Source organism: Streptomyces canus, from assembly GCF_030816965.1.
Classification (GTDB): domain Bacteria; phylum Actinomycetota; class Actinomycetes; order Streptomycetales; family Streptomycetaceae; genus Streptomyces; species Streptomyces canus_E.
This window is the reverse complement of sequence record NZ_JAUSYQ010000002.1, coordinates 7,133,536-7,190,737: the sequence shown is the minus strand read 5'-3', so window position 1 is coordinate 7,190,737 and position 57,202 is coordinate 7,133,536. Positions and strand designations below refer to the sequence as shown.

The 57,202-nt window shown below is 70.2% G+C and carries 50 protein-coding genes, 5 tRNA genes and 2 pseudogenes (2 of these 57 running past the window's edge); 18 read left to right on the top strand and 39 right to left on the bottom strand.

Annotation, left to right across the window (positions count from 1 at the left end; translation table 11 throughout):
- The 6 genes from ftsH to nsdA all read right to left on the bottom strand — a co-directional run.
- Positions 1–560, bottom strand: the 5' end (the start) of a protein-coding gene (gene ftsH, locus QF027_RS34170; RefSeq protein ID WP_307078959.1) for an ATP-dependent zinc metalloprotease FtsH. The gene continues 1,378 nt to the left of window position 1, outside the view; only the first 560 of its 1,938 coding nucleotides appear in the window; the start codon lies at positions 558–560; its stop codon lies off the left edge, out of view.
- Between the two features lie 86 nt (positions 561–646).
- Positions 647–2,194 (bottom strand): signal recognition particle protein, encoded by a 1,548-nt coding sequence (ffh, locus tag QF027_RS34165; RefSeq protein WP_307078956.1) that lies wholly within the window; start codon positions 2,192–2,194, stop codon positions 647–649.
- Between the two features lie 84 nt (positions 2,195–2,278).
- On the bottom strand, positions 2,279–4,732 hold the full coding sequence (locus tag QF027_RS34160; protein WP_306975879.1) for a [protein-PII] uridylyltransferase: 2,454 nt from the start codon (positions 4,730–4,732) through the stop codon (positions 2,279–2,281).
- A gap of 26 nt (positions 4,733–4,758) precedes the next feature.
- A complete protein-coding gene (locus tag QF027_RS34155) occupies positions 4,759–5,097 on the bottom strand; it encodes a P-II family nitrogen regulator (RefSeq protein WP_003997576.1) in 339 nt (112 codons plus the stop codon).
- Positions 5,094–6,428 (bottom strand): ammonium transporter, encoded by a 1,335-nt coding sequence (locus tag QF027_RS34150; protein WP_306975881.1) that lies wholly within the window; start codon positions 6,426–6,428, stop codon positions 5,094–5,096. Before QF027_RS34150 ends, QF027_RS34155 begins: the two co-directional genes overlap by 4 nt.
- A 313-nt stretch (positions 6,429–6,741) precedes the next feature.
- Positions 6,742–8,247, bottom strand: coding sequence for a transcriptional repressor NsdA (gene nsdA / locus QF027_RS34145; RefSeq protein ID WP_307078954.1), 1,506 nt, complete (start codon positions 8,245–8,247; stop codon positions 6,742–6,744).
- Positions 8,248–8,682: 435 nt separating this feature from the next.
- On the opposite strand from nsdA, the gene QF027_RS34140 reads away from it, so the two are divergent.
- Positions 8,683–9,339, top strand: a complete 657-nt coding sequence (locus QF027_RS34140) for a bifunctional DNA primase/polymerase (RefSeq protein ID WP_306975884.1) — start codon at positions 8,683–8,685, stop codon at positions 9,337–9,339.
- Between the two features lie 115 nt (positions 9,340–9,454).
- On the opposite strand, the gene ftsY is transcribed toward QF027_RS34140, so the two are convergent.
- Positions 9,455–10,648, bottom strand: coding sequence for a signal recognition particle-docking protein FtsY (gene ftsY, locus QF027_RS34135; RefSeq protein ID WP_306975885.1), 1,194 nt, complete (start codon positions 10,646–10,648; stop codon positions 9,455–9,457).
- 157 nt (positions 10,649–10,805) lie between these two features.
- On the opposite strand from ftsY, the pseudogene QF027_RS34130 reads away from it, so the two are divergent.
- Positions 10,806–11,003: pseudogene (locus QF027_RS34130) on the top strand (cytosine permease); the annotation flags it as partial.
- A gap of 291 nt (positions 11,004–11,294) precedes the next feature.
- Positions 11,295–12,268, top strand: a pseudogene (locus QF027_RS34125) (LLM class flavin-dependent oxidoreductase).
- Between the two features lie 344 nt (positions 12,269–12,612).
- Here QF027_RS34125 and QF027_RS34120 read toward each other — a convergent pair.
- The 4 genes from QF027_RS34120 to QF027_RS34105 form a co-directional block, all read right to left on the bottom strand.
- Positions 12,613–14,031, bottom strand: a complete 1,419-nt coding sequence (locus QF027_RS34120; protein ID WP_307078952.1) for a sugar porter family MFS transporter — start codon at positions 14,029–14,031, stop codon at positions 12,613–12,615.
- A gap of 187 nt (positions 14,032–14,218) precedes the next feature.
- The gene (smc, locus tag QF027_RS34115) at positions 14,219–17,806 is read right to left on the bottom strand and encodes a chromosome segregation protein SMC (RefSeq protein WP_307078949.1); all 3,588 of its coding nucleotides are present in this window, start codon (positions 17,804–17,806) and stop codon (positions 14,219–14,221) included.
- 222 nt (positions 17,807–18,028) lie between these two features.
- Positions 18,029–18,232, bottom strand: a complete 204-nt coding sequence (locus tag QF027_RS34110; protein ID WP_057616507.1) for a hypothetical protein — start codon at positions 18,230–18,232, stop codon at positions 18,029–18,031.
- A 382-nt stretch (positions 18,233–18,614) separates the two neighbouring features.
- Positions 18,615–18,896, bottom strand: coding sequence for an acylphosphatase (locus tag QF027_RS34105; RefSeq protein ID WP_057616505.1), 282 nt, complete (start codon positions 18,894–18,896; stop codon positions 18,615–18,617).
- A gap of 174 nt (positions 18,897–19,070) precedes the next feature.
- Here QF027_RS34105 and QF027_RS34100 point away from each other — a divergent pair, with 174 nt between their 5' ends.
- Positions 19,071–20,144: a CAP domain-containing protein gene (locus QF027_RS34100; protein WP_307078947.1), complete on the top strand. Its 1,074-nt coding sequence runs from the start codon at positions 19,071–19,073 to the stop codon at positions 20,142–20,144.
- Positions 20,145–20,222: 78 nt separating this feature from the next.
- The gene (locus QF027_RS34095) at positions 20,223–20,624 is read left to right on the top strand and encodes a winged helix-turn-helix transcriptional regulator (protein WP_306975899.1); all 402 of its coding nucleotides are present in this window, start codon (positions 20,223–20,225) and stop codon (positions 20,622–20,624) included.
- Here QF027_RS34095 and mutM read toward each other — a convergent pair.
- The 8 genes from mutM to recG all read right to left on the bottom strand — a co-directional run bounded on the left by mutM (position 20,597) and on the right by recG (position 27,938).
- Entirely contained in the window at positions 20,597–21,457 is an 861-nt protein-coding gene (gene mutM / locus QF027_RS34090; RefSeq protein ID WP_306975900.1) for a bifunctional DNA-formamidopyrimidine glycosylase/DNA-(apurinic or apyrimidinic site) lyase, read from the bottom strand. The genes QF027_RS34095 and mutM overlap by 28 nt on opposite strands.
- A gap of 107 nt (positions 21,458–21,564) precedes the next feature.
- On the bottom strand, positions 21,565–22,383 hold the full coding sequence (rnc, locus tag QF027_RS34085; RefSeq protein ID WP_306986518.1) for a ribonuclease III: 819 nt from the start codon (positions 22,381–22,383) through the stop codon (positions 21,565–21,567).
- Positions 22,384–22,402: 19 nt separating this feature from the next.
- The gene (gene rpmF, locus QF027_RS34080; protein WP_006139588.1) at positions 22,403–22,576 is read right to left on the bottom strand and encodes a 50S ribosomal protein L32; all 174 of its coding nucleotides are present in this window, start codon (positions 22,574–22,576) and stop codon (positions 22,403–22,405) included.
- A 2-nt stretch (positions 22,577–22,578) separates the two neighbouring features.
- The gene (locus QF027_RS34075) at positions 22,579–23,223 is read right to left on the bottom strand and encodes a YceD family protein (protein ID WP_057616496.1); all 645 of its coding nucleotides are present in this window, start codon (positions 23,221–23,223) and stop codon (positions 22,579–22,581) included.
- 132 nt (positions 23,224–23,355) lie between these two features.
- Positions 23,356–24,471, bottom strand: a complete 1,116-nt coding sequence (locus QF027_RS34070; protein ID WP_306975902.1) for an ATP synthase F0 subunit B — start codon at positions 24,469–24,471, stop codon at positions 23,356–23,358.
- 57 nt (positions 24,472–24,528) lie between these two features.
- Positions 24,529–25,008 carry a pantetheine-phosphate adenylyltransferase gene (coaD, locus tag QF027_RS34065; RefSeq protein WP_306975904.1) on the bottom strand — a complete coding sequence of 160 codons (480 nt, stop codon included), beginning with the start codon at positions 25,006–25,008 and terminating at the stop codon, positions 24,529–24,531.
- 26 nt (positions 25,009–25,034) lie between these two features.
- Positions 25,035–25,622 (bottom strand): 16S rRNA (guanine(966)-N(2))-methyltransferase RsmD, encoded by a 588-nt coding sequence (gene rsmD / locus QF027_RS34060; RefSeq protein ID WP_306975906.1) that lies wholly within the window; start codon positions 25,620–25,622, stop codon positions 25,035–25,037.
- Between the two features lie 105 nt (positions 25,623–25,727).
- A complete protein-coding gene (recG, locus tag QF027_RS34055; protein WP_307078946.1) occupies positions 25,728–27,938 on the bottom strand; it encodes an ATP-dependent DNA helicase RecG in 2,211 nt (736 codons plus the stop codon).
- Between the two features lie 168 nt (positions 27,939–28,106).
- Here recG and QF027_RS34050 point away from each other — a divergent pair, with 168 nt between their 5' ends.
- Together QF027_RS34050 and QF027_RS34045 are read left to right on the top strand one after the other, a co-directional pair.
- Positions 28,107–29,942, top strand: coding sequence for an HSP90 family protein (locus tag QF027_RS34050; RefSeq protein WP_307078944.1), 1,836 nt, complete (start codon positions 28,107–28,109; stop codon positions 29,940–29,942).
- Positions 29,942–32,899 (top strand): tetratricopeptide repeat protein, encoded by a 2,958-nt coding sequence (locus QF027_RS34045; protein ID WP_307078942.1) that lies wholly within the window; start codon positions 29,942–29,944, stop codon positions 32,897–32,899. Before QF027_RS34050 ends, QF027_RS34045 begins: the two co-directional genes overlap by 1 nt.
- 13 nt (positions 32,900–32,912) lie before the next feature.
- Here QF027_RS34045 and QF027_RS34040 read toward each other — a convergent pair whose 3' ends face one another.
- Entirely contained in the window at positions 32,913–34,616 is a 1,704-nt protein-coding gene (locus QF027_RS34040) for a DAK2 domain-containing protein (RefSeq protein ID WP_307078940.1), read from the bottom strand.
- A gap of 256 nt (positions 34,617–34,872) precedes the next feature.
- Here QF027_RS34040 and rpmB point away from each other — a divergent pair, with 256 nt between their 5' ends.
- Entirely contained in the window at positions 34,873–35,058 is a 186-nt protein-coding gene (gene rpmB / locus QF027_RS34035; RefSeq protein ID WP_217234690.1) for a 50S ribosomal protein L28, read from the top strand.
- A gap of 102 nt (positions 35,059–35,160) precedes the next feature.
- On the opposite strand, the gene thiD is transcribed toward rpmB, so the two are convergent.
- Both thiD and QF027_RS34025 read right to left on the bottom strand, forming a co-directional pair.
- A complete protein-coding gene (thiD, locus tag QF027_RS34030; RefSeq protein ID WP_306975919.1) occupies positions 35,161–35,943 on the bottom strand; it encodes a bifunctional hydroxymethylpyrimidine kinase/phosphomethylpyrimidine kinase in 783 nt (260 codons plus the stop codon).
- On the bottom strand, positions 35,940–36,908 hold the full coding sequence (locus QF027_RS34025; RefSeq protein WP_069765389.1) for a thiamine-phosphate kinase: 969 nt from the start codon (positions 36,906–36,908) through the stop codon (positions 35,940–35,942). Before QF027_RS34025 ends, thiD begins: the two co-directional genes overlap by 4 nt.
- A 206-nt stretch (positions 36,909–37,114) precedes the next feature.
- On the opposite strand from QF027_RS34025, the gene QF027_RS34020 reads away from it, so the two are divergent.
- Both QF027_RS34020 and QF027_RS34015 read left to right on the top strand, forming a co-directional pair.
- Positions 37,115–37,348, top strand: coding sequence for an Lrp/AsnC family transcriptional regulator (locus tag QF027_RS34020; RefSeq protein WP_003997603.1), 234 nt, complete (start codon positions 37,115–37,117; stop codon positions 37,346–37,348).
- Between the two features lie 20 nt (positions 37,349–37,368).
- Entirely contained in the window at positions 37,369–37,851 is a 483-nt protein-coding gene (locus tag QF027_RS34015; RefSeq protein WP_307078938.1) for a DUF3515 domain-containing protein, read from the top strand.
- A gap of 11 nt (positions 37,852–37,862) precedes the next feature.
- On the opposite strand, the gene QF027_RS34010 is transcribed toward QF027_RS34015, so the two are convergent.
- From QF027_RS34010 to QF027_RS34000, 3 genes are all read right to left on the bottom strand, one after another.
- Complete coding sequence (locus QF027_RS34010) at positions 37,863–39,020, bottom strand: D-alanine--D-alanine ligase family protein (RefSeq protein ID WP_306975924.1); 1,158 nt, start codon at positions 39,018–39,020, stop codon at positions 37,863–37,865.
- Between the two features lie 82 nt (positions 39,021–39,102).
- Positions 39,103–40,113: an NAD(P)H-dependent glycerol-3-phosphate dehydrogenase gene (locus QF027_RS34005; RefSeq protein ID WP_307078936.1), complete on the bottom strand. Its 1,011-nt coding sequence runs from the start codon at positions 40,111–40,113 to the stop codon at positions 39,103–39,105.
- Positions 40,110–40,874: a lysophospholipid acyltransferase family protein gene (locus tag QF027_RS34000; protein ID WP_306975929.1), complete on the bottom strand. Its 765-nt coding sequence runs from the start codon at positions 40,872–40,874 to the stop codon at positions 40,110–40,112. The genes QF027_RS34005 and QF027_RS34000 overlap by 4 nt, the downstream gene beginning before the upstream one ends.
- Before the next feature lie 155 nt (positions 40,875–41,029).
- Between QF027_RS34000 and cofC the strand changes: the two genes are divergently transcribed.
- A complete protein-coding gene (gene cofC / locus QF027_RS33995; protein ID WP_307078934.1) occupies positions 41,030–41,668 on the top strand; it encodes a 2-phospho-L-lactate guanylyltransferase in 639 nt (212 codons plus the stop codon).
- A gap of 9 nt (positions 41,669–41,677) precedes the next feature.
- A complete protein-coding gene (locus QF027_RS33990) occupies positions 41,678–41,869 on the top strand; it encodes a hypothetical protein (RefSeq protein ID WP_062045793.1) in 192 nt (63 codons plus the stop codon).
- Positions 41,870–41,942: 73 nt separating this feature from the next.
- Here QF027_RS33990 and QF027_RS33985 read toward each other — a convergent pair whose 3' ends face one another.
- From QF027_RS33985 to leuC, 4 genes are all read right to left on the bottom strand, one after another.
- Positions 41,943–42,584 (bottom strand): HU family DNA-binding protein, encoded by a 642-nt coding sequence (locus tag QF027_RS33985; RefSeq protein WP_306975935.1) that lies wholly within the window; start codon positions 42,582–42,584, stop codon positions 41,943–41,945.
- A gap of 137 nt (positions 42,585–42,721) precedes the next feature.
- Positions 42,722–42,952 (bottom strand): hypothetical protein, encoded by a 231-nt coding sequence (locus tag QF027_RS33980; protein WP_007384922.1) that lies wholly within the window; start codon positions 42,950–42,952, stop codon positions 42,722–42,724.
- Positions 42,953–43,250: 298 nt separating this feature from the next.
- Complete coding sequence (leuD, locus tag QF027_RS33975; RefSeq protein ID WP_306975938.1) at positions 43,251–43,844, bottom strand: 3-isopropylmalate dehydratase small subunit; 594 nt, start codon at positions 43,842–43,844, stop codon at positions 43,251–43,253.
- A 5-nt stretch (positions 43,845–43,849) separates the two neighbouring features.
- Entirely contained in the window at positions 43,850–45,274 is a 1,425-nt protein-coding gene (gene leuC / locus QF027_RS33970) for a 3-isopropylmalate dehydratase large subunit (protein WP_306975939.1), read from the bottom strand.
- Positions 45,275–45,462: 188 nt separating this feature from the next.
- Here leuC and ndgR point away from each other — a divergent pair, with 188 nt between their 5' ends.
- Positions 45,463–46,179 carry an IclR family transcriptional regulator NdgR gene (gene ndgR, locus QF027_RS33965; RefSeq protein ID WP_007384919.1) on the top strand — a complete coding sequence of 239 codons (717 nt, stop codon included), beginning with the start codon at positions 45,463–45,465 and terminating at the stop codon, positions 46,177–46,179.
- A gap of 161 nt (positions 46,180–46,340) precedes the next feature.
- Here the strand turns inward: ndgR and QF027_RS33960 are convergent, their stop codons facing one another.
- The gene (locus QF027_RS33960) at positions 46,341–46,856 is read right to left on the bottom strand and encodes a DUF4188 domain-containing protein (protein WP_307078932.1); all 516 of its coding nucleotides are present in this window, start codon (positions 46,854–46,856) and stop codon (positions 46,341–46,343) included.
- Positions 46,857–46,936: 80 nt separating this feature from the next.
- Here QF027_RS33960 and QF027_RS33955 point away from each other — a divergent pair, with 80 nt between their 5' ends.
- Positions 46,937–47,581, top strand: a complete 645-nt coding sequence (locus QF027_RS33955) for a MerR family transcriptional regulator (protein WP_307082598.1) — start codon at positions 46,937–46,939, stop codon at positions 47,579–47,581.
- A gap of 53 nt (positions 47,582–47,634) precedes the next feature.
- Here the strand turns inward: QF027_RS33955 and QF027_RS33950 are convergent.
- From QF027_RS33950 to QF027_RS33925, 6 genes are all read right to left on the bottom strand, one after another.
- Positions 47,635–47,707, bottom strand: a tRNA-Glu gene (locus tag QF027_RS33950).
- A 28-nt stretch (positions 47,708–47,735) separates the two neighbouring features.
- Positions 47,736–47,807, bottom strand: a tRNA-Gln gene (locus tag QF027_RS33945).
- Between the two features lie 20 nt (positions 47,808–47,827).
- A tRNA-Glu gene (locus QF027_RS33940) sits at positions 47,828–47,900 on the bottom strand.
- A 62-nt stretch (positions 47,901–47,962) separates the two neighbouring features.
- A tRNA-Glu gene (locus QF027_RS33935) sits at positions 47,963–48,035 on the bottom strand.
- A 42-nt stretch (positions 48,036–48,077) separates the two neighbouring features.
- Positions 48,078–48,149, bottom strand: a tRNA-Gln gene (locus QF027_RS33930).
- A 91-nt stretch (positions 48,150–48,240) separates the two neighbouring features.
- Positions 48,241–48,975 (bottom strand): HAD family hydrolase, encoded by a 735-nt coding sequence (locus QF027_RS33925; RefSeq protein ID WP_307078929.1) that lies wholly within the window; start codon positions 48,973–48,975, stop codon positions 48,241–48,243.
- A gap of 97 nt (positions 48,976–49,072) precedes the next feature.
- Here QF027_RS33925 and QF027_RS33920 point away from each other — a divergent pair, with 97 nt between their 5' ends.
- Positions 49,073–49,357: a type II toxin-antitoxin system RelE family toxin gene (locus tag QF027_RS33920; RefSeq protein ID WP_306975948.1), complete on the top strand. Its 285-nt coding sequence runs from the start codon at positions 49,073–49,075 to the stop codon at positions 49,355–49,357.
- 58 nt (positions 49,358–49,415) lie between these two features.
- On the opposite strand, the gene gltX is transcribed toward QF027_RS33920, so the two are convergent.
- The 3 genes from gltX to QF027_RS33905 form a co-directional block, all read right to left on the bottom strand.
- Positions 49,416–50,900: a glutamate--tRNA ligase gene (gltX, locus tag QF027_RS33915; RefSeq protein ID WP_307078927.1), complete on the bottom strand. Its 1,485-nt coding sequence runs from the start codon at positions 50,898–50,900 to the stop codon at positions 49,416–49,418.
- On the bottom strand, positions 50,884–51,669 hold the full coding sequence (locus tag QF027_RS33910; protein ID WP_307078925.1) for a fumarylacetoacetate hydrolase family protein: 786 nt from the start codon (positions 51,667–51,669) through the stop codon (positions 50,884–50,886). The genes gltX and QF027_RS33910 overlap by 17 nt, the downstream gene beginning before the upstream one ends.
- A 151-nt stretch (positions 51,670–51,820) precedes the next feature.
- Positions 51,821–52,003, bottom strand: a complete 183-nt coding sequence (locus QF027_RS33905) for a hypothetical protein (protein ID WP_306975957.1) — start codon at positions 52,001–52,003, stop codon at positions 51,821–51,823.
- Between the two features lie 565 nt (positions 52,004–52,568).
- Between QF027_RS33905 and QF027_RS33900 the strand changes: the two genes are divergently transcribed.
- The 3 genes from QF027_RS33900 to QF027_RS33890 all read left to right on the top strand — a co-directional run.
- Positions 52,569–56,441, top strand: coding sequence for a sensor histidine kinase (locus QF027_RS33900; RefSeq protein ID WP_306975959.1), 3,873 nt, complete (start codon positions 52,569–52,571; stop codon positions 56,439–56,441).
- A gap of 9 nt (positions 56,442–56,450) precedes the next feature.
- Positions 56,451–56,864: a roadblock/LC7 domain-containing protein gene (locus QF027_RS33895; RefSeq protein ID WP_003993189.1), complete on the top strand. Its 414-nt coding sequence runs from the start codon at positions 56,451–56,453 to the stop codon at positions 56,862–56,864.
- A 110-nt stretch (positions 56,865–56,974) separates the two neighbouring features.
- Positions 56,975–57,202, top strand: the 5' portion of a protein-coding gene (locus tag QF027_RS33890; RefSeq protein ID WP_003973454.1) for a DUF742 domain-containing protein. 171 nt of this gene lie beyond the right edge of the window; only the first 228 of its 399 coding nucleotides appear in the window; it begins with the start codon at positions 56,975–56,977; its stop codon lies off the right edge, out of view.

The window sequence follows — 57,202 nt, the reverse complement described above, 5'->3', positions numbered from 1 at the left end:
TTGGGCGGCGCCTTGCGCCCGAGCATGCCGCCCGCACCACCCAGCCCGCCGCCGACCCGCCGGGCGAAGAAGATCCACACGGCGACCAGCAGCACGATCGGCACCAGCGAGAGCAGCAGGTTGGGCAGCAGACCGCGCTGCTGCACGACCGGTCGCGCGGTGACCGTGACGTCGTGTCTGCTCAGGTTCTGCCAGAGGGCGTCGTCGGCGAAGGCCGGGCGCTGGGTCCTGAACTTGGTGTAGTCGCCGCCGCCGTCGGGATCGTCCCGGGACTGCTTGAGCTGGCCCTGGATCGCGTCGCCCTTGGAGTAGATCTTGTCGACGTTGCCCGCGTCGACCTGTCTGCTGAACTCCGTGTAGGAGATCGTCGGCTCGTCGCCCCCACCGAGGTAGTTCAGCCCGACGTACACCAGCAGGAAGACGATCACCGCGGTGACGGCCAGTCCCCACCAGCGGCCCCGCGGCCGCCTCCCGCCGGGGGGCCGTGGTCCGTCGTCCGGGGTGCCCTCGGTGCGCCAGGGCTGGTCGGGGGCCTTGCGCGCCGGAGCGGCATTGCTCATATCTGGACGTTACGGCAGACCTCGGGCCTCGGCACGCGCTGAGGGCGCCCTCCGGCAGGGAGGACGCCCTCACAGTCGTACGGGACTCAGCCCATGAACTTCTTGAACTCGTCCGGCAGCTCGAAGTCCTGCGGGACCTGCTGGCCGGGCACACCGAAGGCGCTGCCCCCCTGGGCGGCCTTGCGCTCGGCCTCCTCCTGCTCCTGCTGCTTGCGCTTCATCGGGTTGCCGGAGCGCTGCTTGCCCTTGGCCTTCTTGGGCTGCTTCTTGGAGCGGCCGGGGCCGCCGCCCATGCCCGGGACACCCGGCATGCCCGGCATCCCGCCGCCCTGGGCCATGCGCGACATCATCTTGCGGGCCTCGAAGAACCGCTCGACGAGGTTCTTGACCGCGCTGACCTCGACGCCGGAGCCCTTGGCGATACGGGCGCGGCGCGAGCCGTTGATGATCGTGGCGTCGGCACGCTCGGCCGGGGTCATCGACTTGATGATGGCGGCCGTGCGGTCGACGTCCCGCTCGTCGAGGTTGTTGATCTGGTCCTTGATCTGGCCCATGCCCGGGAGCATGCCGAGCAGCTTGGAGATGCTGCCCATCTTCCGGACCTGCTCCATCTGGGCCAGGAAGTCGTCCAGGGTGAAGTCCTGGCCCTTCTTGGACGCCAGCTTGGAGGCCATTTTCTCGGCCTCTTCCTGACTGAACGTCTTCTCCGCCTGCTCGATCAGGGTGAGCAGGTCACCCATGTCGAGGATGCGGGAGGCCATCCGGTCAGGGTGGAAGGCGTCGAAGTCCTCGAGCTTCTCGCCGTTCGACGCGAACATGATCGGCTTGCCGGTGATCTGGCGGATCGACAGGGCCGCACCACCGCGGGCGTCACCGTCGAGCTTGGAGAGCACCACGCCGTCGAAACCGACGCCGTCGCGGAAGGACTCGGCGGTGTTGACCGCGTCCTGACCGATCATCGCGTCGACGACGAAGAGGATCTCGTCGGGCGAGACGGCGTCACGGATGTCCGCGGCCTGCTGCATCAGTTCCTGGTCGATACCCAGGCGGCCGGCGGTGTCCACGATCACGATGTCGTGGACCTTGGACTTCGCGAACTCGATGGAGTCCTTGGCGACCTTGACCGGGTCACCGACGCCGTTGCCCGGCTCGGGCGCGTAGACCGCGACACCGGCGCGCTCGGCGACGACGCTGAGCTGGTTGACGGCGTTGGGACGCTGGAGGTCGGCGGCGACGAGCAGCGGCGAGTGGCCCTGCTCCTTCAGCCAGTGGCCGAGCTTGCCCGCGAGGGTGGTCTTACCGGCACCCTGGAGACCCGCCAGCATGATCACGGTGGGCGGGTTCTTGGCGAACCGCAGCCGCCGGGTCTCGCCGCCGAGGATCGTGACGAGCTCCTCGTTCACGATCTTCAGGACCTGCTGCGCGGGGTTCAGCGCCCGCGAGACATCGGCACCGAGCGCGCGCTCCTTGACGTTCTTGATGAACGTCCGGACGACGGGGAGGGCCACGTCCGCTTCCAGGAGGGCGATCCGGATCTCGCGCGCGGTGGCGTCGATGTCCGCCTCGGAGAGCCGTCCCTTGCCGCGCAGGTTCTTGAAAGTCGCTGAGAGGCGATCGGAAAGAGTATCGAACACGGCGCTCGCGGTCCTCGGGGTCGGTGGCAGCTGGGAATCGCCCTCCAGGGTATCCCGGCGACACACGTTGCCGGGATCCCCCGGTCAGCCCCGCAAGGTCTCCTCCAGCTTCCGGGCCACGGACGCGGCTTCGCCGGCTCCGAGCGGGGCGCCCTTGCCGTCGGTGACGTAGAAGGCGTCCACCGCGTTGGCGCCCAGCGTCGACACGTGCGCGCTGCGCATCCGCACCCCGGCGTCCTCCAGCGCGCGCCCGATGCGGAACAGCAGCCCCGGAGCGTCCTGGGCACGCACCTCGATCACCGTGGCATGCCGGGAGGCCGCCGAAGCGACCGTCACGCGCGCGGCGGGCGCGACGACGCCCCGGCGCCTCGGATACGCGGCGTCGCGCTCGGCCAGGCGCCCGGCGACGTCCAGCGAGCCGTCCAGGGCCCGTACGAGATCGGCGCGCAGCCGGGCGGCCTGGGGCAGCGAGCCGTACTGGGCGGCGACCCGCCAGTTCAGCAGGAGCACGGAGCCCTCCACGCCGTCGGGCAGGTCCAGGGCCCGCAGCTCCGCCGTGCGGACGGTCAGCCGGTGCACGGCCAGCACTCCGGCAACGGCGGGCAGTACACGCGGCTGGTCCGGTACGGCGATGAGGAGCTCCACGCCGAGCGGCTCGGGGTCCCCGGCGGGCTGGCCTTCCGTGAGCGCCGGCGGCTCGGTCTGCGCGCGCAGGGACAGCACCGGGCTGCCGGTCGCCACCGCCTCGATGGCGAGCCGCTCCTGCTCGGCAGTGGGCGCGGCGGCCTCCGGCTCGTCGAGGTCGTCCCCGGCGAGCACGGCGGCCACCCTCTTGACCAGGTCGGCGACGAGCGAGCCCCGCCAGGACGACCAGGCGGCCGGCCCGGTGGCCAGGGCGTCCGCCTCGGTCAGCGCGTGCAGCAACTCCAGCGTGCCCTGCGATCCGACCGCCTCGGCGACCGAACGCACGGTGGCCGGGTCCTCCAGGTCACGCCGGGTGGCGGTGTCCACGAGCAGCAGGTGGTGCCGTACGAGCGTCGCGAGTACGGCGACGTCCTCGCGGTCGAATCCGATGCGGGCGGCGACGTCCTTGGCGATGATCTCGCCGGCCACCGAGTGGTCGCCGGGCCAGCCCTTGCCGATGTCGTGCAGCAGTGCGGCGACGAGCAGCAGGTCGGGACGGTGGACGCGCCTGGTGAACTCCGAGGCGCGGACGGCCGTCTCGATCAGATGCCGGTCGACGGTCCAGATGTGCACGGCGTTGCGCTGGGGACGGCACCGCACCCGCTCCCAGTCGGGCAGCATCCGGGTGATCAGCCCCTCGGCCTCGAGTGCCTCCCAGACGTCGATGGTGGGCTGGCCCGAGCCGAGCAGGGTCACGAGCTGCTCGCGCGCCTCGGCGGGCCAGGGCGTGGGCAGGGGGCGCACTCCGGCCGCCATGCGCCGTACGGCGTGCAGGGAGAGCGGGAGTCCGGCCTGTGCGGCGGCGGCCGCGGCACGCAGCGGGAGCACGGGGTCGCGATCGGGGCGCGCGGCGCGGGCGAGCACCACTTCGCCGTCCTGCTCGACGACCCCCTCCGCCAGCGGCGACCTCTCGGCCACCGGCTTGCCGCCCCCGAGCATGGCGCGCAGCCGCGGCCGCACGGCACGCGACCTCAGGACGCGTCCCACCTCCCGCCAGGTGACGTCACTGGCGTACGAGATGACCCGCGCGGCTTCGTAGACCTGCCGCAGCAGGGTGTCGGCGTCGAGCAGTCCGAGCTCGGCGGCGACCTGGTCCTGTTCCTGGAGCGCGAGCCGGTCGGTCGCGCGGCCCGTCGTCAGATGCAGGGCGTCCCGGACGTCGAGCAGTCGGCGCCGGGCGTCGTCGAGGCCCTCGCGCGGGGCGTCGGCCAGCCAGGAGGCGGCGACGGCACGCAGGGCGGTGGCGTCCCTCAGGCCGCCCCGGGCCTCTTTGAGATCGGGTTCGAGCAGGTACTGCAGTTCGCCCTGGCGCTCGGCGCGCTCGGCGCACAGTTCCTGGAGCTCGGGAAGGCGCTTGGGGGCCTGGTTGCGCCAGTCGGCGAGGACCGCCGTCCGCAGGCCCGCAGTCAGCCCCAGATCGCCGGCGATGTGGCGGGCGTCCAGGAGGCCGAGTTGGACTTTCAAATCCTCCGCGGCCGTCTTGCGGGCCTCCGCCGGCGTGCGCACGGAGTGGTCGAGGGCGAGCCCGAGGTCCCACACGGGGTACCAGATGCGGTCGGCCAGCGCGGCGACCGCGCCGGAGTCGCTGCCGTCGTGCAGCAGGACCAGGTCCAGGTCGCTGCGCGGGGACAGCTCGCCGCGGCCGTAGCCGCCGACGGCGATCAGGGAGACCCCGCGCAGTGCCTCGGCGCCCGCGGTGAACAGCCCCGAGAGCCAGTCGTCCGTCAGGTCGGCGAGGGCCGAACGGCGCGGCGGCCCGGACCGCGCCTCCTCCTGGAGGAGGCGCAGCCGGGCCGCCGCGTAGCCGCTGGGTCCCGAGTCCTCTACGTCCTTGTGCACGCCCGTGCTCGTCACCCAGCAGCTCCAGTTCTGTTCTTCGGTCAGAGCGCGTCCGGGCCGCGCTCGCCCGTCCGGACCCGTACGGCGGTCTCGACCGGCAGGGACCAGACCTTGCCGTCACCGATCTTGCCGGTACGGGCCGCCTTGACGATGACGTCGATCAGCTGCTCGGCGTCGTCGTCCTCGGCGAGGACCTCGATGCGGATCTTCGGGACCAGGTCGACGGTGTACTCGGCACCGCGGTAGACCTCGGTGTGGCCCCGCTGACGACCGTAGCCGCTCGCCTCGGTGACCGTCAGGCCGTGGACCCCGAAGGCCTGGAGGGCTTCCTTGATCTCGTCGAGCCGGTGCGGCTTGACGACGGCGGTGATGAGCTTCATGCGTCCACCTTCTTGGACTCAGAGGCGGGCGGGGTCGGCACGGCGCTGCGGTCGTAACCACCGCCGGCGCCGCTGAAGTCGTATGCGGTCTCGGCGTGCTCGGCCTGGTCGATGCCCGAGATCTCCTCGTCCTCCTCGACCCGCATGCCGATCGTCTTGTCGAGCAGGAAGGCGAGGATCGCGGAGGCGATCAGGGAGTAGGCGAGGACCGCGAAGACACCGGCGCACTGCTTCCAGAGCTGGTCCGCGTTACCGCCGTAGAAGAGGCCCTTGACGGGGGACTGGCCCTTGCCGCTGGCGAAGAAGCCGATCAGCAGGGAGCCGATGACACCGCCGACCATGTGGACACCGACGACGTCCAGGGAGTCGTCGTAGTTGAACCGGTACTTCAGGCCGACGGCCGCGGCGCAGGCGACACCGGCGATGGCGCCGATGCAGATCGCGCCGATCGGGGTGATCGCACCACCGGAGGGGGTGATGGCGACCAGACCGGCGACCGCGCCGGAGGCGGCGCCCAGCGTGGTGAACGCGCCATGGCGGATCTTCTCGTAGATGAGCCAGGCGAGCATGGCGGCCGCGGTGGCGATCTGCGTGTTGACGAACATCAGCGAGCCGACGCCGTCGTCGTTGCCGAGCCACGAGCCGGCGTTGAAGCCGAACCAGCCGAACCACAGCAGGCCCGCGCCGAGCATGACCAGCGGGAGGCTGTGCGGGCGCATCGGGTCGCGCTTGAAGCCGACGCGCTTGCCGATGACCAGGATCACACCGAGCGCCGCGGCGCCCGCGTTGATGTGGACCGCGGTACCACCGGCGAAGTCGATCACACCGAGCTCGAAGGCCCAGCCGCCGGTGCCCCAGACCCAGTGGGCCACCGGGAAGTACACGACCGTCGCCCACAGGGCCACGAAGAGCGCCCAGGCGGAGAACTTCACACGGTCGGCGATCGCGCCGCTGATCAGGGCGGGCGTGATGATGGCGAACATCATCTGGAAGACAGCGAAGGCGAGGACCGGGATCGTGTACCCGGACCAGATGTCTCCCTTGTCGATGCCGGTCCATCCGAAGAAGTCGGATTCCCAGCCGATGAGCGAGCCGTGGTCCGTACCGAACGCCATGGAGAAGCCGTAAAGCACCCACAGGATGGTGACGATACCCATGCTGATGAAGCTCATCATCAGCATGTTGAGGGTGCTCTTGACGCGGACCATGCCTCCGTAGAAGAAGGCGAGACCCGGCGTCATGATCAGCACCAGGGCGGAACAGATCAACATGAAGCCTGTGTTGGCCACAGACAGTTTGTCTGCGGCGAGCGTGATGGCGGTTGGTGCCATCGGCGTCTCCTCGTCGTAGGTACGGCCCCGTGCGGGCGAAGCCAGAGCGGAATGAGGGGTGGGCCGGTTATGCGCCATGAGATTGACGCAGCGCGGTTTCGGTGGAAGCCCCTCGTTGTTTCGCCGCCGTGACGAAGACGCCTCGTGTGTTACGCGTCGATGAACTGGCAGATATGGGCCGCGTCGATCGTTATCGTGGCGCAACCTTCGCTCAAGGAGTGAAACCGGCCGCGGTCGGCCTTCCGATGACCTGGCACGGGGGAGCCGAGTCGGGCAGTTCGGGAGGGCCGGCCGCGGCCGGGGTTCTGGGGATTCAGACGGCTTCCGCGGTCTCCGGAAGTTCCGCGGCGAGCTTCTCGGTGAGTTCCACGACCTCGGCGAGATCACCGAAATCGCGTACAGCCGTGTCGACCGTCTTTCGAATACGAGTGTTGACCCGCTCGGAGCGGACCTTCTTGGCGATGTGCATGGCCTGTTCCGCCAGTACGGTGCTCTGCTCGGGCTCGCGCCGGAGCAGATGCACCGTGGCCATGCCGATGAGATTGAGTGCGTACGACCGCTGGTGCTCGTCGTCCTTGGAGAAGAGCTCCACCGCCCGCTGCATGAGGGGCTCGGCCAGGGAGGCGTAGGTCGGGCTGCGACCGGCGACGTAGGCCAGGTCCCGGTAGGAGTGGGAGTTCTCGCCGTACAGCTCGGCCTCCGAGAAGAACCGGATCCAGTCGGGGTCCGGCTCGTCCCACTCGTCGGCGTCGGCGAAAACGTCCTCGGCCATCCGGACCGCCCTCTTGCACTTGCCGGGCTGTCCCATGTTGGCGTAGGCGCGGGCCTCCATCGCATACAGCATCGACTGGGTGCGCGGGCTCGCACAGTCCCGGCTGCCGTACTGCGCGAGGTGGATCAGCTCCAGGGCGTCCTCGGGCCGCCCGAGGTGGATCATCTGACGGCTCATGCTGGACAGGACATAGGAACCGAGCGGCTTGTCGCCGGCCTCCTTGGCCGCGTGCAGGGCGAGGACGAAGTACTTCTGCGCGGTGGGCTGCAACCCCACGTCGTACGACATCCAGCCCGCGAGTTCCGCCAGTTCGGCGGCGACCTTGAACAGCTTGCGGGTGGTGGTCTCGGGCTGGGGCTCCTGGAGGAGGTCCGTCACTTCGTGCAGCTGGCCGACGACCGCCTTGCGGCGCAGGCCGCCGCCGCACTGGGCGTCCCACTGGCGGAACATCTCGGTCGTCGACTCGAGGAGGTCGAGCTCGGGCTTCGAGAGGCGGCCGACGCGACGGGACGAGGCGGGGTCGGGTTCCCGGTGCGGGGTGGCGGCCGACCCCGGGACGAGCCAGCGCTGCATGGGCTCGATGAGGGACGGGCCCGCGGACAGGACCAGCGAAGTCCCGAGGAAGCCGCGCCGCGCCAGCATGAGGTCGCTGCGCGAGAACTCGCTGAGCAGGGCCACGGTCTGCGGGCCCGTCCAGGGCAGGTCGACCCCGGTCGCGGACGGTGACTGGCGGGCGGCGCGCAGTCCGAGGTCCTCGACGGAGACGACGCATCCGAACCGCTCGGAGAACAGCTCGGACAGGATCCTGGGGATGGGTTCGCGGGGGTTCTCGCCGTCCAGCCAGCGGCGCACCCGCGAGGTGTCGGTGGAAATGTGGTTGGCCCCCAACTGCCGGGCTCTGCGGTTGACCTGGCGGGCGAGCTCGCCCTTCGACCAGCCGCTGCGCACGAACCAGGAGGTGAGCAGCTCGTTGGGACGTTTGTCGGCCTGAGAGGAGCTCTGCGCGGCGCTCCCGGCGCCCGTCCCGCTTCCGCTGTTGCCGCCCACTGGAACGCCCCCATCCCTGAGACCACTTGTCACCGAGTGCGCCAAGCCTTATCAGAATGCCGGTAAATGCGGCCGTTCGTCCGGCAGTTGTCAGCCTTGGAACCGCGGAAGCGACTTGCCTCCGGCATACCCACAAGTGCATGTGCCCCCAGGACTCGTGCACTCAAAGTAATCCTACGATCACGCGTCCAGCCATGGCGATCCCGGAAACGCCACCATTCGCCACCCCTTCGAATGAACTCACGGGCACCTCCGCACGATTCACTTGACATAGACCGAGCAGGGGTAGGCGGGGTGGTGCACTCAGGGGCGCACATGACCCAGCGCACCACCCGGGGCACCTCCGAGCGCCGACGTCGCTCGGAAGAAGCAACGGAGAGTGACTGGCCGCGTCCGTCTCGTAACCACCGGCGCGCTGGACCCGTTGGAGGGGGCATGGGCTTCACGATCGGCGGCATTCGGGAGATCCGTTCCGGTACCCGCAGGCGCGGCCGCTCCTCGGAGTGCACGACCGTCGCCGAGTTCACCGGACTCTGGGGCTGGGACGTCGTCCCGGGCGCGCGCACTTCGGCCGGCGACTGCTCCTGCGGCCGCGCGGACTGCCGTCACCCCGGCGCCCACCCCCTCGACTTCGCACCCCCGGTCCCGGCCGGCGCCACGCTCGACGACGTGACCAAGGCGTGGTCCGAGTTCCCCGGCGCCTCGGTGATGCTGCCCGTCGGCCGCGCCTTCGACGTCATCGAGGTCGCCGAGCCGGCCGGGCGCCGCGCCCTGGTCCGCCTGGAACGCATGGGCCTCCCCCTCGGCCCCGTGACCGCGACCCCCGAGGGCCGTGCCCAGTTCTTCGTCGCCCCCGGCGCCGCGTCCGACCTGAGTGAACTCCTCTACCGCATGGGCTGGGACGACGCCGCCTCCCTCGACCTGCGCGGCCTGGGCTCCGGCAGCTACATCACGGCTCCGCCGTCGGACCGGGGCGGCCTGGGGCCGGTGCAGTGGCTCCGGCCGCCTTCTTTGGACACCGCGACGAAGCCGCCGGCGGCCCGCCTGCTGCTGGGGACACTGGCGTACGTGGCGCACCGGTCACAGGCGTAGACGTGCACGGCGAAGCGCCCGCTCCCCACTGCACCGTGGGGGCGGGCGCTTCTTCGCGATCTACGGCTTCTCACTCGCCGCGGGTACGGCTTCTCACTCGCCGCGGGTACGGCGCTCAGTCGCCGATCAGCGCATCCACGAACGCTTCCGGCTCGAACGGCGCCAGGTCGTCGGCGCCCTCTCCGAGGCCGATCAGCTTGACCGGCACGCCCAGTTCACGCTGGACCGCGACCACGATGCCACCCTTGGCCGTGCCGTCCAGCTTGGTCAGGACGATGCCGGTGATGTCGACGACCTCGGCGAACACGCGCGCCTGCACCAGGCCGTTCTGCCCGGTGGTGGCGTCCAGGACCAGCAGCACCTCGTCGAGCGGGGCATGCTTCTCGACGACCCGCTTGACCTTGCCGAGCTCGTCCATGAGACCGGTCTTGGTGTGCAGCCGCCCCGCGGTGTCGATGAGGACCACGTCGACCCCCATCTCCTTGCCCTCCTTCACCGCGTCGAAGGCGACGGAGGCGGGGTCGCCGCCCTCGGGCCCGCGCACGGTGTGGGCGCCCACCCGCTCACCCCAGGTCTGGAGCTGGTCGGCGGCAGCGGCACGGAAGGTGTCCGCGGCGCCCAGGACCACGCTCCGTCCGTCGGCCACGAGCACACGCGCGAGCTTGCCGGTGGTGGTGGTCTTGCCGGTGCCGTTGACGCCGACGACCATCACGATGCCCGGCTTGCGCTCCTCGGGCTCGGTCCTCACCGTGCGGTCGACCTCGGTGCCGACCAGCTTGAGCAGCTCCTCGCGCAGCAGCCCGCGCAGCTCGTCCGGGGTGCGCGTGCCGAGCACCTTCACCCGCTCACGCAGCCCGTCGACCAGCTCCTGGGTGGGGGTCACGCCGACGTCGGCGGTGAGGAGGATGTCCTCGATCTCCTCCCAGGTGTCGTCGTCGAGGTGCTCGCGCGACAGGAGCGTGAGCAGCCCCTTGCCGAGCGCGTTCTGCGAGCGGGAGAGCCGGGAGCGCAGACGGACCAGGCGGCCGGCGGTGGGCTCCGGGACTTCGATCTCGGTCGGCGGGAGCTCTTCTACGACGGGCGGCGCCGAGCCGTCCGGGAGATCCACCTCCTCTATGGTCCGGCGCGGTTCGTCGCGCGGCGTCTCGGCCTCGTCGCCGACGTGCGGCTCGGCCGGAGGGGCGGTGATGTCGGGCGCGGCGGGAGGTGGCGGGGGCAGCGGCTTCTTGCGCCGACTGCCGACGACGAGCCCGCCGAGCACACCGAGCACGACCACGGCGATGACTACAGCAAGGATGACGGTTTCCATAACGCACCCAGTATCGGCCATGGGTCACGACCGAACCCAGCTCGTGTTTTCACACGGGCAAAATAGCCACAAAATGGCTTTTAGTATGACTAATGCACGATGGCTGCTCATGAGCGGTCTCGAAACCCACGGCCTCGAACAGATCCCCGATGACCAGGGAGCGGGCCTGTCCGTCTCGTACGGCCTCGACTTCTGGCAGACCCTGGTCGTCGGCGTCACCGCGCCGATCGTGTCGTACGGCCTGGTCGGGCTGATCGGAATCGCCGGCAAGCGCGGCGGCGCGCCCGGCATGGCGCTGTCCCGGGCGGTGTTCGGACAGCGGGGCAGTCTGCTGCCCGGGGCGCTGATCTGGGTCACCCCTGTACACGGTCCTGCCGAAGCCGGCGGTCGCCGAACCGGCCGGACGGACGACTGAACGGGTCGACGCCGTCATCTGATCCCCGACTCGGCGGCCGCTCGTGCGCAAGGCGGCGCCCGCCCTGAAGCGCACCCGGCCACATCGGCCCCGACCTTCTGCGACGCGCCCTCGGCGCGTCGGGATCCGCCACGGCACGCGCCCTACCGCCCGCGCGTGCCGCCTCCATAGCAATCTGACGCCTCGTCAGCTACCGTCCCCGCACCACCCGCCCGGTGAAGGGGGACCCCCATGCCCGTCACGGTCGTCCGTTTCAACCTCGTCGAGCCCGGCGCGACGCCCGCCTCTCTCAGTGCCCGTTACCGGGCCGCCCTGGACATGGCCGCGTACGCCGACGAGCACGGGATCACCACCGTGCAGACCGAGGAGCACCACGGCGTCGACAACAACTGGCTGCCGTCGCCCTTCGCCTTCGCGGGCGCGGTGTTCGGCGCAACGCGGAGGATCGCGGTCACCGTCTCCGCCGTGATCGGCCCCCTGCACGACCCTCTCCGCCTGGCCGAGGAGATCGCCGTACTGGACCTGCTGAGCGGCGGACGGCTGGTGACGGTCGCCGGGATCGGGTACCGGCCCGAGGAGTACGCCCTGTTCGACGTGGAGTGGAGCCGGCGGGGCCGCCTGCAGGACGAGCTGCTGGAGACCCTGCTGAAGCCGCCTGGACGGGCGAGGAGTTCGAGTACCGCGGTCGTACGGTACGGATCACCCCGCGCCCCTTCACCGACCCGCACCCCCTCCTCCTGGTCGGCGGCTCCTCCCGGGCCGCCGCCCGCCGGGCCGCCCGCCTGGGCCTGCCGTTCTTCCCCAGCGCCCACCTCCCGGAGCTGGAGGCGTACTACAAGGAGCGGCTCGTCGAGTACGGCACCGAGGGCTGGACCATGATGCCGACGGCCGAGACACCGTTGCTGCACATCGCCGAGAACCCGGACGAGGCGTGGGCGCGGCACGGAGAGCACTTCCTCCACGAGGCCCGTACCTACGCCTCCTGGCAGTCCGGCGACATCCGCTCGGCGGTGCGGTCGGCGGCTGCGAGCGTGGAGGAGCTGCGCGCGGAGGGCGTGTACCGGATCCTGACACCGGACGAGTGCGTGGAGCAGGGGCTCGACAATCTCGTCCTGCATCCGCTGGCGGGCGGCATGCCGGTGGAGGAGGGGTGGCGGAGCCTGCGGTTGTTCGCGGAGGAGGTGCTTCCGGCGCTGGCGGGCTGATCCGGGCGGATTGCTCCTCCCGGAGCCGGACGGCTTCGAGTCGTGGCGTACGACAGGGTGGGGCTCGGAGTTCGTGCGCTCGCCCGGTACTCGCTTCCTGCCTGTACTGGCCGAGGGCGACCTCTGTCTCGCGGCCGAGGACGTGCCGGCGTTCCGCCGCGAGGGGGCACCTCCGCACTCGCGTCTCGACGAGGTCACCCACGGCCGGCGGCGTTCTCATCCGGTGACCCACACGGACAACACCGCCGCCCCCGGTCCAGGCGGTTGCCGGACCGGGGGCGGCGGACGGGACGGGGAGAAGGGCAGCGGGGTGTTGGCCCCTCCCCCCGGGTTCGCGTGGGCCGTCAGCCCATCTCCTCCAGCGCCTTGCCCTTCGTCTCCTTGACGTACTTGAGGACGAACGGGATGGAGAGCGCGGCGAAGACCGTGTAGATCACGTAGGTCGCGGAGAGGTTCCAGTCGGCCAGCGACGGGAAGCTCGCGGTGATGGCCCAGTTGGCGATCCACTGCGCGGACGCGGCCACACCGAGCGCGGCGGCGCGGATCCGGTTCGGGAACATCTCGCCGAGGAAGACCCAGACGACCACACCCCAGGACAGGGCGAAGAAGAGGACGAAGACGTGCGCGGCGATCAGCGCGGTCCAGCCCTGCGCGGCCGGCAGCTTGCCGCCGACCAGGTCGAAGGAGAACGCCCAGGCCTCCAGTGCGAGGCCGATCACCATGCCGAGCGAACCGATCAGGGCGAGCGGCCGGCGGCCGACGCGGTCCACGAAGATCATCGCGATCACGGTGCCGACGATGTTGATGATCGACGTCGTGAAGGAGTAGAGGAACGAGTTCGTCGGGTCGACGCCGACCGACTGCCACAGCGTCGAGGAGTAGTAGAACGCGACGTTGATGCCGACGAACTGCTGGAAGACCGAGAGGCCGATGCCGACCCAGACGATCGGCTTGAAGAAGAAGCTCCCGCCGAGCAGGTCCTTGAAGCTCGACTTGTGCTCGCTCTTCATGGCGTTCTCGATCTCGCCCACGCGCGCGTCGAGGTCGATCCTGTCGCCCTCGACCTCCTCGAGGATCTCCCGGGCACGCTCGTGCTTGCCGACGGAGATCAAAAAGCGCGGGGACTCGGGGATGGCGAAGGAGAGCAGGCCGTAGAGGACGGCCGGGATCACCATGACGCCGAGCATGACCTGCCAGGCCTCGAGACCCATCAGCTTGCCGCGCTGGTCACCGCCGGCCGCGTTCAGCAGGCCCCAGTTGACCAGCTGCGAGACGGCGATGCCGATGACGATCGCGGCCTGCTGGAAGGACCCGAGACGACCGCGGTAGGCCGGCGGGGCGACCTCGGCGATGTAGGCGGGGCCGATGACCGAGGCCATACCGATGGCGAAGCCGCCGACGATCCGCCAGAACGCCAGGTCGTACAGCGCGAAGGGCAGCGCCGAGCCGACGGCGCTGATCGTGAAGAGGACGGCCGAGATCTGCATGCACCGGATACGGCCGATGCGGTCCGCGATCCGTCCCGCGGTCGCCGCGCCGATCGCACAGCCGATCAGGGCGATGGCGATGACCTGCGCCAGGGCCGCGGAACCGATGTCGTACCGGCCCCGGATGGCCTCGACGGCGCCGTTGATCACGGAGCTGTCATAGCCGAAGAGGAAACCGCCCATCGCGGCCGCCGCCGCGATGAAGATGACGTGCCCGAGATGATCGGGGTGAGCCGCCTGGGCTCCTGACTTGGACGCCTGCTCTGTGCTGGTCACGTGTACTCCTCGGGCCACCGGCAACGCTGCCGGCTGGGGGCGACCCTTCCAGATAGGTGGTACCTGAAGGTAAAAACAACATTGCCGAGACTATGCCTTCAAGTTTCGAAGTCAAGAGGGCAACTGCTGTGAGATGAGAGGCATTCGCGACCGACGGGCGTTCAAGTCTTGAAGGATTGAGGGAGGGCTAGCGGAGCCGCTGTGAAATCACCTTGGACACACCGTCGCCCTGCATGGAGACGCCGTACAGCGCGTCGGCGACCTCCATGGTCCGCTTCTGGTGCGTGATCACGATGAGCTGCGAGGCCTCCTGCAGCTCCTGCATGATGCGGATCAGCCGTTGCAGGTTGGTGTCGTCGAGGGCGGCTTCGACCTCGTCCATGACGTAGAACGGGCTGGGGCGGGCTTTGAAGATCGACACCAGCAACGCCACGGCGGTGAGCGAGCGCTCGCCGCCGGAGAGCAGGGACAGCCGCTTGACCTTCTTGCCCGGCGGACGGGCCTCGACGTCCACGCCGGTGGTGAGCATGTTGTCGGGGTCGGTCAGGATGAGCCGCCCCTCGCCGCCCGGGAAGAGCCGGCTGAAGACACCCTCGAACTCCCGGGCCGTGTCCCGGTAGGCCTCGGTGAAGACCTGTTCGACGCGTTCATCGACCTCCTTCACCACTTGAAGCAGGTCGGTGCGGGTCTTCTTCAGGTCCTCCAACTGCTCACTGAGGAACTTGTGCCGTTCCTCCAGCGCCGCGAACTCCTCCAGGGCGAGCGGATTGACCTTGCCGAGCTGCTGATAGGCCCGCTCGGCCGCCTTGAGCCGCTTCTCCTGCTCGGCCCGGTGGAACTGCTTCGGCTGGTTGCGCGGATGCTCCGGATCGTCGGGCAGCTCCTCGCCCTCGGCCGGCAGGGAGGGCGGTACCGGCTGGTGAGGGCCGTACGCGTCGATGAGCCCCGCCGGTTCGACGCCCAGTTCTTCCAGCGCCTTGGTCTCCAGCTGCTCGATCCGCATCCGCTTCTCGGCGCCGAGCACCTCGCCGCGGTGGACGGAGTCGGTCAGCTTGTCGAGCTCGGACTTGAGATCGCGGCCGGTGTTCCGCGCGGCGGTCAACTCCCGTTCCCTGAGCGCCTTGGCGGCGTCGGCGGCGGTCCGCTCCTCGTCCGCGCGCGCGAGGGACACCTCGACGTGCGCGAGCAGCTGTCGCGCACCGGAGGCGACAGCTTCGGCCACGGCGGCCTCGTGCCGCAGGCGGGCCCGCCGCTGTTCGGCACGCGCGCGTGCGTCTCGCTCCGCACGGGCGGCTCGGTCGAGGGAGTCGGCCCGTCCGGCAAGCCCCTTGACCCGCTCCTCATGTGTACGGACCTGGAGGCGGGCCTCCATCTCGGTCTGGCGGGCGTTGGCACCGTCGGCGGCGAGACGGTCCCGTACCGACGTGTCGGGCTCCTCCTCCACCGGCATCTCCTCGGCGACGGCGAGCCGTTCGGCGAGCTCCTCGACCTCTTCGAGCGCCTTCTCCAGGGCGTCCTGCGCTCGCGCGGCAGCCGCGGTGGACCGCTCGGCCTCGCCGGCGGCACCTTTCGCCTGGCCGGCGAGGCGGCCGAGCTGCTGGGCCACGGCGGACTTCTCCCGGTCGGCGGCCCTGCGCCGCTCGCCGAGCTCCTCGACCAGTGCGGCTGATGCTTTGCGGCGCTCGACTGCGGCGCGTTGGGCCTCAGTGAGTCTCTCGCAGCGGATGGCCAGCTCTTCGAGTTCAGCGGCCGCTTCGTCGACCGAGGCCTGTACTTCGAGGAGGCTCGGGGCGCCCGCGGAACCGCCGTGGGCGAAGTGGGCGCCGAGGAGGTCGCCTTCGGCGGTCACTGCGGTGAGGTGGGGGTTGGCGTAGACGAGGTCTTCGGCGTCTTCGAGGGTGCCGACGACGACGATGCCGTGGAGTAGGCGTCTTACCGCGGGGAGGAGGTCGGAGGGGACGCGTACGAGATCCGCCGCGTGCTGATGTGTGGTGTCCGCGGGTCCGTTGTGGCTGGTCGCGCAGTTGCCCGCGCCCCTTTGGGGCGCCTCTTCGGGGGCCCCTGCCAACAGCAGTGACGCCCGTCCCGCGTCCTGCTTTCGCAGCAGGCGGATCGCGTCCGCCGCTGCCGCCGGGGAGGTCACCGCCAAGGCGTCCGCCGCCGCGCCGAAAGCCGCCGCCAGCGCGACCTCGTGGCCCGGGGTCACCGTCAGGAGCTCGGCCGCCGGCCCCAGCAGGCCGGTGAGACGGTCCTTCGCGCCCAGCAGCGCACCCGTGCCGTCCTTGCGTCGCAGCCCCAGCGCCAGCGCCTCATGCCGGGCCTGCGTCGCCGCGCGTTTGCGTTCCGCCGCCGTGACCGCCTCTCGGGCCACCGTCAGGGCCGCCTCCGCCTCGGCGAGCTGTCGCTTCGCCGCGTCGTGCCGCTCCGCCAGTTCCAGGTCGCCCGCGTCCAGGCCGTCCACCTCGGCCTTCAGTGCCTCGTACTCCTCCTGCGCGGCGACCGCACGCTCCTGGGACTCGTCCCGCGCGGCGGCGAGGCGGTCGATCTCGGCCTGGGCGGAGGCGGCGCGGGAACGGGCCGCGTTGACCTGGCCGCCCAGCCGCGCGAGGCCCTCGCGGCGGTCGGCGATGGCGCGGGCGACGTCCTTCAGGCGCCGTTCCTCCTGGGTGAGTTCCCGCTCCAGTTCGGCGCGGTGCGCGACCGTGTCCTCCAGAGCGTGCTCGGCCGCCTCCAGGGCAGCCTCCAGCTCTGCCTCCTGCTCGCGGATGCGGGCGGCCTCACGCTCCATGTCCTCGGGGTCACGGCCCCGCCGTTCCTCGGGCGGCGCCGAGGTCGCGCTCTTCACGCGCGCGTCGGCCAGCGAGACCGTGCCGCGCACCCGCTCGGCGAGCTGAGAGAGCTCGTACCAGGTCTGCTGGGCCCGCTGGAGCCGGGGCGTGAGCTGTCGGACCTCGTCCTCCAGAAGCGCCTCCCGCTGGAGGGCCTTCTTCAGCTCCTGCTCGGCGGCGTCCTTGCGGTCCTTCAGCGCGGCCTCGTCCGCGACCTCGGCCTGGAGCGCCTGCCGCAGTCGTACGAGATCGTCGGCGAGCAGCCGGAGGCGGGCGTCTCGCAGGTCGGCCTGGATGACGGCGGCCCGGCGGGCGACCGCGGCCTGGCGGCCGAGCGGCTTGAGCTGGCGCCGGAGTTCGTCGGTCAGGTCCTGCACGCGCGCGAGGTTGGCCTGCATCGCGTCGAGCTTGCGGAGGGCCTTCTCCTTGCGCTTGCGGTGCTTGAGGACTCCGGCGGCCTCCTCGATGAAGGCCCGGCGGCCCGTCGGATCGGCGTGCAGGACGGAGTCGAGCTGACCCTGGCCGACGATGACGTGCATCTCGCGGCCGATGCCGGAGTCGGAGAGCAGATCCTGGATGTCGAGGAGACGGCAGGTGTCGCCGTTGATCTGGTACTCGCTGCCGCCGTTGCGGAACATGATCCGCGTGATGGTGACCTCGGCGTACTCGATGGGCAGGGCGCCGTCGGAGTTGTCGATGGTCAGGGACACCTCGGCGCGGCCCAGCGGCGGGCGGCCGGTGGTGCCGGCGAAGATGACGTCCTCCATCTTGCCGCCGCGCAGCGACTTGGCGCCCTGCTCGCCCATGACCCAGCTGAGTGCGTCCACGACGTTGGACTTGCCTGAGCCGTTCGGCCCCACGACACACGTGATCCCCGGCTCGAACCGGAGCGTGGTCGCCGAGGCGAACGACTTGAACCCTCGGAGGGTCAGCGCCTTGAGGTGCACGCCGCTGGACTCTACCTTCCGGGGGTGTCTCACTCCATGAACGCGCTGTCGCCCTCGGTTTCACCGTTGAACGTGCAGGGCACACCAAACGTTAAGAGAGTGAAAGGGTGCACGGGGGCAAGAAAGAAGGGACGCCGAAGCGTCCCTTGCAAACTCTGACAACTTAGCGGTTGATACAGGCTGCCCAACCACTGCGTGAGCTGTCGTGTAGCGATGCAGTGATCAGGTGAGCGCAGGCTCCGCCTGGTGTGCGTCGATGCTCTCCAGGAGACTTTCGTGAGAAGCGGCAGCCGCGAGCGCGTCGTTCTCGGCCTGAATCCGTACGAGCTCGGATTCCAGGTCCTGTACGCGCTGCTGGAGCCGTCGCATCTCGGCGAGGAGTCGAGGGTCGGAGCCGCCGACGTAACCGAGAAGCGCCTTTGCCATGATGGATGGTCCTCCACACTGAGTGACCGACCGAAGCGGTGTGGGTCGTGAGGGATTCGCACCCGCGGTGCTTGACACTTTTGAGTTCATGCTGCTGTTCTTCCATGCCAAACAGCTAAGGTGCGCGGGGTGCTTTCAGCGTCTCACCAAAAAGTTTGACGGTCAACACGATCACGCCCCGTATTGGCGGACAACCCGGTCCGGCGCGACCTGAGACGGCGGCGCTGCGGCTCCCTCGGGGCCCTCGGGACGTGACGATCACTCTTACCCGCGGAGCCTGCCACGGCATGGCCTTCTTGGCAACCACCAGCGACTTTCTGCTTCGGGCAGGTGCCAGTGGCATGTCCCTCCGCTTCCGCCTGGGCCGTTTTACAGAAACGGCTCATCGGATGGCGAAGCCGTCGTAACCCCCACGAGGTGTGTCCCAGATCTCGGTGACACCGTCTACGCGGCCGGGCGTGTCGTCACCCAGGAGCCAGTCGAGGAGTCCCTGGCATCCCTTCCGCGGACCCTCCGCGACCACTTGCACGCGTCCGTCGTCCAAATTGAGAGCAAAACCACTCAGGCCGCCGATCTCCAGGGCCTTGGCCCGCGTGAACCAGCGGAAACCCACACCTTGGACGCGTCCGCGCACCCAGGCGACCAGTCGTACATCCTCGCTCATGGGTGCAACCTAACCGGCCAATGTCTCTCCGGGCACTCCCTCCCCAGGCGCCATGCGGTACTGTCCGCTGCCAATGAATCTCATACGAAACTCACTCGATCGTGTGGGTTTTGTGACTTTGGTTGACCGGGGGGACGCGTCGACCTCATGAACGAGGACTAGGAAGGCAAGCACATGGGACGCCACCGACGCTCCGCCGCCGGCCGCGCCGCCACGGGCCGCGCCACGGGGGTCACAGCGACACACAGCTCCTATGGGAGCGGTTACGACCCGCAGGACTCGTACAACTTCGCCTCGGTGGGCACCGCGACCTACCGGGGCCAGGAGGACCCCGACCCCTACGCGCGCAGTGACGCCTACCTGTTCGCGTCGGAGGAGGAGTACGCGCTCTACCGGGGCGAGGGCTACACGCCCGCCGACGGTTCCCGGCGCGGTGGGTCGCACCGCCGGCGCAGGAGGAACCTCGTGACGCCGGTCAAGACCGGTCTGCTCGGGGTCTCGGCGGCCGTCGCGATCGGCACGGTCGCGGTCGCCACCGGCGTGGTGCCGGGCCTGGACAACTACAAGCTCGGCGGCGGCAGCACCACCGGCGGCGATGTGCAGGCGGCGAGCTCGCCGACCAACTCCCCGGCCGAGCAGGGCGGCACCTCCGGCAGCGCCGACAGCCGCGAGGACGGCAGCTCGACGAGCCGGGATGCCGACCGCGCCTCCTCGCCCTCGCCGTCCCCCTCGACCTCGACGGCCACGCCGACCGAGAAGCCGACGAAGAAGCCGGCGGCCCCGCCGAGCAAGAAGCCGAAGACGACGCCGCCTCAGAAGGAGAAGGAGCCGGCGAAGAAGGAGACCGCCGCACCCGCGGAGGTCTCGACCGAGGCCGCCGCGGCGGCCGAGGTACTCAGGCTCGTCAATGCCGAGCGGGCGAACGTCGGCTGCAGCCCGGTCGCCGCCAACAGCGCGCTGGCCGATCTCGCCGGGGCCTTCAGCAAGGCCATGGCCGACCAGGGCTTCTTCGACCACACCGACCCGAGCGGCGCCACGCCGTGGGACCGGGCCGCGCAGGCCGGGATAACCAACCTCGGCGGCGAGAACATAGCCCGGGGCCAGGCCGACCCGGCGGCGGTCATGGAGGCCTGGATGAACAGCCCCGGCCACAAGGCCAACATACTGAACTGTGACTTCAAGACGCTGGGCGTCGGCGTGGTCTTCGGTTCGGGCGGCCCCTGGTGGACGCAGGACTTCGGCTACTAGAGGACACCGAGGCAGATTGCGCTAACTTCCGGTTAGTGCAATCTGTTGGTTAGTGCTGCCTTCCAGTACGCTCGTGATATGGACACCACGCAGCAGCCCCTGGAGGCGCGGGACCTCTCGTACGACGTGTTCGCCAAGGCCTGCCCCTCGCGCGGCACGCTGGAGCACGTGACGGGCCGCTGGGGCGGACTCACGCTCGGCGCCCTGCACGAGGGCTCGCTGCGCTTCAACGAGCTGCGCCGCCGGGTCGACGGCGTGAGCGAGAAGATGCTCTCCCAGACGCTCCAGGCGCTCGAACGCGACGGCCTGGTGCACCGCGAGGCCCAGCCCACCAACCCGCCCCGGGTCGACTACGAACTGACCCCGCTGGGCCACGAGGTCGCCGAGCGGCTGCTGGGCCTCATCCACTTCGTCGAGGGCCGCATGGACGACGTCCTGGCCGCCCGCGAGCGTTACGACATGACGCGCGGCGCCCGCTGACACCTCGGGCAGAAGTAGCTGGACCGGTTCATCCAGGGCCGTCGGCGCATCGGCGTACCGCACCGCTTGCACGGCAGCCCCTCCCGGCCGTACGCGTCGAGGGACCGGTCGAAGTAACCGGACTCGCCGTTGACGTTGACGTAGAGGCTGTCGAAGCTGGTGCCGCCGACCGCGAGGGCCTCGTTCATCACATCCCTGACGTGGCCCAGGAGTTCGGCCGTGCGCGGGCGCGTGAAGTTCGCGGTGGGGCGCTCGTAGTGGATGCGGGAGCGCCAAAGGGCCTCGTCCGCGTAGATGTTGCCGACTCCACTGATCAACGACTGGTCGAGCAAGGCCCGTTTGATGGTGCTGCGCTTGCGGCGCAGGGCCTGGTGGAAGGCCTCGTCGTCGAAGAGCGGGTCGAGCGGGTCGCGCGCGATGTGCGCGATGACGTCGGGCAGTCCGTCCGGGGTGTTGTCGTGCAACGACAGCCCGCCGAAGGTCCGTTGGTCGACGAAGCGCAGCTCGGTGTCCACGTCGTCAGCGAACCTCACCCGGATCCTGAGGTGCTTCTCGTCGGGGGCGGCATGCGGCTGGACCAGCAGCTGGCCGCTCATGCCGAGGTGGGCCAGGATCGACTGGTCCGTGTCCTCCAGGGGCAGCCAGAGGTACTTCCCGCGGCGGCTCGGGGTGCCGACGCGACGGCCCTTGAGGCGATGCGCGAAGTCGTCGGCACCGGCGAGGTGACGGCGGACCGCGCGCGGGTGCAGCACCTCGGCCTCGGCGACCGTACGGTGGGCGACCCACCGCGCCAGGCCACGCCGTACGACCTCGACCTCGGGCAACTCGGGCATGGGGCTCCCCCGTCACGGACCGGTGTATGAACCGAGCGCCCGCCCCGGTGTTCGGGGGCAGGCGCTCGGCTGCGCTGTTCTTCCAGACGCGCTGGGGCTTCCAGGCGTCAGGCGGAGACGGACGACGGACCTTCGTCGTCGTCCTTGGCGGCTTCGACGACCTCAACGGCCTCGACGGCCTTCTCGGCCACCGCCTTGGCACGCTCGTCCGCGTCGGCCCGGATGGACCTCCAGGCGGACTCCGCGGCCTGCTGCTCCGCCTCCTTCTTGCTGCGGCCGGTGCCGGTGCCGTACGAGACGCCTCCGACGCGGGCGGCAGCAGTGAAGGTCTTCTCGTGATCGGGGCCGGTCTCCGTGACCAGGTACTCGGGCACGCCGAGTCCTTCGGTCGCGGTGAGCTCCTGGAGACTGGTCTTCCAGTCCAGGCCGGCACCGAGGTTGGAGGATTTTTCGATCAGGGGGTCGAACAGGCGGTGCACCAGTTCGGAGGCCGCTTCGAGACCCTGGTCGAGATAGACCGCGCCGATCACCGCTTCCAGGGTGTCGGCGAGGATGGACGCCTTGTCCCGGCCGCCCGTGCCCTCTTCACCACGGCCGAGCCGGATGAAGGAGCCCAGGTCGAGCCCGCGGCCGACCTCCGCCAGTGCGCGTGAGTTGACCACCGCGGCCCGCAACTTGGCCAGTTGGCCTTCGGGCAGGTCGGGGTGGGTGGTGTACAGCGTGTCCGTGACCACGAGGCCGAGCACGGAGTCCCCGAGGAACTCCAGCCGCTCGTTGGTCGGCAGACCGCCGTTCTCGTACGCGTACGAACGGTGGGTCAGCGCACGCACCAGAAGGGCGGACTCGAGTTTGTACCCGAGCCGCCCTTCCAACAGCGTGTGGGACGAGGCCTGGTTGTCGCCCGAGTTCTTCTTCGGCGTGGACACAGTGCCTCTCACCAGCCGCTCAGACCTCGAGGACCTGGCGCTTGTTGTAGGTGCCACAAGCAGGGCACGCGATGTGCTGCAGCTTGGGCTCGTGGCAGCGCTCGCACGCAACCAGGGTGGGGACCGCAGCCTTCCACTGCGACCGGCGGTGGCGCGTGTTGCTGCGCGACATCTTCCGCTTCGGAACAGCCACGGCTACTTCTCCTGCTTCTCGTCGACGCCCGGTTCGGCGCCGCTCATCTCGTCCTTCTCGCCGTCTTCGAGTGAACCGGCGAGTCCCTGCAGTGCCGCCCAACGGATGTCGACGGCGTCATGGTGGTGGTCCGGGTCGTCCGTGAGCCGCGCCCCGCACTCGGAGCACAGGCCCAGACAGTCGTCCTGGCACACCGGCTGCATCGGCAGTGCGAGCACCACCGCATCACGCAGCACTGGTTCGAGGTCGAACAGGCCGTCCTCGATGAAGAGCCTGTCCTCGTCTTCCTCGGCGTCGTCGGCCGGTTCCGCTTTCACACGGCCACGGTCGTCGGCGTCAGGGTACGAGAACATCTCCTGGAAATCCGCTTCGAGCACCAGCTCAAGCGGCTCCAGACACCTTACGCACTCCCCCTCGGCCTGTGCACGGGCGGTGCCTGTGACAAGCACCCCTTCCATGACCGACTCGAGGCGGAGTTCGAGCACGACCGGGGCGCCTTCCGGCACTCCGATCACTCCCTGGATACCGAGATCCTTGGGAGCGTCGATCTCACGGGTCAGGCGCTGCAGCGCGCCAGGACGCCGCCCCAGCTCGTGTGTGTCGAACACGAGAGGGTTGCGGTGGTCGAGGCGGGCGTTCAGGGCCATTCCTGCTTTCGATCTTCGAGCTCAGAGGGCCGCCGCCCTTCGGTGCTCCCGGGCAGCGTTGATCGCGGACGTACGCGCGACCGAAGAGCCAGGATACTGGACCTTTCGCTCACGGCCCAATCCGGTGGTCCCTTACTGGCCGCGACCCTGCTCGTACGCCCTCAACTGCTCCGGCGTGATCATGCCGGTGTCGAAGAGGCTGGTCTCGTCCAGGGCGTAGTCCTGCTGGGGCTGGTGCGTCTGCTGCGGCTGGTGGGCCTGCTGGGCCTGGTTCTGGTCGTACGCGGCCTGCTGCTGGTCGTAGCCCTGGAAGGGGGCGCCTCCCGCCGGAGCGTAGCCGGAGGTGGGGGAGTAGGGGTCGGCCTGCTGGTAGCCGTACGGGTCCTGCTGGGCGTAGGGATCGGGCTGCTGCTGATACGCGGCGTAGGCATCGTTCTGCTGCTGGTAGCCGTACGCATGCTGCTGGTCGTAGTCCGGCTGCTGGGCCGGCTGCTCGGACTGGCCGCGGGCCTGGGTCCGGGCGTCCTGCTCGGCGAGGGCGGTGAGGTCGGCCAGGTAGTCGGCGTCGCTGGAGTGCTGGACGGTGGAGGTGTCGTCGGCGAGGGCGCCGAGGTCGTCCGTGGCGATACGGCCGTGCAGTTTCTGGCGGCCGCGGCCGACCGCCTCCAGGGTCTTGGCGAGGACCGCCTCGAAGGCGCCGAGCTTGGCGTCGACGTAGGAGTCGGCGTCCTTGCGCAGGGTCTCGGGGTCGTGACTGCGCTCGGGGGCGTCCTCGTCCTCGTAGCCGTTCTCGTCGAGGCCCGGGCCGGTGCCGAGGAGCTTCTCGCGGCCGCGGCCGACCGAGCCGAGGGTCTTGGTGAGGACGACCTCGAAGTTGGCGAGCTTGGAGTCGACGTAGTCGTCGGCCTCCGCGCGGACCTCCTCGGCCTCCTGGCGGGCCTCGTTCAGGATCCGGTCGGCCTCGGCCTGGGAACGGCGGGCGACCTCGGTGTCGGAGATCAGGGAGCCGCGCTCGGCATGCGCCTGCCCGATGATCCGCTCGGCCTCCTGGCGGGCCTGCTCGACCATCTGCTCGCGATCGCCGATCAGTTCCTGGGCCTGCGCGAGGGAGCCGGGCAGGGCCTGGCGCAGCTCTTCGAGCATCGCGAGCAGTTCGGCGCGGTTGACCATCACCGAGGCCGACATGGGCATCGACCGGGCACCGGAGACCGCGGAGACGATCTCGTCGAGCTTCTTCTGCACGTCCACCTGTGCTCGCCACTCTCTACAGCTGTGTTGGAGACGGACGGGACGACTGTAGTCCCATCAGTCCTTGCGCAGGCGCTTGTTGAGTGCCTCCAGGACCAGCGGCGGGACCAGGTGGGAGACGTCTCCGCCCCAGGTCGCGACCTCCTTGACGAGCGAGGAGGACAGGAAGCTGTAGGTGGGGTTGGTCGGGACGAAGAGGGTCTCGACGCCCGACAGACCGTTGTTCATCTGGGCCATCTGGAGCTCGTAGTCGAAGTCGCTGACCGCGCGCAGGCCTTTGACGATGGCCGGGATGTCGCGCTCCTTGCAGTAGTCGACGAGGAGGCCGTGGAAGGCCTCCACGATCACGTTGCCGTACTCGGCGGTGACCTGGCGGATCAGGTCGATCCGCTCGTCGATCTCGAAGAGGCCCTTCTTGGACTTGTTGATCATCACCGCCACGTAGACCTCGTCGTACAGTCTGGAGGCGCGGGAGATGATGTCGAGATGTCCGTTGGTGATCGGGTCGAACGACCCGGGACAGACGGCGCGGCGCACTTGAGATCCCTCGCTCTCCGGTCCGGTCATCGTGCGTCTTCGCACGTAGAGGCGGCGCGACCGTACCAAAACGTTCCCTCGCCGTAGCGACGGGCTTTGACCGCGTCGAAACCGGGCGGCCACTGGAATTCTCCGCCTCTGGTGCTGCGCTCCACGGTGACCAGGGCCTCGGGCGCTAGCCAGTGTTCGGTGCGGAGTGTGAGGAGAATCTCGCGAAGATCGTGATCTGTGACTCGGTACGGGGGGTCGAGGAAGACGAGGTCGTACGGCTCGGTCGGCGACCCCGTCCGGATGATCTGTTCGGCTTTGCCCGCGCGGACTTCGGCGCCGGGGAGCCCGAGGTTCCTGACGTTCTCGCGGATGGTGCGGGCGGCTCTGGCGTCGGCCTCCACGAGGAGAGTGTGGCCCGCTCCCCGGGAGAGGGCTTCCAGGCCCACGGCACCTGAGCCTGCGTACAGGTCGAGGACGCGTTCGCCGTCCAGGGGGCCGCCCAGGAGGGACTGCCAGGTGGAGAGGAGTCCTTCTCTGGCGCGGTCGGAGGTGGGGCGTGTGCCATTGCCTGGCGGGACTGCGAGTCGGCGTCCGCCTGCTGCGCCGGCGATCACGCGGGTCATCTTCGGTCCTTGGTTGTGGGCGACTTCAGGTTCATTGTGGCTGGTCGCGCTCGCGCGGCGGTAGCCGTACGGTCCACGCGGCCCGCGCTCCTGAGTGTCTCTCCTTCAGCCCTTTTCCAAGTACTGCTCCCGTTCCTCGTCCAACAGGGCGTCCAAGGCTGTGCGCAGGCCGGGAAGTCCCGTCAGCTCCGGGTCGGCCTCCACCACCGCCGTCGCCTCCTGCCTCGCCTCCGCGATGATCTCCTCGTCCTCGATCACGGCGAGGACCCGCAACGAGGTCCGGGCGCCGGACTGGGCCTGGCCGAGGACGTCGCCCTCCCGGCGCTGCTCCAGGTCGATGCGGGACAGCTCGAAGCCGTCCAGAGTCGACGCCACCGCGTTCAGGCGCTGGCGGGCCGGGCTCGCCTCCGGCATCTCCGAGACCAGGAGGCAGAGACCCGCCGCCGAACCCCGGCCCACTCGGCCGCGCAGCTGGTGGAGCTGGGAGACGCCGAAGCGGTCGGCGTCCATGATGACCATCGCCGTGGCGTTCGGGACGTTGACGCCGACCTCGATGACCGTGGTGGCGACCAGGACATGGGTCTCGCCCGCGGCGAAGCGGCGCATGACCGCGTCCTTGTCGTCGGGGTGCATACGGCCGTGCAGCACTTCGACCCTCAGGCCCCTCAGGGGTCCCTTGGCGAGCTGGTCGGCGATGTCCAGGACGGCGAGCGGCGGGCGCTTCTCGGCCTCGTCCTCCGCGGACTTCCTGGCCTTCTTCGGGTCGTCCTCCTCGTCCCCGATGCGGGGGCAGACGACGTAGGCCTGGTGGCCGTTCTCCACCTCCTCGCGGACCCGCTCCCAGGCCCGGGTGAGGAAGTGGGGCTTGTCGGCGGCGGGGACGACATGGCTGGCGATGGGTGACCGGCCGGCCGGGAGCTGGTCGAGGACGGAGGTCTCCAGGTCACCGAAGACCGTCATCGCGACCGTGCGCGGGATGGGCGTGGCCGTCATGACGAGGAGGTGGGGCGGCTGCTTGCCCTTGCCGCGCAGGGCGTCCCGCTGCTCGACGCCGAACCGGTGCTGTTCGTCGACCACGACCAGGCCCAGGTCGTGGAACTGCACCTTGTCCTCGATCAGCGCATGCGTCCCGATCACGATCCCGGCTTCACCGGTGACCAGATCCAGCATGGCCTGCCTGCGCGCGGCCGTCCCCATCGAACCGGTGAGCAGCACGACCTTGGTGCCGTGCTCGGATCCCCCCAGCATTCCGCCCTGGGCGAGCTCGCCCATCATCTCGACGATCGAGCGGTGATGCTGCTGGGCGAGCACTTCGGTCGGGGCCAGCATGGCGGCCTGTCCGCCCGCGTCGACGACGGTGAGCATGGCGCGCAGGGCCACCATTGTCTTGCCCGATCCGACCTCGCCCTGCAGGAGCCGGTGCATCGGATGGTCCGTCGCCAGGTCGTCGAAGATCTCCTTGGAGACCTTCTGCTGCCCGTCCGTGAGGGTGAAGGGCAGTCGGTCGTCGAAGGCCGAGAGAAGGCCGTCCGGAGCGGGTTTCCTCGGCACCGCCGGGAGTTGGGCGTCCGCGTGACGGCGGCGGGCCAGGGCCACCTGGAGGACGAAGGCCTCGTCCCACTTGAGGCGGGCGTGGGCGTCGGCGATGTCGGCCTTGGTGTGCGGGCGGTGGATCTTGAGGAGTGCCTCGGGGAGGGGGACCAGGCCGCGACCCTCGCGGAGGGACTCGGGGAGGGGGTCGATCGCCTCCTGGGCACTTGGCAGCACCGTCTGGATCGCCTTGCCGATCTTCCAGGACTCCAGTTTGGCGGTGGCGGGATAGATGGGGATCAGGGCGCCCGCCCAGGTCTCCACCGCCTCCTCTGCCTCGCCGTCGGCCCCGCGTAGCAACTCGTAGGCCGGGTGTGCCAGTTGGAGGCGGCGGTTGAAGAGGGAGACCTTGCCGGCGAACATCGCGCGGGTGCCCGGCAGGAGCTCCTTGTGGGGTTTGTGAACGCCGTGGCCGAAGAAGACCAGTTGGAGGCGGCCGCTGCCGTCCGTGATGGTGACCTCCAGGCGTTGTCCCTTGCCGCGCGGCGCCTTGGCGGAGGCGAAGGTGTGCAGGCGGGCGTCGGCGACCTGGGCGACCACGGTGACATGCTCGTCCATCGGCAGGTCGGCGAGGTGGGTCAGCTGCCCCCGCTCCTCGTATCTGCGCGGGTAGTGGTGCAGGAGGTCGCCGACGGAGTGCAGGCCGAGATGCTCGGCCATCACCTTCGCGGTGGCGGGGCCGAGCACCTTCTTCAACGGTTCTTCCAGTGCGGGCACGAGATCCATTGCACACCACACCACTGACATTGCCGTATACATACCGGGAAACCCCTGGTCAGACGGCTGGTTGGGGACTTAGGATGGCGCGCTCCGGCCATCCCCGCGGATCCCCGCCCCACCCGGGACCGCCCGACCCCGCGCCGCGCGAACGTTCCTCCCACCGGCGCTGCGACGATGGATTCCCAGACCTCACAGTCATCACCGACACCTCAGGTACCTCAGCAACCTCATACGTTTCAGGTCGACCTGCGCGGTCTGGTGGACCTCCTCTCCCATCACCTCTACTCCAGCCCCAAGGTCTATCTGCGCGAACTGCTCCAGAACGCGGTGGACGCGATCACGGCCCGGCGGGCCGAACAGCCGGACGCCCCGGCCCGGGTGCGGTTGTACGCCGAGAACGGCGCCCTGAGGGTCGAGGACTCCGGGGTGGGACTCACCGAGGCGGACGTGCACAGCCTGCTGGCCACCATCGGACGCAGTTCCAAGCGGGCCGAGGGACTTCAGGAGGTCCGCTCCGACTTCCTCGGCCAGTTCGGCATCGGTCTGCTCGCCTGTTTCGTGGTCGCCGAGCGGATCCGGGTGGTCAGCCGCAGCGCCCGTACGCCGGACGCGCCGCCCGTGGAGTGGACGGCGAGCGACGACGGTTCTTACCGGGTGCGGACGCTGCCTCCCGACGCCCGTCCGGAGCCGGGGACCACCGTGCACCTGGTCGCGCGGGCGGGCGCCGGCGAGTGGCTCACGCCGGAGCGGGTCCTCCGGCTCGCTCGGGACTTCGGCTCCCTGCTGCCGTACGACGTCCGGGTCGGCGACGAGGCGGTCACCGACCTGCCCGCCCCCTGGGACCGGCCGTACCCCTCCCCCGCCACCCGCAGGGTGGCCCTGGCCCGGCACTGTCACGAGCTGTTCGGCTTCACCCCACTGGACTCGATCGAGCTGACCGTGCCGCTCGCCGGGATCCGTGGCGTGGCCTACGTCCTTCCGTCGGCGGTCAGCCCCGCCCAGCGGGCGACCCACCGCGTCCATCTCAAGGGCATGCTGCTGACCGAGCGGGCCGAACAGCTGCTGCCGGACTGGGCGTTCTTCGTGCGCTGCGTCCTGGACACCGACAGCCTGCGTCCCACGGCCTCGCGCGAGTCGCTGTACGAGGACGAGACGCTGGCCGCCGTACAGGAGGCGCTCGGGGAAAGGATCCGGTCCTGGTTGACGGGTCTCGCCGCCGGGGACCCGGAACGGCTCGCGGCCTTCCTGTCCGTGCACCACCTGGGCGTGAAGTCGCTCGCGCGGCACGACGTGGACATGCTGCGCACGATGCTGCCGTGGCTGCCGTTCGAGACGACCGACGGGCGGCTGTCGCTGGAGGAGTTCGCGCGGCGGCACCCGGTGGTGCACTTCACGCGGACCGTGGAGGAGTACCGGCAGGTCGCGCCGATCGCCTCCGCGCAGGGCGTCGGGGTGGTCAACGGCGGTTACACGTACGACAGCGACCTGGTCGAGGCGCTGCCTTCGGCGCGGCCGGGAACGGTCGTCTCCGAGCTGGACGCGGACACCGTCACCGCTCACATGGACCTGGTCGACCCGGCCGAGGAGCTGGCGCTCGCCGGTTTCCTGGCGGCCGCGCGGGCGAGGCTCGATCCGCTGGGCTGTGACGTGGTCCTGCGTGCGTTCCGGCCGCTGTCCGTGCCCGCGCTGCACCTGGACGACCGGGACGCCCGGCACGAGCAGGCGCGGGCGGAGGCCGAGGACCGGGCCGACGACCTGTGGGCGGGCATCCTCGGCTCGCTGCGCGGCGGCGCCCCACGCGCGCGTCTCGTGCTGAACCATCTCAACCCGCTGGTACGGCGGATCGGTTCGCTCGGCGATCCGGACCTGATCGGCACCGCCACCGAGTCCCTGTACGGGCAGGCCCTGCTGATGGCCCAGCGCCCGCTCAGGCCCGCGGACTCGGCCTTGCTGAACCGGGCCTTCATGGGCCTGCTGGAGTGGGCCACAAACGGCGAGGAGGGCCTGTGATGAGCGGGATCGACGGGATGGGCGACCACGGGGGCACAGGCTTCGACGCGCTGCGCCTGGCGATGGCGGAGAACGCCGAGGAGCCGGAGGGGCCCGCCCGCAACGCGCGCGCGGAGCAGTTGCTCGCCGAGGCCGAGAAGCTGAACATCCCGCTCGCGGTGATCGAGGCGCTCGGACACCAGCTGAAGGTCTACAACTACAGCTCCGAGAAGGCCAAGATGTTCGTCCCCTTCGCGCGGCTGCTGCGCATGTGGGACGAGCGGCCCGAGGACTTCGACGAGTACGAGACGCACTCCCTGCACTGGGTCTTCAAGTGGATGACGACCGGCATGCTCGACCAGCCGCACATCCCGCTCACCGCCATGGAGAAGTGGCTCGGCGAGATGGAGCACCGCTACCGGCTGGCCGGGCACTCCGAACGGGCCGTGCGCAGCGCCGAGTACAGCGTGGCCGCGCATGTCGGCGACCTGGCGCGGGCCGAGCGCGCGTACGCCGCGTGGCTGGCCGCCGACCGGGACGCCATGACCGACTGTCACGCCTGCGAGCTGCACGAGCAGGGCTGGTGGCAGGCGCAGCGCGGGAGGGACGAGGAGGCGCTCGAGCTGTGGGCGCCGGTCCTGGAGGGCGAGTTCACCTGCGCCCACGAGCCGCACGCGGTCCTCGCCTCCTCGCTGACGCCGCTGCTGCGGCTGGGTCGCCTCGACGAGGCGCGCGCCAACCATCTGCGGGGCTTCAGGCTCGTGCGGTCCATGGAGAGCATGCGCAGCGCCTACGCGGACCATGTCGAGTTCTGCGCCCTCAGCGGCAACGAGGCGCGCGGTCTGGAGCTGCTCGCGGAGCGTCCCGCGTACTTCACGGACGACGGTCATCCGCGCAGCAGGCTGGACTTCACGGCGGTGGTGGCCCTGCTCATGGACCGGCTGACCGAGCTGGGCCCGGTCGACCGGCCGGTGCCGGGGCCCGCGGGCCGGTCCTGGACCGCGGCCGAACTCGCCGCCCACGCGCGCGCGGAGGCTCTCGCGCTGGCCGCCCGCTTCGACGAGCGCAACGGCACGGCCCATGTCAGCGAGCGGGCACGCGCGCGCATGGCTCAACGCCCGTTGGTGGAGCGGCTGCCGCTGGGCGTGCGGGCGGTTCGGACGGCCCCCGCCGCTGCCGCGGTCGTGCCACCGGTCCCGGTCGCTGCTCAGGAGCCCGATCTGCCCGCGCTGATCGCCGAGGCGCGACGGCGGTCGGTCACCCTTCAGCCGAACGCCGTCGAGGCGTGGGCGGCGGTCGCGCGGGCCGCGCGGGGCGTCGAGCTGGGCCCGCGCGACCGGGCGGAGATCGCCGACCACGAGGCGATGGACCTGGGTCCCGAGGGAACCGGCCTGTTCGAGCGGGCCGCCGAGTTGTACGCGGAGGCGGGCGACCCCGGCGAGTCGCTCGCGGCACGCGCGCGTGCCGCCTACATACGCGCGCTGGCAGGCGAGGTGGACGAGGCGCTCACGGTGGCCGCCGGGCTGTACGACGAGGTCCTCGCGCTCTACTCCGTGGACGACACGGGCGTACGGCAGACGGCGTCGGTGCTGATGTCCCGGGCGCGCATCCTGATGCGGCGGGTGCACGAGGCCGCGGAGGACGCGGTCCTCTCGGAGGCGGAGCAGGCCGTGCGGGAGGTGCTCGCGCTCGTCGAGGGACGGACCGGGGACGACGTGCGGCTCGCCGCGCGGGTCGCCGAGGCGCAGGCGATGCTGGCGGAGCTGGCCGCGCGGGCCGGGGACGCGGAGGCGTCCGCGGAGCTGTTCACGTGGGCCGCAGCGGGGTTCGTGGAGGCGGGCCTGCCGTGGTTCGCGGTGGAGTACGAGGCCCGGCTTGCCGGGCTCCTGCACCACCTGGGCGATCCGGCGGGGAGCGAGCGAGCGCTGCGGGCGGCCCTGGAGCACGGCGGCCCGCACCTGGAGGCGATCGGGCGGGCCCAGCTGCATCTCCAGCTCGCCGAGGTCGTCGGCGGCCGGGGTCTCGACGAGGAGGCGGCCGAGCACGCCCTGGAGGCCGCGCACTGGGCCGACGAGGCCGGGGAGGGCCCGACGCTGGGTGCCCTGGCCCGGCACCAGCTGGGCGGGTTCCTGCTGCGGCAGGGCCGATGGGCCGAGGCCGCCGAGGTGCTGGAGTCGGCGCTGCCCGACCTGAGCGCCGAGACGCACGGCGACGGGGCGGTCGTACAGACGCAGTGGTGGCTCGGTGACTGTCTGAGCGAGCTGGGCGAGCACCGGGAGGCGGCCGAGCGGCGCCTGCAGGCCGCCGAGATCGCCCGGCACTGGCCCGAGCAGCACGACCACGCGACGCTCGCCCACCTCGCCGCCGAGTCCCTCGGGGCCGCGGGTCTGCCCGCCGAGGCGGACCGGGCGTACGCGCGCGCGGGCGGCCTGTGGCGTGAACTCGGCAACGTCCACGGGCTGATCCGGTCCCTGCGCGCCCGCGCGTGGCTCGCGCTGCGTGCCGAGGACGGGGCGGACACGGCACGGGAGTTGATGACGCAGGCGGTCCGGGAGTGCGAGATCGCGCTGGGTGAGACGCAGGCCGAGGAGGAGGCGCGGCAGCGGCTCGTCGGCGAACTCGGGCACACTCACCGGCAGTTCGGGGACCTGCTGGCCCGTTCCGTGCCCGAGGACGCCGAGGACGACTCGATCCGGGCGGTGCTGGAGGAGTCGCTGGCCCAGGTGGTGGAGGCGATCGTGGTGTTCGCCTCGCTCGGGGACGAGGCCCTGGACGCGCGTACCGGTGCCGAGCTAGCGGCGGGCTGGCTGGCGGCGGACCTGAGCCGGCCGGCGGAGGCGGCGGCACGCGCGCGTGCGGTGCTCGACGCCTATGGCGGCACGAACGGCTCCGGCGAGGCTCGCGACGACGAGACGGCGCGGACCCGGCGGGCCGAGGCCGAGCAGATGCTGGAGCTCATGGAGGAGCAGGACAGCTGAGCGCCCAGGGCTGCTATTCGACCCCGATGAGCAGCACGGCTCCCTGCCGTCCGCCCCGGTACACCACCGTGTCGACGGCGAGGTACGACTCCCGTACGCGTGTCTCCAGGTGGTCGGCGACCGCCTCGGGGGCCTCGTCGCCGAGGACGAGGGTGACCAGCTCGCCGCCGGCCGAGAGCATGCGGTCGAGGACGGACTCGGCCGTGGCGGTGACGTCCGAACCGATCACGGCCACATCCCCGTCGATGAGGCCGAGGACGTCACCGGCCTGGCAGATGCCGGCCATGGTCCAGGACTGGCGTTCGGCGACGGCGACCTCGGCGTAGCGGGTCGCGCCGGCCGCCGAGGTCATCTGGACGACGTCCTCGTCGAACCGGCGTTCCGGCTCGTGCACGGCGAGCGCCGCGATGCCCTGGACCGCGGAGCGCGTCGGGATCAGCGCGACGCGGATGCCCTCCGCGCGGGCCTGCTCGGCCGCGGCGGCCGCGGTGTGGCGCAGGTCGGCGTCATTGGGCAGCAGCACGACCTCGCGCGCGTGGGCACGCCGTACGGCCTCCACGAGCTCCCCGCTCGCGGGCGGCTCCCCGGGGCGGGCCAGCACGGTGGTCGCGCCGGCCTCGGTGTACAGCCCGGCCAGGCCCTCGCCGGGCACGACGGCGACGACGGCCCGCTGGGCGCGCTCGCGGGGCTGCCGTTCGGCGCCGGTGGTGTGCACATCACCGAGGCCGAAGTGCGTGATGCGGATCCGGTACGGCCGCCCGGCCTCGATGCCCGCCTCCACGGCGGCGCCGGCGTCGTCGACGTGCACATGGACGTTCCACAGGCCGTCGCCGCCGACCACCACGAGCGAGTCCCCGAGGCCGTCGAGCCGCTCCCGCAGCCGCGCGACGGCCGTGTCCTCGGCCTCCAGGAGGTAGATCACCTCGAAGGCGGGGCCACCGGTGCCCGGGGCGTCGGCGCACTCGTCGCGGGAGACCGTGGCGGCTTCGGAGACGGCCTCGGACACTTCGGCGGGGCCTGCTTCCGGAAACGTCCCGCTCGTCACCGGCACCGCCCTGGGTGCCTCCCCCGTGAACGTCTCCACCAGCGCCCCCAGCACCGCCACCAGTCCTCGCCCGCCGGCGTCCACGACCCCGGCCCGCTCCAGGACGGCCAGCTGGCCGGGTGTCGCGGTAAGGGCGGCGCACGCGCCGTCGTAGGCGGCCCGGGCGACCGTCCCGCAGTCTCCCTCCGCTGCCCCGGCGGCGTCGGCGGCGGCCGAGGCGACCGTGAGGACCGTGCCCTCGACCGGGTGGGCCACGGCCTGGCGGGCGGAGTCGGCGGCGTGCCGCAGGGCGAGCCGGAGTCCCTCGCCGTCCGTGTGAGCCGTCTCACCCTCGGCGGCGAGCACCTGGGCCATGCCCCGCAGCAGTTGGGCGAGGATCGTGCCCGAGTTGCCGCGGGCACCTATGAGGGCTCCGTGCGCCATCGCGCGTGCGGCGTCGGCCAGTGCCGGTTTCCCCGAGTCATGGGCGTCGTGGCCGTCGAACACGGCTTCCACGGCCGCGGCCGCCGACTCCGCCGTCAGATACAGGTTGGTGCCGGTGTCCCCGTCGGCGACCGGGTAGACGTTGATCGCGTCGATCTCCTCGCGCGCCCTGCCCAGCGCCCGCAGCGCGAGACCGCACCAGGTGCGCACCGCGAGAGCATCGAAGAATGTCTGCGGCACCTGCGCCACCTGCGCCTCCTCGGGCTGCTGGACTGGACGCAGCGTAGACCCCGGGCGGGTTTCCACCGGAGGAGGGCCGGGAGCGGGTGCCTGATCAGCCATGGTAGTTTCGTTCTGCTGGCGCAGTCGTTGTATGCTGCTCCGGTTGCCCGATGCAGATCGGGCCAATCCTCCTGGCACCGCCACTCAGATCTCTGATCCTACGATCTCGATCCCGGCATGCCGGGATCCACCGTAAGTGCATCTGAAGTCTTTGGAGTGACCCGTGGCTGCCAACTGCGACGTCTGCGGCAAGGGGCCGGGCTTCGGCAACAGCATCTCGCACTCGCACCGCCGTACGTCCCGTCGCTGGAACCCGAACATCCAGCGCGTCCGTACCGTGGTGGGCGGGACGCCGAAGCGCCTGAACGCTTGCACCTCGTGCATCAAGGCCGGCAAGGTCTCGCGCTGACGCACAGCTAAGCGCGCGGCCACTGCTGGTTCGCTGCACTGAGCCGGTCCACCGAGAGGTGGGCCGGCTTTTTGCCGTGTCCACGTACGACGCGCCCGCGTACTAACGGAACCGCCATCCATGATCCACGGGACCGATCCCCTCGCCGAGCGCGAAGCCGGCGGCGATCGCCCCAGTGACGTATTCCTTGGCGGCCGCCACCGCCTCCGGCACGGACTGACCCTTCGCGAGCTGCGAGGCGATCGCGGAGGCCAGGGTGCAGCCGGTGCCGTGCGTGTGCCGGTTGTCGTGGCGCGGTGCGCGCAGCCAGTGCTCCTCACGGCCGTCGGTGAGCAGGTCGACGGCGTCGCCGGCCAGATGGCCGCCCTTGATGAGCACCCACGTCGGTCCGTACGACAGCACCGCCTCGGCGGCCTCTCGCATACGGGACTCCGAATCGACCCGGACGCCGGTGAGCTGCGCCACCTCGTCGAGGTTCGGGGTGGCGACGGTGGCGACCGGGAGCAGCCTCGTCCGTACGGACTCCAGGGCGGACGTGGCCAGCAACGAGTCCCCGTGCTTGGAGACGCCGACCGGGTCGACCACGGCCGGTGCGTCCGTGGCTCCGAGCAACTCGGCCACCGCCTCGACGAGTTCGGCCGAGGCGAGCATCCCGGTCTTCACGGCCTGGACGCCGATGTCGTCCACGACACTGCGGTACTGGGCCCGCACCGCCTCGACGGGCAGCTCCCAGGCACCCTGTACGCCGAGGGAGTTCTGCGCGGTGACGGCCGTGACGACACTCATGCCGTGCACGCCGAGCGCGAGCATGGTCTTCAGATCGGCCTGGATTCCGGCGCCTCCGCCGGAGTCGGAGCCCGCCACCGTGAGCACCAGGGGTTTCACGACTCGATGTCCCCGCCGAAGTGGTCCCAGCCGCCCTTGCTCGTCCAGGGCGCCCCGTCGACCGTCACCTGGGGCAGCGCCGAGGGGTTGAGGACCTCGCCGATCACCTTCCAGCGGGCCGGCAGCTTCACGTCCGGCGAGAAGGTCGCCACGATCGCGTGGTCCTCTCCCCCGCTCAGCACCCACTGCATGGGGTCGACACCGACAGCCTGCCCGATGTCGTTCATCTGGGACGGGATGTCGATCGCGCCGGAACGGATGTCGATGCGGACCTTGCTGGCCTCGGCGATGTGTCCGAGGTCGGCGATCAGCCCGTCGCTCACGTCGCACATCGCGGTCGCGCCGAGCGCCGCGGCGGCCGGGCCCGCGTGGTACGGCGGCTCGGGGCGCCGGTGCGCCTCCACGAACGCGCGAGGCGAGCGGAAGCCGCGGGAGAGCACCGCGTACCCGGCCGCGGACCAGCCCAGCCAGCCGGTCACCGCGACGAGGTCGCCGGGCTGGGCGCCGGCCCGGGTGACCGGTTCCTGGCCCCGCAGATCGCCGAGGGCGGTGATGGAGACCATGATCGTGTCTCCCCGTACGACGTCCCCGCCGACCACCGACGCGCCCGCGACCTGGCACTCGTCGCGCAGGCCGTCCATGAGCTCCGAGGGCCAGGTGACGGGGAGTTCGGCGGGCACGACCAGCCCGAGCAGCAGGGCGGTCGGCACGGCACCCATGGCGGCGATGTCCGCGAGGTTCTGCGCGGCCGCCTTGCGGCCGACGTCGTAGGCCGTGGACCAGTCGCGGCGGAAGTGCCGGCCCTCCAGAAGGATGTCGGTGCTCGCCACGACCCTGCGGTCGGGTGCGGCGACCACCGCGGCGTCGTCGCCGGGACCCACCCGGACCGCCGGGGTGGTGGTGAGACGGGAGGTGAGCTCCCTGATGAGCCCGAACTCGCCGAGCTCACCAACAGTGCCCTTCATTGCCCTTACGCCCCTTCTGTGCCGTGCCGTGCCCGGTCGCGCGTCATCAGTGTCCTCGATACGGTCGAGGGGACCGTGAACTTCTGTCGTGTCCGCATCCCGGCGCGGGCGTCCACGCCCCCGCGGGTCTCCCCGCGAAGAGCGGCGACGCGATACCGTGGCGTTCCTTTTCCCCACATGATCCTCGTGGCCGCCCTGGAGGTTCCGTGGTACAGGCGTACATCCTGATCCAGACGGAGGTCGGCAAAGCGTCGACCGTCGCCGAGACGATCAGCAAGATCCCTGGAGTCATCCAGGCCGAGGACGTGACAGGACCGTATGACGTGATCGTCCGTGCACAAGCCGACACCGTGGACGACCTGGGCCGCATGGTGGTCGCCAAGGTCCAGCAGGTGGACGGCATCACCCGTACCCTGACCTGCCCGGTCGTCCATCTGTAGCCCCCGTCTACCCTTGGCCGGTGAACTTCTTCCGTCACCGGCCTCTTGGTTTGCCCGCGCTCGCCCTGCTGATCACGGTCGCGGGCTGTTCCTCCGCAGACGACAGCGCGTCGGCGGTGGTTCCCTCGCCGGGGGCGGGCGTCACGAAGCTCTGCCGAGAACTGGACCGGACACTGCCGTCCAAGGTCGACGACCAGGACCGTCGGGATCCCGAGCCCGCGTCCGCGCTGACCGCGGGCTGGGGTGACCCGGCGATCATACTGCGGTGCGGTGTCGAGCGGCCCTCGAAGATGGACGATCCGGAGGCCGACGGGGTCGAGGTGAACGGGGTCGGCTGGCTCCTGGAGAAGCAGGACGACGGGTCGTTCCGGTTCACCACGACGTTGCGGAAGGCGTACGTCGAGGTGACCATCCCCAAGGACCGCACCGGCGACGGCATGGCACCACTGGTGGACCTGGCCTCCACCGTGAAGAAGGCGATCCCCGAGGGGATCGCCGACTAGCTGCCGACCGGCTAACGAAGTCCCGTCGACCTGCGCAGTGCCGCCTCGATCAGCCTGTCCACCAGCTCCGGGTAACTGATCCCGCTCTTCTCCCACATCTGCGGATACATCGAGATCGGCGTGAAGCCCGGAAGCGTGTTGATCTCGTTGATCACGAACTCGCCGTCCTCCGTGAGGAAGAAGTCCGCGCGGACCAGGCCTTCGCAGGAGGCCGCGTCGAAGGCGTCGACCGCGAGCTTCTGGACCTCGGCCGTCTCCTCGGGCGTGAGCGGCGCCGGCACGATCCCCGGGGTCGAGTCGATGTACTTCGCCTCGAAGTCGTAGTACGCGTGTTCCTGCGGCGGGGGGATCTCGGCCGGGACCGACGCGCGCGGGCCGTCCTCGAACTCCAGGACACCGCACTCGATCTCGCGGCCCCGCAGCGCCGCCTCCACGAGGATCTTCGGGTCGTGGCTCTGTGCCTCGGCGATCGCCTCGTCCAGGCCGGACAGGTCGTCGACCTTGGTGATGCCGATCGACGATCCCGCGCGCGCGGGCTTCACGAACAGCGGCCAGCCGTGCTCGCCCGCGAAGTCGACGATCTTCTTGCGGGCCGCGGACTCGTCCCGCTCCCACTCGCGCGGCCTGATCACCACGTACGGGCCGACCTTGAGCCCGAAGGAGGTGAACACCCGCTTCATGTACTCCTTGTCCTGGCCGACGGCCGAGGCGAGCACACCCGAGCCGACGTACGGGACGCCGGAGAGCTCCAGGAGGCCCTGCAGGGTGCCGTCCTCGCCGTAGGGGCCGTGCAGGACGGGGAAGACGACGTCGACCTCACCGAGCGCCTTGGGCACCGATCCGGGCTCGCTGTAGACGACTTCACGGTTCGCGGGGTCGACGGGGAGCACCACGCCGCCCTCGCTCGACTCGGCGAGTTCCTCGACGCTCGGCGTACGGCGCTCGGTGATCGCCATGCGTTCCGGTTCGTCGGCGGTGAGCGCCCAACGGCCGTCCCGGGTGATGCCGATCGGCAGGACGTCGTACTTGGTCCGGTCGATGGCCCGCAGTACGGCGCCGGCGGTGACCACGGAGATCCCGTGTTCGGAGCTGCGCCCGCCGAACACGACGGCCACGCGCGGCTTGCGAGGCGGCTGCTGAGGGCTCTGGGGGAGGTTCTCGGTGCTCATATCGCGTTGAGAGTACCCGTTGGTAGTGCCCCGATACAGCGTGCGCCCCCGCGGCGAACGAGGCAAATAGCGAGGCCGTAGCTCAGTGTCGTTCGGGTTTCGCGCTGCGCGACATCAGCTCCTTGACGGCGACCACCGGTGCCTTGCCCTCGTGCACGATGCCGACGACCGTCTCGGTGATCGGCATGTCGACGCCGTGCCTGCGGGCCAGATCCAGCACGGACTCACAGGACTTGACGCCCTCCGCGGTCTGCTTGGTGACCGCGATGGTCTCCTGGAGGGTCATGCCCTTGCCGAGGTTGGTGCCGAAGGTGTGGTTGCGCGACAGCGGCGAGGAGCAGGTCGCCACCAGGTCGCCGAGACCGGCGAGTCCGGAGAACGTCAGCGGGTCGGCGCCCATGGCGAGTCCGAGCCGGGTCGTCTCCGCGAGACCGCGCGTGATGAGCGAGCCCTTGGCGTTGTCACCGAGGCCCATGCCGTCCGCGATGCCGACGGCGAGGCCGATGACGTTCTTCACGGCGCCGCCGAGTTCACAGCCCACCACGTCGGTGTTGGTGTACGGGCGGAAGTACGGCGTGTGGCAGGAGGTCTGGAGTCGCCGGGCGACCGCCTCGTCGGTGCAGGCGACCACGGCGGCGGCCGGCATCCGGGCGGCGATCTCCCGCGCGAGGTTGGGTCCGGTGACCACGGCGATGCGGTCGGCGCCGACCTTCGCGACGTCCTCGATCACCTCACTCATCCGCATGGCGGAGCCGAGTTCGACACCCTTCATGAGGGAGACGAGGACGGTGTCGGGCGCGAGTAGGGGGGTCCACTCGGCGAGGTTGGTGCGCAGGGTCTGCGAGGGGATCGCGAGGACGGTCAACTCCGCGTCGCGCGCGGCCTCCGCGGCGTTTGCCGTCGCCCGGAGGTTCTCCGGGAGTTCGACGCCGGGGAGGTAGTCCGGGTTCGTCCGCGTGGAGTTGACGGCTTCCGCGAGTTCGGGACGCCGCGCCCACAGGGTGACCTCGCACCCCGCGTCGGCGAGCACCATGCCGAACGCGGTGCCCCATGAACCGGTACCGAAGACGGCCGCCTTGACGGGCTTGCTCACTTGCTCTTCTCCCCCTCGTGGCCGCTCTGGGCCTGGGTCCGGCGCCGCTGCTCGATCCGCTCGCGGCGCGGGTCGTACGCCGTCTCGGGCGCCTTCTCGCCGCGGATCTGCTCCAGCTGGGCGGTGACGGCGGCCATGATGACCTCGGTGGCCTCCTTCAGAAGGTCCGGGGTCATCTCCTTGCCGTAGAACGGCGACAGGTCCACTGGCGGGCCCGCCAGGACGTGCGAGGTCTTGCGCGGAAACACGTGGAGCTTCTTGGCGTACGGCGGCAGGAGTTCGTTGGCGCCCCACTGCGCGACGGGGATCACCGGGCACTTGGTCTGGAGGGCCACCCGCGCGGCACCGGTCTTGCCGATCATGGGCCACTGGTCGGGGTCCCGGGTGATGGTGCCCTCGGGGTAGAACGCGACGCATTCGCCGCGATCCACGGCATCGATGGCGGCCCTGAAGGCGCTGAGCGCGTCCGTGGTCTCGCGGTAGACGGGAATCTGCCCCGTGCCGCGCATCATGGCGCCGATGAATCCCTTGTTGAAAAGACCACTCTTCGCGAGGAATCGCGGAACGCGTCCGGTGTTGTACTGGAAGTGCGCGTACGCGAAGGGATCAATGTGCGAATTGTGGTTGACCGCGGTGATAAATCCGCCGTCGGCCGGAATATGCTCCATTCCACGCCAGTCCCGCTTGATCAGAACCACGAGCGGCGGTTTGGCGATCACCGCTGCCAAGCGGTACCAGAAGCCGATTCTGCGGCGGGGCACGCGGACACCTTCCTCTAGGGCCTGGGGGGCCGCACAAGTGTCGCCCCGGGCCGCCGGTCTGTCGAGAACACCGTACGCCCCGCCACCGACACCGCCAGATGGGCCGCGTGACGACTGAGTGACAATGGCCGCCACCAGAGAAGGACGGAACACGCGTGCAGTGGACGTTGGTCATCCCGCTCAAGCCCTTGGCGCGGGCCAAGAGCAGGCTCTCGGACACCGCCGACGACGGGGTGCGCCCGGGTCTGGCGCTCGCCTTCGCCCAGGACACCGTGGCGGCCGCGCTGGCTTGCCGTGCGGTCGGTGATGTGGCGGTAGTCACGGATGACGCCCTGGCGGGCCGCGAGCTGGCGGCCCTGGGCGCCCGGATCGTCCCCGACGAGCCACGGGGCGGCCTGAACGCGGCCCTGTCGCACGCGGCGGCCGTCGTACGGTCCACGCGTCCCGAAAGCGCCCTCGCGGCCCTGAACGCCGATCTTCCGGCGCTACGGCCCCTTGAATTGGCCCGGGTCCTCGACGCTGCCGTGGAATTCCCGCGCGCTTTTCTCGCGGACGCCGCAACAATCGGCACGACTCTGCTGGCGGCCCGGCAGGACGCGGAATTGCGCCCCGCCTTCGGCCCGGATTCCCGCGCACGACATCGCGCCTCGGGAGCGACGGAACTCCCCCTCACCGAGGTGGATTCCGTACGACAGGACGTGGACACCGGCGAGGACCTGCGGGCCGCGCTCGCCCTCGGGGTGGGCCCCCGGACGGCCGCCGCCGCTGCGCGGTTGCTGATTCCCGGGCAGTAGGCTGCGGCCATGCAGGCGACCGCGTACACGTACGACCCCGAAAGCCGCAGCGGGCAGGTGCTTCTCGACGACGGCACCCCCGTCCCCTTCGACACACCGGCGTTCGACGCGGGTGGTCTGAGGCTGCTGCGTCCCGGACAGCGCGTGCGCATCGAGATGGACGGGGACAAGGTCACCCTGGTGACCCTCCAGACCTTCTGAACCCCCTGTGCACACACGCCGCGGGCCGGACTCCGATGCGGAGTCCGGCCCGGCGCGTGAGTGCCCTGTGCCCTTACCTCTTGCGGGCCGTGGCCTTCTTGGCGGTGGTGGTGCGAGAGGCCGACTTCTTGGCGGGGGCCTTCTTGGCGGTCGCCTTCTTCGCCGGGGCCTTCTTGGCCGTCGCCTTCTGGGCGGTGGTCTTCTTCGCGGCGGTGGTCTTGGCGGTCGCCGTGCTCTTGGCGGGCGCCTTCTTCGCCGTGGTCTTCTTCGCGGTGGCCGTCGTCTTCTTGGCCGTCGTCTTCCTCGCGGTGGTCTTCTTGGCCGCAGCGGTCTTGGCGGTGGCCTTCTTCGCGGCCGCCTTCTTGACCGTGGCCGAAGCCCCGCCGCTCAGGCTGCCCTTGGGCGCCTTCTTGACCGCGACGTCGTTCTTCGGGAGCTTCTTCGTGCCGCTCACCAGGTCCTTGAAGCCCTGGCCCGCGCGGAAGCGCGGAACGGAGGTCTTCTTGACCCGAACCCGCTCGCCCGTCTGGGGGTTACGGGCGTAACGGGCCGGCCGGTCGACCTTCTCGAACGAACCGAAGCCGGTGACCGAGACCCGGTCGCCCGCGACCGTCGCGCGGACGATGGCGTCCAGGACCGCGTCGACCGCGTCGGCGGCCTGCTGGCGGCCGCCCACCTTGTCGGCAATCGCTTCTACGAGCTGCGCCTTGTTCACGTCTTCCCCTTCGGAGACATTGCCAGAACGAAAGTGTTCAAGCTTTTTCGCACGTTAGGCAGATATATACCGCAAATCAAACACGAAACGGGCTTATCACCCTTGTGCCGCAACGAACTCGACTGCTCTGGACTTGTTCAGCGTTCCTCTTCCGGGATCCGCCCCGCGTCGAGGTCGGCCATGAACCCCTCCAGACGCCTTGTCGCTTCGACGACGTCGTGCTTGGCCGCGGCCGTAATGACCAGCAGCTTCCGGGTCAGCGCCATCCGTACGCCCTCCGGGACTTGCAGTGCGCGCACCCTTGCGTGCGCTTCCTTGAGTTGGTCCGCGACTGCCGCATAGAGCTCGAGTTGGCCGTCGTGTTCCATGCACAGATTGTGCCATCTGGGGCGAGTTGTCGCCTGCTAGGGGTGCAACTGCGGCCTCAAACGGCCTTCCGGGCACATCCGGAAGCCACGGCTACAAGGGACGCGTACCCCGACAACACCCGTCGTAACGTGGGAAGTTGAACGGGCGTGTCGCGGCGCGCGAGGCCGTCCGGGCGCAGACACGGCCGTACCCCCGATCGGGCTGATCGGGGGTACGGCGGGGATGTTGAGGTGGCCGAAACTCGACCTGTTCAGTTGCTCCGAAGGAGGGTTCCGGGTGGTCCGGCCGCCCTCGGGGTCAGCTCTGCAGCGTCCTCGGCTTGTACGAGGGCCGCTTGGCCTCGTACGCGGCGATGTCGGCCTCGTTCTGGAGGGTGATGGAGATGTCGTCCAGGCCGTTCAGCAGCCGCCAGCGGGAGTTCTCGTCCAGCTCGAAGCTCGCCGTGATGCCCTCGGCGCGCACCTCGCGGGCCTGAAGGTCGACCGTGATCTCGGCTTCGGGGTCGTTCTCCGTGAGCTCCTGGAGCGCGTCCACGATCTTCTGCTCCAGAACCACCGTGAGCAGGCCGTTCTTGAGCGAGTTGCCGCGGAAGATGTCGGCGAAGCGGGAGGAGATCACAGCCTTGAAGCCGTAGTTCTGCAGCGCCCACACGGCGTGCTCACGGGAGGAGCCGGTGCCGAAGTCGGGGCCGGCGACCAGGACCGTGGCGCCCTTGCGCTCGGGCTGGTTGAGGATGAATTTCTCGTCCTTGCGCCAGGCCTCGAACAGTCCGTCCTCGAACCCGTCCCGGGTCACCTTCTTGAGCCAGTGAGCAGGGATGATCTGGTCGGTGTCGACGTTGGAGCGGCGCAGCGGGACGGCCCGGCCGGTGTGCGTGGTGAATGCTTCCATGATTCTCAGACTCCAGCGGCGACAGGGGCGTCGGACAGGTCGGCGGGCGAAGCCAGGTGGCCCAGCACGGCGGTCGCGGCCGCGACCTGCGGCGACACCAGGTGCGTACGACCGCCCTTGCCCTGCCGGCCCTCGAAGTTGCGGTTGGAGGTGGACGCGGAGCGCTCACCGGGGGCCAGCTGGTCCGGGTTCATGCCCAGGCACATCGAGCAGCCCGCGTGCCGCCATTCGGCGCCGGCCTCCTTGAAGACGACGTCCAGGCCCTCGGAGACGGCCTGCAGACCCACGCGCGCGGAGCCGGGAACGACCAGCATCCGTACACCGTCGGCGACTTTGCGGCCCTTGACGAGCTCGGCGGCGGCGCGCAGGTCCTCGATACGGCCGTTGGTGCACGAACCTACGAAGACGGTGTCCACCTTGATGGAGCGCAGCGGCTGCCCGGCCTCCAACCCCATGTATTCCAGGGCCTTTTCGGCAGCGAAGCGCTCCGAAGCGTCTTCGTACGAAGCAGGATCGGGGACGTCCGCCGAAAGCGGCGCGCCCTGGCCGGGGTTGGTGCCCCAGGTGACGAACGGCGCCAACTCGTCGGCCTTGATGACGACCTCGGCGTCGAACGCGGCGTCCTCGTCCGTCTTCAGGGTCTTCCAGTACGCGACAGCCGCGTCCCAGTCCTCGCCCTTGGGCGCGTGCGGGCGGCCCTCGAGGTAGTCGAAGGTGGTCTGGTCGGGGGCGATCATGCCCGCGCGGGCGCCGGCCTCGATCGACATGTTGCAGATGGTCATGCGGGCTTCCATCGAGAGCTTCTCGATGGCGGAGCCGCGGTACTCCAGGACGTAGCCCTGGCCGCCACCGGTGCCGATCCTGGCGATGATCGCCAGGATCAGGTCCTTGGCGGTGACGCCGTCGGGCAGTTCGCCGTCGACCGTGATGGCCATGGTCTTCGGGCGGACCAGCGGCAGGGTCTGGGTGGCCAGGACGTGCTCGACCTGGGAGGTGCCGATGCCGAACGCCAGGCCGCCGAAGGCACCGTGCGTAGAGGTGTGGGAGTCACCGCAGACCACGGTCATGCCGGGCTGGGTCAGTCCGAGCTGCGGACCCACCACGTGCACGACGCCCTGCTCGACGTCGCCCAGCGGGTGCAGGCGGACGCCGAAGTCGGCGCAGTTCTTGCGCAGCGTCTCCAGCTGGACGCGCGAGACCGGGTCGGCGATCGGCTTGTCGATGTCGAGGGTCGGGGTGTTGTGGTCCTCGGTGGCGATGGTCAGGTCGAGCCGGCGCACCTGGCGACCGCTCTTGCGCAGACCGTCGAAGGCCTGCGGGCTGGTCACCTCGTGCAGCAGGTGCAGATCGATGAAGAGGAGGTCGGGCTCGCCCTCGGCGCGCCGGACGACATGGTCGTCCCAGACCTTCTCCGCGAGTGTCCTACCCATCGCTTTCCCTCCGGCCGGCAAACGTCCACCGGCCCAACTAGAGATCTTGAGGAGACGGCACCCGGCCCCAGTTCACGGGCGCCCGTCACCCGGCCCGTACGGTCACCGGGCCGCTGTGTCTACAAGGGTTGCGCGTCTCACGAAAAAAGGAACTTGCGTTTCACAGAGTGAGACGTGAGTATCGTTTCATGGACAACAGTAGCGGCGTCGGCGTTCTGGACAAGGCAGCCCTTGTCCTGAGCGCTCTGGAGTCCGGTCCGGCCACCCTCGCGGGCTTGGTCGCGGCGACCGGACTGGCACGACCCACGGCCCACCGGCTGGCCGTGGCTCTGGAACACCACCGCATGGTGGCACGCGACATGCAGGGCCGTTTCATTCTGGGCCCGCGCCTCGCCGAACTGGCCGCGGCCGCCGGTGAGGACCGCCTCCTCGCGACGGCCGGCCCGGTGCTCACGCATCTGCGGGACATCACCGGCGAGAGCGCACAGCTCTACCGCCGCCAGGGCGACATGCGTATCTGCGTCGCCGCGGCGGAGCGCCTGTCGGGCCTCAGGGACACGGTCCCGGTCGGCTCGACGCTCACCATGAAGGCGGGCTCCTCGGCCCAGATCCTGATGGCGTGGGAGGAGCCGGAGCGCCTGCACCGCGGTCTCCAGGGCGCCCGCTTCACGGCCACGGCCCTGTCGGGCGTACGACGCCGCGGCTGGGCACAGTCCATCGGCGAGCGCGAGCCGGGCGTGGCGTCCGTGTCCGCGCCCGTACGCGGCCCCTCCAACCGCGTGGTGGCCGCCGTCTCGGTCTCCGGCCCCATCGAGCGCCTGACCCGCCACCCGGGCCGCATGCACGCCCAGGCGGTCATCGACGCCGCCGCCCGCCTCTCCGAGGCACTGCGCCGCACGGGTTGAGGAGCAGGGGGCGATCGTCCCCACGTCGGCTCAGGACCAGCCTCAACGCCGCGGCAGATCTTGGACCAACGGGGACCGGACCACCTGAAGGGGCGCGGGGAACTGCGCGAGCAATCACCGACAGCCCGCACGCGCCCCACAACGGCTTCCCCCTATGGCGTTCAGGCGTCCGCCGACGCCCCGGACCGATAGGCGAACCGCTCTTTCGCGTACCGCCCGCGCGCAGCGACCGGCACCTGCCCGTACGCCGCCGCGAGTCCGATCGCCGGCATGTCCGCGTAGATCGACTCGTAGGACCCCTCCGGCACCACATACGCCTCGTGCCACAGCCCCACATGCTGCCGCATCTTCCCCGCCTTCTCCTTGCGGTTGATGATCGCCCACGCCCTGTGGTGGAACATCTCCGGCGAGTGCGCATAGGCGTACAGCTTCTCCTTCGACTCCCAGTACTGGACGACGTAGTACGTCCGCGGCGAGGCCGTCAGCAGTACATGCGAGAGCAGCCCCCGCTCCGGAGCCTTCTGCAGCTCCCGCAGCATCCGCGGCATGGCCAGGAAGACCGGGACCCAGTGGTGCACGGCCCAGAAGTGGTTGATGCGCATCCCGATCAGCAGGACGACCACGTCCTTCTCCGCGGACGCGGTGGTGCGGCCTGCTGCGACCTTCTTCCCGACCATGGGACCCCCTCGTTGGTGAGCAGCACTATCCGACTGCGGCATGTTTGGATAGTGCCGATATCCGAGAGGGGGTGCAAGAGATGCGGCTGGCCGAACTCAGCGAGCACAGCGGTGTGTCCACCGCGACGATCAAGTACTACCTGCGCGAAGGGCTGTTGCCGCCGGGCCACCAGATCAACGCCACCACGGCCGAGTACGACGAGGAGCACCTACGGCGGCTGCGGCTGGTGCGCGCGATGATCCAGGTGGGCCGGGTGCCGGTGGCGAGGGTGCGCGAGGTCCTCGGACACGTGGACGACGACTCCCTGGGCCGCTCGATCCGCCTCGGCGCGGCGCTGTGGGCCCTGCCGCAGGTGCCCGAGCCGGACGAGGACGACGAGTACGTCCGGGCCGCGCACCAGGAGGTCACCGCACTCCTGGACCGGCTCGGCTGGGAGAACGCCAAGCAGCTCACGACCATCTCCCCCGCGTACCGCTCGCTGGTGGTGGCAGTGGCCGCGTTCCGCCGGCTCGGCTACGAGTGGGGGGCCGAACAGCTCGCGCCGTACGCCGAGTTGATGCACCGGACGGCCGTCCTCGACCTGGACAACCTCGAGACGCAACCGTCGGAGGCGGAGCGGGTCGAGTTCGCGATCCTGGGCGCGATCCTCAACGAGCCGCTGCTGCAGTCGCTGCACCGGCTGGCCCAGGAGGAGGAGTCGACGCGGCGGTACGGCTTCGAATGAAGCCCCCGGACACGGCGAAGGCCCTCCACCGAAGTGAAGGGCCTTCCTCTACGTACCCCCGACCGGATTCGAACCGGCGCTACCGCCTTGAGAGGGCGGCGTGCTAGGCCGCTACACAACGGGGGCGTGGAGCCTGCGTTTCCGCAGGTCCGAGCTGGTCTACCTGGACTCGAACCAAGAATGACGGTACCAGAAACCGTAGTGTTGCCAATTACACCATAGACCAAGGTGATTTAGACTAAATCGTACCCCCGACCGGATTCGAACCGGCGCTACCGCCTTGAGAGGGCGGCGTGCTAGGCCGCTACACAACGGGGGCCCTAGCGATCCTGCATGAGCGTCAGCGGGTGCGACCCTGACTGACCCTCCGGGAAGGATCTGTACCCCCGACCGGATTCGAACCGGCGCTACTGCCTTGAGAGGGCAGCGTGCTAGGCCGCTACACAACGGGGGCTTCGCGGAATCGATCTCCGCCTTTGCAGATGAGCTCTGCGAGCTGGCCTACCTGGACTCGAACCAAGACTAACTGAACCAGAATCAGTCGTGCTGCCAATTACACCATAGGCCACTGGAACTCAAGCCCCTACGGGGATCTTGTTCTAGTTTGCTCCTCCGGATCCCGGCCTTTCGGCCCGCTCCCCGGCGGCGCAGGAAGAACATTACCCGAAGGTGGACGGGGCTCCAAAACGGGTATCCGCGCCGAGGACCGCGGGGAGTTCGGCGAGCGAGGCGATGCGCCGCGGTCCGGCAGGGGTGGGGACATGGGCGTGCACACTGCCGTCGCGGTCGACCCAGACCGACAGCAGTCCGGCCTCGGCGGCACCCCGGCCGTCGATCTCCGGGTGGTCGCCGACATAGGCCACCTGGTGCGGGGCCAGCTCCAGGGCGTCGCAGGCCGCGAGGAAGGCTCCCGCCTCGGGCTTGGAGACGCCCAGTTCGGCGGCGCACAGGATGACCTCGAAGCGGTCGTGCACGCCGAGCACGCGCAGCTTGTGGTCCTGGACGTGGATGCTGGAGTTGGACAGCACGGCGTGCCGGTGACTGGCGGCGAGGGCGTCCAGGACGGGCAGCACGTCGGGGAAGAGGGCCCAGGCGGTCTCGTAGTGCGCGATGTACCGCTGGAACCAGGCGTCCGCCTCCGCGTCGGTCAGCTCCTCGCCCAGGAACACCCGCACCCGGTCCCGCCGCTGCCCCTGGAAGTCGACCTCTCCCGCCGAGAACCGCGCCCACTGGGTGTCCGTGATCGCCCGCCACCGCACGATGGCCTGCTCGACGTTCTCGTACGCCTCGAGCAGCCCCTCGGCCGTCAGATGCAGACGCATTCCGATGCGGTCGGCCCCCGTGTAGTCGAAGAGGGTGTCGTCCACGTCCCAGACCACGGCCCGAATGCTCATGATCCGACGGTAACCCGGCGTCCGGGGCCACGTCCGGCGATTTGCGGCCCCTCAGGACTCGGGCGAGCGGCGCGGCGTGGACTGGCACACTGGGCTCATGACCGCGTACCGCGTCCAGTTCACCGTCGAGGCCCAGGCGACGTACGACGCTCTGCCCGGAGAGCGTCGCGCCCAGTTGGACAAGGCCGTGCGGATACTGGCTCGTGATCCGTTCCGCAAGACATCGACCGCGCAGCTCGGGCCCGATGAGCACCTGCGCAAGGCCTATGTGGCGCCCGGCGTGATGCTGGAGTACATGGTGGCCGGCGCGATCATGGTCGTCGTGGTGTTGGAGATCTTCGACGAGAGCGCCTACCTGATCGACGAGACCGACGCGGTCTGAGACCGGCCGAGGGGCGGCAGCCGGAGTCCCCGGTTGCCGCCCCTCACGCGTGCGTGCGTTACACCATCAACTTCTCCAGCGCCGCGTCGATGCGGGCCAGCGTCGTCTCCTTGCCCAGGATCTCCAGGGACTCGAAGAGGGGCAGGCCGACCGTGCGCCCGGTGACGGCCACGCGGACCGGGGCCTGGGCCTTGCCGAGCTTGAGGCCGTGGGTCTCGCCGGCGGCCAGCACGGCCTCCTTGAGGGACTCCGGCGAGGTCCAGTCCGCGGACTCCAGCTTCTCGCGGGCCGTGCGGAGCAGGGCGTCCGAGCCCTCCTTCATCGCCTTGGTCCACGAGGGCTCGTCGAAGACCGGCTCCGGCAGGAACAGGAAGTCGACGTTGTCGGTGATCTCGGAGAGGACCTTGAGACGGGTCTGGGCGTGCGGGGCGATCGCCTGCCACTTCGTCTCGTCGAAGTCCTCCGCGGACCATGGGGCGAAGGGAGCCTTCAGCCACGGGGCGCAGCGCTCCGTGAAGTCCTTCACGTCCAGGAGACGGATGTGGTCTGCGTTGATCGCCTCGCACTTCTTCAGGTCGAAGCGCGCCGGGTTGGGGTTCACGTCCGCGATGTCGAAGGCCGCGACCAGCTCGTCGGTGGTGAAGATGTCCTTGTCCGCCGAGAGCGACCAGCCCAGCAGGGAGAGGTAGTTGAGCAGGCCCTCGGGCAGGAAGCCGCGCTCCCGGTAGAGGTTGAGCGAGGCCTGCGGGTCACGCTTGGAGAGCTTCTTGTTGCCCTCGCCCATCACGTACGGCAGGTGCCCGAAGGCGGGCACGGACTTCGCCACGCCCAGCTCGATCAGCGCCTTGTACAGGGCGATCTGGCGTGGGGTGGAGGACAGCAGGTCCTCGCCGCGCAGGACGTGCGTGATCTCCATCAGCGCGTCGTCGACCGGGTTCACGAGCGTGTAGAGGGGCGCCCCGTTGGCTCGTACGATCCCGTAGTCCGGCACGTTCTCCGGGGTGAAGGTCAGCTCGCCGCGGACCAGGTCCGTGAAGGTGATCGTCTCGTCGGGCATACGGAAGCGGACGATGGGCGTACGGCCCTCGGCGACGTACGTGGAGACCTGCTCGTCGGTCAGGTCGCGGCAGTGGCCGTCGTAGCCCGAGGGCTTGCCGGCCGCACGAGCCGCCTCGCGGCGGGTGTCCAGCTCCTGCTGGGAGCAGTAGCAGTGGTAGGCGTGACCGGCGTCCAGGAGCTTGGCGGCGACGTCCTTGTAGAGGTCCATCCGCTGCGACTGCCGGTACGGGGCGTGCGGGCCGCCGACCTCGGGGCCCTCGTCCCAGTCGAAGCCCAGCCAGCGCATCGAGTCGAGCAGCTGGTTGTACGACTCCTCGGAGTCGCGGGCCGCGTCGGTGTCCTCGATGCGGAAGACGAGCGTGCCCTGGTGGTGCCGGGCGAACGCCCAGTTGAACAGGGCGGTGCGGACCAGGCCCACGTGGGGGTTACCGGTGGGCGAGGGGCAGAAACGTACGCGGACGGGTGCGCTAGCCACGCTTGACAACCTTGTTGGTGAGAGTGCCGATGCCTTCGATGGTGACGGCGACCTCGTCGCCGACGGTGAGCGGCCCGACGCCTGCCGGGGTGCCCGTGAGGATCACGTCACCGGGGAGCAGCGTCATGGCCTCGGAGATGTTGACGATCAGATCCTCGATCGGGTGGATCATCTCGCTGGTGCGGCCGAGCTGGCGTTGTTCGCCGTTGACGGTGAGCTGGATCGTCAGGTCGGACGCCGTCTCCAGGTCCAGATCCGTCTCCACCCAGGGGCCCAGCGGGCAGGAGGTGTCGAAGCCCTTGGCCCGAGCCCACTGCTTCTCGCGCTTCTGGACGTCCCGGGCGGTGATGTCGTTCGCGCAGGTGTAGCCGAAGATCACGTCCTTGACGCGATCGCGCGGCACCTCGCGGCACATACGGCCGATGACGACGGCGAGTTCGGCCTCGTGGTGGACGTCCGCCGAGAAGGAGGGGTACTGGATCTCGTCGCCGGGGCCGATCACCGAGGTGGAGGGCTTGAAGAAGGCGAAGGGGACGTCCGGGACCTCGTTGCCGAGTTCCTTCGCGTGGTCGGCGTAGTTACGGCCGTACGCCACGACCTTGTTGGGGAGCACCGGGGGCAGCAGCCGGACCTTGCTGAGCGGGACCTTCGTACCGGAGAGCTCGAAGTCCGCGAACGGGATGCCCTTGATGATGTCGAGGACGAGTTCGTCCGGCCTGTCGCCCTCGACCGCGCCGAAGGCGACGTTCCCGTCGATGGAGAATCTGGCGATGCGCACGGGATCTGGGCGCCCCTCTACTCGGCCGGCTGGAGTCTGACGCTCCAGGCTAACGCGGGGAGGGGTGCCCCGAGGCTCTGGGACAGTCCCGTGCCTGGCGTGACGCGCCCGGGTCACCTGCCCGAAGGGCGGTGATCCGGGCGCGCTACGGTTACTTGGTGGCGGAGACCGGGATCTCCATCAGGACCGTCCGCCGCGGGTTGGCGGTCTGGGCCGGGAGGGCGAGCGAGTGCTCCGGCTGCTCCGGGATCTGCAGTGCGTCAGCGTCCTCGAGATGCGCCAGCGTCGTGCGCCGCGGGTTGGCAATGTTGCGGAACATCATCGTCGTCTTCACGGTTGTACTCGACCTCGGCAGTGATGGTGTGGACAGATGGAGCCTTCTTGTAAAGCGCCAGGCTAAACATGCCATTCCCCTCCGAAGCCGCGAAGACCTCATGATCGATGTGTGAGTTTGCTCACTGACCTGTGGGCAAACCGGACAATCCAGAGCCTTGACTCACCCCAACGAAACGGACATTGGCTCCCTGAAGCCATCATTCCGCTCCTGATCATGGCGACTGGGACACCTGTCCCCGCAGGGTGACTCGCGGACTTATGTCCGTTATCGACAAGAAAGCTTCCCACGCCCCGTGACACCGCCCTCACGTGGTGTCACGTAGGTCACGGTCTGACCCTCGGACCTTGTTGGAGATCCGGCACTGTGCTGGAATTCCACGGACCGCCGCGGGATCGAACCGGCGCACAGGGGGCGCAGAGAAGCGCCGCGCGGCGGTGAGTAAGGGGGAGCAGCGCCGGTCACTCAGACCACCCGGGGTGCGCATTCAGGGCGCTCCCCACAACGCCGACACCGTGCTCCGCCGTCCTGCGGAGGAGCGCCTGGTCCAGAGGTTGCGACGCTAGTGCAGGGACGTTTCAAGAGGGATGGCAGCGCTTCGGCCGAGCCGGAGCAGCACGGCGGGACTGGCCCCAATGTCGGCAGTTCCTCCCCCCAGCACGCCCAGAACCAGGGCCCGGCCCCGTCCATCGACGGCGGTTCCGGCCCCGGGCGCCCCGGCACGTCGGCGTCCTCGGGCCCGGCGGCCGCGGCCAAGCCGACGGTGAAGCCGCCGAAGGGCCCGAACGGCCCGGGATCACGCGTAGCTCTGCGCAACTGGCGCATCTCCACGCGCCTGGTGTCGCTGCTCGCGCTCCCCGTGGTGGCAGCCACCTCGCTGGGCGCGCTGCGCATCAACGACTCCATGGACGACATCCAGCAGCTCGACAACATGAAGCTGCTGACGGAGATGACCAAGCAGGCCACCGAGCTGGCCGCGGCCCTCCAGGAGGAGCGCGACCAGTCGGCCGGTCCGCTGGCGCACGACTCCACGGCGAGCAACATCACGGTCAAGGGCTACCGGGACAAGACGGACCGGGCCGCGACCAACTTCATCGCCGCCGCCGAGGACATCGACACCGCCGGCAAGGACAGCAACCTCCAGGGCGTCCGAGACAGCCTCGTCGGCCTCGTCCGCGACCTGGACACGCTGGGCAAGATCCGCGGCGACGCCTACGAGACCAAGGGCAACGCGACACAGACGGTCGAGTCCTACCACCGCCTGATCACCCACCTGCTCGACCTCTCGCAGGACATGGCCCAGGCGACCAGCAACCCGGAGATGATCCAGAGCACGCGTGCCCTGGCGGCCTTCTCCTCCGCCAAGGAGTACGCGTCCAGCCAGCGCGCGATCCTCGCGGCGGCACTGCCCGCGAACAAAAGCACACTGGGCAGCCTCTCCGAGACCGACCGGCTGTACGGCCAGGGTGCGCTCGACAGTGAGGCGTCCGACCTCAACACCTTCCGGAGCATCTACGGCGACAACAACGCCGAGGAGCTCCTCCAGCCCATCGAGGACGGCAACTCGAACATCGAGGCCGCCGACCAGTACGCCGGCCGCGCCTTCGGCCGCCAGGGGGGCCTCGCCGACCTGGACAAGCGCTCCTACAAGGACTGGGTCGACGACAGCTCGACCAAGATCCAGGAGATGGGCCGCATCGAGCACACGCTGCTCGAGGACATGGAGCAGAAGGCCCGCGAACTGCGCAGCGCCACCGAGCGCGACGCGATCATCGCCGGTGCGCTGATCCTGCTCGTGCTCGGTGTCTCGCTGGTCGGCGCCTTCGTCGTCGCCCGGTCCATGATCCGCTCGCTGCGCCGCCTCCAGGAGACCGCCACCAAGGTCGCCCAGGACCGGCTGCCCGAGCTGGTCAAGCAGCTGTCCGAGTCCGACCCGCAGGACGTCGACACGTCCGTGGAGTCGGTCGGTGTGCACTCCCGGGACGAGATCGGCCGGGTGGCCGCGGCCTTCGACGACGTGCACCGCGAGGCGGTCCGCCTCGCCGCCGAGCAGGCCCTGCTGCGAGGCAACGTCAACGCGATGTTCACCAACCTCTCGCGCCGCTCCCAGGGCCTCATCCAGCGTCAGCTCTCGCTCATCTCCGAACTGGAGTCCCGCGAGGCCGACCCGGACCAGCTGTCCTCGCTCTTCAAGCTCGACCACCTCGCGACCCGCATGCGCCGTAACGGTGAGAACCTCCTCGTCCTCGCGGGCGAGGAGCCCGGCCGCCGCTGGACCCGCCCGGTCCCGCTGGTCGACGTGCTGCGTGCCGCCGCGTCCGAGGTGGAGCAGTACGAGCGCATCGAGCTGGCCTCCGTGCCGACCACCGAAGTGGCCGGCCGCGTGGTCAACGACCTCGTGCACCTGCTCGCCGAGCTGCTGGAGAACGCCACCTCGTTCTCCTCCCCGCAGACCAAGGTCAAGGTCACCGGTCACGCGCTGCCCGACGGCCGGGTGCTGATCGAGATCCACGACACCGGCATCGGCCTCTCCCCCGAGGACCTCGCCGCGATCAACGAGCGGCTCGCCTCGCCGCCCACCGTGGACGTCTCCGTCTCCCGCCGCATGGGCCTGTTCGTGGTCGGCCGGCTGTCGCAGCGCCATGGCATCCGCATCCAGCTGCGCCCGTCCGACTCCGGTGGTACGACCGCGCTGGTCATGCTGCCCGTGGATGTCGCCCAGGGCGGCAAGAAGCCCCAGCCCAAGCCCGGCCAGGGTGCCCCCGGTACCCCCGCGGCGGCTCAGGCCGCCGCCGGTGTGGCCGCGGCCCGTCGTGGCGCCGGCAACGGCCAGGGCGGTGCCCTTGGCGGTGCGCCCGGTGGCGCGGGCGGTGGCGCTCTCGGTGCCGGTGCCCCCTCGGGCGGACGGCTCAGCTCCGGTCAGGGACCGCGGGCCGCACTGCCCGGCAGTGGCCAGGACGGTCGTCCCGGTGCGCCGGGCGGACCGCGAGGACCGCAGGGTCCCGGTACGCCGCCGCAGGGCCGGCCCGCTCCCGCCGGTGCCGGGTTCGGCGGCCAGGCGCCGGGTGCTCCGCAGGGCCTCCAGGCCGCGGGCACGGGCGGTCCGGGTCAGGACTCCTTCAACGGTCAGGACGCTTTCGGCGGCGGCCAGGACGCCTTCGGCGGCCGGGGTCCCGTGCCCCCGCAGTCGCAGGCCCCGAACGCCGGCCAGGCTCCCGAGCCGGGTGGCCGGCGCCGTCGGCCGCAGCTGCCGGGCCGCGGTGGTCCGCGGGCCGAGCTGCCGGGCGGCAACCAGCAGCCCCGCACGCCGAGCTGGAGCGACGAGAACGCGCAGCCGCCGGTGCCGCGCGCCTCGCTCGACGTCCCGCGCGGGCACGACGAGCAGGACCCGGCCGCCACCTCGCGGATGCCGCGGATCGACGACCACCGGGGCCCGGCGAGCACCTCCGAGTTCCCGCGGCCGGACTTCGACGCGCCGCAGAACACCGGCCAGTTCCCGAGGCCGGGTGCGAACGGTCCGCAGGGCGACTTCCCCCGTCCGGGTGCGGTCGGCCCGCAGAACAACGGCCAGTTCCCGCGGCCGGGATACAACGGACCCCAGGACACGGGTGAGTTCCCCCGCCCCGTCACGAACGACCCGCAGAACACCGGCCAGTTCGTCCGTCCGGACGTCTTCGGTACTCCGCCCGGACCGAACAGCGGTTCGCAGACCGGGCAGTTCGCGACGCCGCAGGCGTACGACAGCGGCTCGACCGGCCAGTTCGCGATGCCAGGCTATGACGGCAGCTCCACCGGCCAGCATTCCCTGCCGGGTCGTCAGGACCCCGCGTCCACGGGCCAGTTCGAGCGCCCCCAGGCCAACGGCGCCGACTTCGGCGCCCCGCGGCCGCCCATGCCGCCGCGTCCGCAGCAGCGGCCGGTCCGCCAGGAGCCGGAGGCGCTGCCGCCGGCGGGTCCCGGTGACGGCCGGACGCCGCTGTACGACACGCTGGAGACCAACTGGTTCCACGGCAGCCAGCAGCAGGGACAGGGGCAGCCAACCAACGGCAACGGCTCCTCCCCGGCTCAGGCACCGCGGCAGCAGCAGGCTCCCGCGGCCCCACAGAGTTCTGCCGGCGCTCCGCAACGGCCTGCGGCCTCCGCGGGCTGGCGCAGTTCGCCCAACGACGACCTCGTCCGGCAGGCGGAACGTGTCCGCCAGCCGGCCGCGGGCGGTGTCACCACCTCCGGTCTGCCGCGCCGGGTGCCCAGGGCGAACCTCGTCCCGGGTACCGCTCAGCAGCAACAGCACCAAAGCGGTCCGGCTGTCTCGCGTGCGCCTGACGACGTGCGCGGTCGGCTGACCAATCTCCGTCGGGGTATCGCGCAAGGTCGTCAGGTCGGCGGCAACGGCCAGACGGGCAGCTTCCCGAACCCCACTCACCAGCAGGAGCGTTAGTTGAGCCCGATGAGCCAGGCGGCACAGAACCTCAACTGGTTGATCACCAACTTTGTGGACAACACCCCAGGGGTGTCCCACACCGTCGTCGTGTCCGCCGACGGCCTTCTGCTGGCGATGTCCGAGGGCTTCCCGCGCGACCGTGCCGATCAGCTGGCGGCCGTCGCTTCGGGGCTGACCTCGCTCACAGCGGGTGCCTCACGGATCTTCGAGGGCGGCAGCGTGGCCCAGACCGTCGTGGAGATGGAGCGGGGATTCCTCTTCCTCATGTCCGTCTCCGACGGTTCCTCGCTCGCGGTTCTCGCCCACCCGGAATGCGACATCGGCCTGGTCGGATACGAGATGGCACTGCTCGTCGACCGCGCGGGCGCAGTGCTCACGCCCGACCTGCGAGCTGAGCTGCAAGGCAGTCTGCTCCACTGACCCGCACGGATCCACCCGTCTCACCAAATCACCGTCCGGCCGCCACAATCCCCCCACCGGCCTCTTCAGACGGCTTGCCCGACCGACTTGCTGTCCCGCCCGGAGGATTCATGACCCCGCCCACCGCCTCTCATGATCCGTACGCGGAGCCGTACGAGGATGAGGGCGACCAGCCGCTGGTACGGCCGTACGCGATGACCGGCGGCCGGACCCGGCCGCGCTACCAGCTCGCCATCGAGGCTCTGATCAGCACCACGGCCGACCCGGCGGCGCTGATGGGGCTCCTCCCCGAGCACCAGCGCATCTGCCACCTGTGCCGTGAGGTGAAGTCGGTCGCC

Excerpts from the sequence above, each read along its gene's own strand:
- leuC (WP_306975939.1), bottom strand. The coding sequence starts at position 45,274 with ATGGGTAGGACACTCGCGGAGAAGGTCTGGGACGACCATGTCGTCCGG.
- QF027_RS34105 (WP_057616505.1), bottom strand. The coding sequence starts at position 18,896 with ATGAGCGAGGATGTACGACTGGTCGCCTGGGTGCGCGGACGCGTCCAA.
- rsmD (WP_306975906.1), bottom strand. The coding sequence starts at position 25,622 with ATGACCCGCGTGATCGCCGGCGCAGCAGGCGGACGCCGACTCGCAGTC.
- QF027_RS34150 (WP_306975881.1), bottom strand. The coding sequence starts at position 6,428 with ATGGCACCAACCGCCATCACGCTCGCCGCAGACAAACTGTCTGTGGCC.
- mutM (WP_306975900.1), bottom strand. The coding sequence starts at position 21,457 with ATGCCCGAGTTGCCCGAGGTCGAGGTCGTACGGCGTGGCCTGGCGCGG.
- QF027_RS34025 (WP_069765389.1), bottom strand. The coding sequence starts at position 36,908 with ATGAAGGGCACTGTTGGTGAGCTCGGCGAGTTCGGGCTCATCAGGGAG.
- QF027_RS33920 (WP_306975948.1), top strand. The coding sequence starts at position 49,073 with ATGACCGCGTACCGCGTCCAGTTCACCGTCGAGGCCCAGGCGACGTAC.
- recG (WP_307078946.1), bottom strand. The coding sequence starts at position 27,938 with ATGGATCTCGTGCCCGCACTGGAAGAACCGTTGAAGAAGGTGCTCGGC.
- QF027_RS33980 (WP_007384922.1), bottom strand. The coding sequence starts at position 42,952 with ATGGAACACGACGGCCAACTCGAGCTCTATGCGGCAGTCGCGGACCAA.
- QF027_RS33990 (WP_062045793.1), top strand. The coding sequence starts at position 41,678 with ATGCAGGCGACCGCGTACACGTACGACCCCGAAAGCCGCAGCGGGCAG.
- QF027_RS34140 (WP_306975884.1), top strand. The coding sequence starts at position 8,683 with ATGGGCTTCACGATCGGCGGCATTCGGGAGATCCGTTCCGGTACCCGC.
- ftsY (WP_306975885.1), bottom strand. The coding sequence starts at position 10,648 with ATGGAAACCGTCATCCTTGCTGTAGTCATCGCCGTGGTCGTGCTCGGT.
- QF027_RS33895 (WP_003993189.1), top strand. The coding sequence starts at position 56,451 with ATGAGCCAGGCGGCACAGAACCTCAACTGGTTGATCACCAACTTTGTG.
- leuD (WP_306975938.1), bottom strand. The coding sequence starts at position 43,844 with ATGGAAGCATTCACCACGCACACCGGCCGGGCCGTCCCGCTGCGCCGC.
- QF027_RS34155 (WP_003997576.1), bottom strand. The coding sequence starts at position 5,097 with ATGAAGCTCATCACCGCCGTCGTCAAGCCGCACCGGCTCGACGAGATC.
- QF027_RS33925 (WP_307078929.1), bottom strand. The coding sequence starts at position 48,975 with ATGAGCATTCGGGCCGTGGTCTGGGACGTGGACGACACCCTCTTCGAC.
- QF027_RS34010 (WP_306975924.1), bottom strand. The coding sequence starts at position 39,020 with ATGAGCACCGAGAACCTCCCCCAGAGCCCTCAGCAGCCGCCTCGCAAG.
- QF027_RS34050 (WP_307078944.1), top strand. The coding sequence starts at position 28,107 with ATGGATTCCCAGACCTCACAGTCATCACCGACACCTCAGGTACCTCAG.
- QF027_RS34095 (WP_306975899.1), top strand. The coding sequence starts at position 20,223 with ATGGACACCACGCAGCAGCCCCTGGAGGCGCGGGACCTCTCGTACGAC.
- QF027_RS34045 (WP_307078942.1), top strand. The coding sequence starts at position 29,942 with ATGAGCGGGATCGACGGGATGGGCGACCACGGGGGCACAGGCTTCGAC.
- QF027_RS33955 (WP_307082598.1), top strand. The coding sequence starts at position 46,937 with ATGCGGCTGGCCGAACTCAGCGAGCACAGCGGTGTGTCCACCGCGACG.
- QF027_RS33960 (WP_307078932.1), bottom strand. The coding sequence starts at position 46,856 with ATGGTCGGGAAGAAGGTCGCAGCAGGCCGCACCACCGCGTCCGCGGAG.
- ndgR (WP_007384919.1), top strand. The coding sequence starts at position 45,463 with ATGGACAACAGTAGCGGCGTCGGCGTTCTGGACAAGGCAGCCCTTGTC.
- QF027_RS34110 (WP_057616507.1), bottom strand. The coding sequence starts at position 18,232 with ATGGCAAAGGCGCTTCTCGGTTACGTCGGCGGCTCCGACCCTCGACTC.
- QF027_RS34075 (WP_057616496.1), bottom strand. The coding sequence starts at position 23,223 with ATGGCCCTGAACGCCCGCCTCGACCACCGCAACCCTCTCGTGTTCGAC.
- QF027_RS34100 (WP_307078947.1), top strand. The coding sequence starts at position 19,071 with ATGGGACGCCACCGACGCTCCGCCGCCGGCCGCGCCGCCACGGGCCGC.